The organism is Rathayibacter sp. PhB186 (genome assembly GCF_003751825.1).
In the GTDB taxonomy this organism is placed as follows: domain Bacteria; phylum Actinomycetota; class Actinomycetes; order Actinomycetales; family Microbacteriaceae; genus Rathayibacter; species Rathayibacter festucae.
Genome location: NZ_RJKO01000008.1, coordinates 112,062 through 167,766 on the forward strand (window position 1 = coordinate 112,062; position 55,705 = coordinate 167,766).

Sequence of the window (55,705 nt, forward strand, 5' to 3'; positions counted from 1 at the left end):
CATGCCTCACCCTGCGGATCAACTGCATCGACGGCATCACCGCGAACGTCGACCGCCTCGAGGCGATGGTCGCCTCCTCCGTCGGCGTCGTCACCGCACTGACCCCGAGCATCGGCTACACCGCGTCGGCCGCGATCGCGAAGGCGGCGCTCGCCACCGGCCGCAACGTCGCCGACCTCGTCGTCGAGGCCGGCCTGATGTCCCGCGAGGAGGTCCTGCGCCTCATCTCGCCCGCCCGCCTCTCCGGCATCGAGGCGATGACCGCGTCCCTCCCGATCATCGAGCCCCCCACGGAGTAGCCCGCCGTACTTCCTCCGCGAGATGCCACTTGTGCACGCTTTCCTCGGCGTGTCGCGCTTATAAGTGGCATCTCGCGGGGAGCGCCTGCGCGCAGCTGCCGAGGAGCATCACCCGGGCGGGTCGCACTCAGTGCTGGTGCGACGTGGCCCGCTTTCCGCGAGATGCCACTTGTGACCGCGTTTCGCGGCGTGTCGCGCTCATAAGTGGCATCTCGCGGCGAGGTGCAGGGCGGCGTAGCTGCGCCAGGGGGCCCAGGGGCGGGCGGCCGCGGTGAGGGCTCGGGGAGTCGAGGGGAGGCCGAGTGCGGCGGCGCCGCCGCGGACGGCGCGGTCGCGGGCCGGCAGGACGTCCGGGTCGCCGGTGATCCGCGCCGCGACGGAGGCGGCCGTCGCCGGCTCGATGCTGTCGACGGCGAGCAGGCGCTCCACCAGGTCCTCGCGGCGGAGGCCCGCGTCCAGGCGCAGAGTGCCGTCGGCCAGGAGGGCCGCGCTCCGCCGGACGGTCTCGACGCGGCGTTCGGAGCCGCGCAGCACGTCCGCTCCGTTCTCCGCGATCGCCGCGGGAGACGGGAACGCGTGGGTGACACCGCCGGCGGCGAGGCCGGCGGGCAGCGGCTCGCCGAGTGCCGAGACCAGCCGGGTCAGCGCCGTGCGCGCGACCGCGGCCGGCGCACCGACCCCGATCAGCGCGCGCAGCAGGGTCTCGGCCGGGTCGACGGAGCCCGCCAGGCGGATCCCGGGGGTCACCGCGACCAGCGGCGCCAGCACCGGATCGGCGCCGAGCGCCTCGTCGATCGCGGCGGAGTCGGCGTCGAGGTCGAGCAGCCGGCGCACCCGCGCGACCAGGGGGCCGACATCGGCCACCGAGACCAGGGTCGCGGTGCAGCGGAGGGCATCGCCGTCCGGCTCGAGCCGCACGATCGCCGGGCCGCCGGGCAGCGCGAGCGAGCGCGAGTACCGGCCCTGACCCGCCTCCTCGAGCCCCGGCACTGCGTCGGTGCCGAGGACGGCGAGCACGCCCGGATCGAACGGCGCCCGCACGGCGAGCCGCAGCTCGAGCGTCGTCGCGCCCGCGTGGACGGCCGCCTCCGACCGGCCTCCCCGGGCCGAGGCCCGCAGCGCGCTCGGGCTCCGCTCGTACACCTCCTGGATCGTCGCGTTGAACTGCCGGATGCTCGCGAACCCCGCGGCGAACGCCACCTCCGACACCGGCAGCTCCGTGCCGGTGAGCAGCAGCCGGGCGGTCTGCGCCCGCTGCGCCCGGGCGAGGGCGAGCGGCGGCGCGCCCAGCTCGACGCGCAGGATCCGTCCGAGCTGGCGGGCGCCGTAGCCCAGGCGCCCGGCCAGCCCCTCGACCCCCTCGCGATCGACCACACCGTCGCCGATCAGCCGCATCGCGCGCGCCGCGGTGTCGTCGCGCAGGTTCCACTCCGGCGAGCCGGGCACCGCGTCCGGGAGGCAGCGCTTGCAGGCGCGCAGCCCTGCCTCGTGCGCGGCCGCCGCGGTCGGGTAGAACCGGACGTTCGCGGGCCGGGGCGTCGTGGCGGGACAGCTCGGCCGGCAGTAGATGCCGGTCGAGTGCACCCCGGTGATGAACCGGCCGTCGAAGCGGGAGTCGCGCGAGGCGACCGCGCGGTAGCGCTCCTCGAACAGCGGATCCTCGACCATGCTCCGAGACTGGCACGCCCCGCGGCCGGAGGATCGCGGAAATCGGACACGGCCCCGCGAGCTGCGCCGCCTCCCACCCGCACACGGAGCCGCTTCGCGACTCGGTGGTGAGGGGAGGATGCGGCGGCGCCCCTCCGCACGGTGGTGGATCTCGATACGCCCGCGGCGCGGGCTAGTCGATCAGCAGGGCGGTCCCGCGGGGCGCCCCACCCGCACCCGCTGTCAAGCGCCGGGCCGCGCGTCCGCCGGTGCCCTACTCTCGGAGCCCATGAGCGCCTATCCGCCGCCGGCCCCCGCCCGCCCCTCGATCGTCCCGACGGTGCTGGGCGCGATCGGCGTCGCGCTGCTGGGGGTCCTGCTGCTGCTGGTCCTCGCCTACGTCGTCTCCGGGCTCGGCGCGACCGCGGCCGGGATCTGCGCGGTCGTCGCCCTGGTGCCGCTGCTGATCGTGCTGGCCGGCGTCCGCTGGGTCGACCGCTGGGAGCCCGAAGCGCCGCTCGGCCTCTGGTTCGCCTTCCTCTGGGGAGCGGCCGGCTCGGTGGCCATCTCGCTGCTGGTCGACCTCGGTGTGCAGATCGCGGTCTACGCCTCCGGTGCGCAGCCGAGCGAGTCGGACTTCGTCGGCGCCGTGATCCAGGCGCCGATCGTCGAGGAGTCGGCGAAGGGCCTCGGCGTCCTGCTGATCCTGCTGATCTGGCGCCGCAGCTTCGACGGACCGGTCGACGGCATCGTCTACGCGGCGGTCGTCGCCTCCGGCTTCGCCTTCGTCGAGAACATCCTGTACTTCGGCAGCGCGCTGGTGGAGGGCGGTCTCGGCTCGCTCGCCGTCACGTTCTTCCTCCGCGGCGTGCTCTCGCCCTTCGCGCACGTGCTCTTCACCTCCTGCACCGGCGCGGCGCTCGGGTTCGCGATGAGCCGCCCGCCGGCCGCGCGCCTGCCGATCGCGCTCCTGGGACTCGCGCTCGCGGCGTTCCTGCACGCGCTCTGGAACGGCTCGTCCTTCCTCGTCGCCGACTGGTTCGGCTTCTACGGCGTCGTGCAGGTGCCGCTGTTCGTGGTCGCGGTCGTCGTCGTCACGCTGCTGCGCAGGCAGGAGCGGCGGGTCACGCTCGAGCGTCTGGGCGACTATGCGGCCGCGGGCTGGCTCTCGCCGACCGAGGTGCGGATGATCGGCACCGCCGAGGGTCGTCGCACCGCCGCGCGCTGGGCCCGGGTGGCCGGGGGCGACCGGCCCCGGGCGATGCGCGGCTTCATCCGCTCCGCGACGAGGCTCGCGCACGTGCGCCAGCAGCAGCTCGCCGGCCGCGGCGGTCGAGCGGCCGCCGTCGACGAGCGCGTGCTGCTCGACGAGCTCGTCGCCCGCCGCGCGGCGCTCACCGGCGGCTGAGCGGTCCGGACCGGGGGATCAGCGGGCCGCGGGGTCCGCGAGAGGACAGGAGCAGGACATGGCGCCCACCATCCAGGTCGCGACCGGCGACGGCAGGACGCTCGTCGTCCACGACAGCGGCGACGAGGGGCGGCCGCTGCTCTGGCAGCACGGCTCCCCGCAGACCGGCGCCCTGCTCGTCCCGGTGCTCGAGGCCGCCCGCGCGCGCGGACTCCGTCTCCTCTCCTACGCCCGCCCCGGCTACGGCGGTTCGACCGCGCGGCCGGGCCGCGACGTCGCCTCCGCGGCGGAGGACGTCCGCGCCGTGCTCGACGCGCTGGGCCTCGACCGGATCCTCACCGCGGGCGCCTCGGGCGGCGGCCCGCACGCCCTGGCCTGCGCCGCACTGCTCGGCGACAGGGTCGACGGCGTCGCCGTCCTCGCCTCACCCGCCCCGGACGACGGCGACCCCGTCTGGTTCGACGGCATGGCCGCTCCGGGCGGCCTCGCGTCGGCGCGCGACGGCCGCGAGGCGCGCGCCCGCTTCGCCGAGACCGACGAGTTCGACCCCGAGTCGTTCGTGGCGGCCGACTACGCGGCCCTCGAGGAGGAGTGGGCGGCCCTCGGCGAGGACGTCGCGCGCTCGGAGCAGTGGGGTGACGGCGGCCTGATCGACGACGACGTCGCCTTCGCCGCGCCGTGGGGAGTCGACCTCGCGGCGATCCGCTGCCCGGTCGTCCTCGTCCAGGGCGGCCTCGACCGCGTGATCCCGGCGCACCACGCCCGACGGCTCCGGGCGCTGCTCCCGACCGCCCGGCTGATCGAGCACCCCGGCGACGGCCACGTCTCGGTGCTGCGCCGGCTGCCAGAGGCGCTCGGCCGCCTGATCGCCGTCCGCTGACGCCGCCCTCAGCTGACGCCGCTCTCCGCAGTCGAGCGCGCCGATCAGCGCGGCTGCACCGCCGCGACCTCCGCGACAGGCGCCGCCTCGACGCCGCGCCCCTCCGCGAGGCGACGCCGCAGATCGACGACGGCGACGACCCCCGAGGCGAGAGCGAGGACCGCCACGGCCGGCGCGACCAGGTCGATCGCCGCCTCCAGCCCGAGCGCCGTCGCCACGGCCCCGGCCGCGACGGCCGTGATCGCCTGGACCAGGTAGCTCAGGAGGTACACGGCCGAGATCATCGAGCCGCGGTGCTCGGCCGGAGCCGCCTGCCCGACCAGCGCGAGCCCGCCGGAGAAGCTGAGCGAGTAGCCGACGCCGCCGACGATCATGAAGGCGACGAACAGCACGAGCGAGCCGCTGGCCGCCGTCCACTCCATCAGCGCGAGCCCGGCGATCGCGACCACGGCGCCGACGATGATCGCGAGGTGCGCGTGCACGCGCTGGATCGCCAGGGCGGTGAGCCCGATCACGATCGACGACAGCGCGAGCACCGAGCCGATCACGAGCAGGTCGGTCGTGCCGGTCAGCTCCCGGGCCATCTGGGCGCCGAGGGAGAGCACGAGGGCGCCGACCGCGTAGGCGACCGAGACGGCGAGGGTCGCGCCGGCGTACGCCCGTCGGAGGCCGACCGGCACGGAGGGGAGATGCGGCCGCCAGCGGGCGCCCGCGACCGGGCGGTCGTCGCGGCCGAGCGCCAGCAGGACGAGGGTGACCGCCCCGACCAGCGCCAGGACCCAGTAGCTCAGCTGCAGCGGCAGCGGCGCGTACTGCGCGAGCGCGCCCGAGAGCAGCAGCGAGAGGGTGAGCCCCGCGGCGGTCGACACGGTCGTGAGCGAGGAGGGCAGGCGCGGGTTCGCGGACACGTTGTCGTCCACGAGGGAGGCGCTCGCCGCGCTGAGCGCCAGCGCGGTCCCGACGCCCTGCATCGCCCGGCCGACGTAGAGGAGCGCGACGCCGTCCGCGAGCGAGAACACGACCGCCGAGACCGCGATCAGCGCGATGCCCAGCAGCATCGTCCGCCGCCGCCCGATCACGTCGGACAGTCCGCCGACCAGGAGCAGCGCGAGCAGCAGCGCGACGGGGTAGGCGCCGACGACGGAGGTGATGACGACGGGGGAGAGGCCCCACTCCTGGGCGTAGCTCGGGTAGAGCACGGAGGGGGCGCCGCTGGACCAGAGGCAGAGCGCCAGCACGAGCGTCGAGACCCAGAAGGCACCTCGCCGCCCGAAGCGCACGGGAGGGCGGACGAGGGTGCTGGGAGTCGGCATGGAGGTCACGCTAGTGCCCTGGCTTGGAATGTCCAAGCGAGGTCGAGCCGGGTTAGTCTCGGTGAGTGCCCACCGCCCGCAGCCCCGTCGACGTCGACGACGACCGGGCCGAGCGCTGCTCGGTCGCCCGGTCGCTCGAGCTGCTCGGCGAGCGCTGGAGCCTCTTGATCGTCCGCGAGGCGCTGCGCGGGGCGAGCACCTACTCCGAGTTCCGCGAGCGGCTCGGGGTGCCGAGCGACGTGCTCTCGGCGCGGCTGCGGACCCTGACCGAGGCGGGCGTCTTCGAGAAGGTGCCCTACCGGCCGGAGGGCTCGCGGGAGCGCTCGCGCTACGAGCTGACCGAGCAGGGCCGTGCGCTCAAGCTCGTCCTCGTCGCGCTCGCCCAGTGGGGCGACGAGAACCGCCCGGCCCCGCACGGCGCGGCCTCGCTCGCCTCCGATGCGGACTCGGGCGAGCGTCTCGAGCTCGCCTTCGTCGACCCGGAGGGGCGTCGGTCGTCGATCGACCGCGTCCGCATCGTGCCGGGCCCTGCCGCGCGCACGACCTGGGAGAGTCTCTGAGCCGAGGTCGGCGGACCCGAGGCCGGCGCCTCCCGCGGGAGACGGCCGACCTTGAGTCCGAGCGGCCTCAGTCGGCGCGAAGCACCCGGCGCTCGCCGGCGGTCACCGCGACGCCGAGGCGGTTCTGCGCGGGCGGCAGCGGGCAGTTGTAGTGCGGCGAGAAGCCGCACGGCGGGATGTAGGCGCGATTGAAGTCGAGCAGCACCGGGCCGGGCGTCCCGGCGTCGGCCGCTCCGCCCAGACGCTGCACCACGAGGAACCGGCCGACCGGGTAGCTCTTCAGCTCCGGGTCGTCACTGCGGTTGGTCGGGTCGCCGAACGGGACGAGCAGTGTGCCGCCGTCGTCGAACGCGGCGACCGTGTACTCGTGCGCCCGCCCGTCGTCGACGAGCGAGAAGGTGATGTCGCCGGGCACGACGAGGTCGCGCGTCGCCCCGTTGTCGCGGAGGTGCTCGAACGGGATGGTGCGCGCGTCGTCGACCGGCTCGAACCAGGCCTCGAGCACCCAGGCGGCGTCGAAGGGGAAGGTCTCGATCGCGTCGAACGAGCGGATGCCCTCGGAGGCCGCGTCCCAGACGCGGTAGCCGTACTCCTCCTCGCCGGTGTCCAGGCTCGCGCGGCGCATGCGCGTGAGGGTCGCGGTCGGCCCGTAGCCGGCCAGCGCGGCCTCGTCGTCGACGCGCTCGCCCGGCTCGAGCCAGCGGGTCTCGACCAGGGCGAGGTCGCCGCGCGGGCCGGTGACCCGCTCGGCACGGCGCGCGAGCCACGACTCCCAGCCGGCGCGGGCCGACTCGGTGGTGTCGATCGAGGCGCGGGAGGGGGCGGTGACAGTGCTGCTCGTCGAAGGCATGCACCGTGCAACGCGGGGGCGGCCGCTTCTCTTCCCGAGCGGGCCCGACGAGATCGGCGCCGGAGAACGCCCGTTAAAGACCTCGACGCCCTGCGGCAGCGGCAGGGCCGGCTGCTCTGACGGGGCGTCGAGCTCTTCTTGGAGGACAGCATGCGCCTCTCGGCGGCCGCCCGCAAGAGGGCGGCGCCGTTCGCCCACGGCGAGGCGCGAGAAGCCCCGTCGCGCCGGTCGGCGCCCGAGCGGTCGTTAGACTGGACCGCCTGTTTTCGACGGTCCCCGGAGCGCAACCGCCTCCCGCCCGAGACCGCGGAACCGGCACGGAAGGGCGCACGATGACGGACAGCGACACGATCCTCGAGTCCGAGCTCTCGCGTGAGCGCGCGTACGTGGCGGGGCTCTACGCCCGCCTCGACGAGCTGATCGCGCAGTCCAGGGAGGCGCTCGACTCGGTCCGGATCGAGAGCGTCGGGGGCAACCACCAGAGCCGGTCCGAGCGCGACGCGTTCGCGCGCCTCTACGAGGACCGCATCCGCTCGCTCTCGGGCGCCGACGACCGGCTCGCCTTCGGCCGGCTCACCCTCGCCGACGCCGAGACGGAGCACCGCTACATCGGCCGCATCGGCCTCCGCGACGACGAGCAGGACACCCTGCTGCTCGACTGGCGCGCTCCCCAGTCGGCCGCCTTCTACCAGGCCACCGCCGCCCGCCCGATGGGCACCCGCGCCCGCCGGCACCTGACCCTCCGCGGCCGCGAGGTGATCCGCTTCGAGGACGAGGTCTTCGACGAGGAGCTGCTCCGCGAGGGCACGGCGCTCCAGGGCGAGGGCGCCCTGATGGCGGCTCTCGGCGCCCAGCGCACCGGGCGGATGCACGACATCGTCGCGACCATCCAGAGCGAGCAGGACCGCATCATCCGCTCCGAGCTGCGCGGCGTGCTCGTCGTGCAGGGCGGCCCCGGCACGGGCAAGACCGCCGTGGCGCTTCACCGCGCCGCCTACCTCCTCTACTCGCACCGCGACCGCATCGCCTCCTCCGGGGTGCTCGTCGTCGGGCCGTCGCGCTCCTTCCTGCGCTACATCGAGGCGGTGCTGCCCTCCCTCGGCGAGACCGGCGTCGTGCTCTCCACCCTCGGCCAGCTCTACCCGGGTCTCGACCTGATCGAGGAGGACCGCCCGGCGGTCGCCCGGGTCAAGGGCTCCGCGCGGATGGCCGAGCTGCTCAAGCGCGCCGTCCGCTCGCGCCAGGCCGTGCCGGCCGAGACGCTGGTCCTCGACGTCAACGGCGAGAAGCTGCGGCTCGAGCCGCACGAGGTGGAGCGGGCGATCACCCGCGCCCGCGACTCCCGCAAGCCGCACAACGAGGCCCGCGTCACCTTCGTCAAGGCGATGATCACGCAGCTGACCCGCCAGCTCGCCGACCAGCTGCGCAGCCACGGCAACACGGTCGACGAGGCCGACGAGGCCGTCCTCCGCGAGGACGTCCGCACCGCGTACGACGTCCGCGTCGCCCTCAACACCGCGTGGATCCCGCTCACCCCGGAGAAGCTGCTGCAGGACCTCTACGCCCGGCCGAACTGGTTCGCCTCGCTCACCCCGCGCTGGACTCCCGAGCAGCGCGCCCTGCTGCGCCGCGACCGCGACGCCGCCTTCACCGTCTCCGACGTGCCGCTGCTCGACGAGGCGGCCGAGCTCCTCGGCGCCTACGACGACCACGCCGACGCGCAGAAGAAGGCCGAGAAGGAGCAGCGCCGCCGGGACGTCGAGAACGCCGAGGCCGCGATCCGCAACATGGGCGTCGACGGGATGGTCAACGCCAAGGACCTCGCGGCGGGCTTCGCCGAGCGCACCAGCGTCGGCACCACCGCCGAGCGCGCGGCGGCCGACCGCTCCTGGACCTACGGCCACGTCGTGGTCGACGAGGCGCAGGAGCTCTCGCCGATGCAGTGGCGGGTGCTGCTGCGCCGCTGCCCGATGCGCTCCTTCACCATCGTCGGCGACGTCGCCCAGGCGTCCGGAGCCTCGGCCGCGTCCAGCTGGGACGCCGCGCTCCGCGACACCTTCGGCCGCCAGGGCCGCGACGGCGAGGCGGCTCCGTGGCGCCTCGAGGAGCTGACCGTCAACTACCGCACGCCCGCGCAGATCGTCGCCTACGCCGAGCGCACCGCACGCGAGAACGGACTCGAGATCACCCCGGGCGAGGCGGTGCGCTCCACGGAGTGGCCGGTCCGCACCGTGCGCGACCGCGGCGACGCCGTGCTCGCCGACCGGGTGCTCGCCGTCGTCCTGGAGGACCGCGCGATCGGGGACGGCACGCTCGCCGTGATCGCGCCCGACGACGAGCTCGACGCGATCACCGCGCGGCTGGAGCAGGAGCTCGGCCGCGAGGTCGGCCGCGGCTCCCGCGGTCTCGACCGGCCGGTCGCCGTGCTCTCGACGGCCGACGCGAAGGGGCTCGAGTTCGACTCCGTCGTGATCGCCCGGCCGCGGCTGATCGCGGCGGAGGAGCGCGGCGCCGCCTCGCTGTACGTCGCGATGACCCGGCCGACGCAGCGCCTCACCCTGGTGGAGTGAGCCGGTCCGGAGTGGAGGCCGGCAGGGATCGAGCGTCCAGGGCGGCCCTCCTAGGATGGAGAGCATGAGCAGCGAGAACCTGACCAAGCCCGAGCTCGACGCCCCCGACGGCCCGGCCCCCGACACCCTCGTCGTCGAGGACCTCGTCATCGGCGACGGCGCCGAGGCCCAGCCCGGCTCCACCGTCGACGTGCACTACCTCGGCGTCGAGTACGACACCGGCGAGGAGTTCGACTCCTCCTGGAGCCGCAACCAGTCGATCAACTTCCCCCTCAACAACCTCATCCGCGCCTGGCAGCAGGGCATCCCCGGCATGAAGGTCGGCGGCCGTCGCAAGCTGATCTGCCCGCCCGCCCTCGCCTACGGCCCCGCCGGCGGAGGCCACCCCCTCTCCGGCAAGACCCTCATCTTCGTGATCGATCTCCTCGGCACGAAGTAGCCCTCTGGTCGAGCAGCCCTGCAGGGGCGCCTGCCTCATGTTGGTCGAGTAGCCCCGCAGGGGCGTACCGAGACCCACCGTCGTCAGCAGGGCGGTCTGCAGGCGTGTCCTAGGGCGCGCGTGGATCTCGATACGCCCGCTTCGCGGGCTACTCGATCAGCATGACCGTCGCCCACCGACGAGGTGGTCTTCCCACAGTGACCCACCCGCAAGCACCGAAGGCGCAGCCCCCGTTCACCGGGGTCTGCGCCTTCGTCGTTCCCCGCAGCCGCCCCTCAGCGCGGCTGCGCCCTCTTCACACGATCGACCAGCTCGCGCCAGGCCCCGTCGAGCTCCGTCTCACCGAGCCGCACCGTGTGCGTCTGCACCCGGATCTCGTAGACGAAGCGATCTGGCCGCCCGGCAGGAGCCGCCGCGGCGCGCGGCCGGTCGTCCCAGTCGAGCGAGCCGATCAGAGCGTGCCAGGCGCCCTCGTCCGGCTGCTGATCGACATCGATCCGCCAGACCCGGCGGAGCCCGGCGAAGCCGCCACTGCGCGACACGATCACATCCATGGCCGCGATCGTACGCGCCCGCCCCCGCAGCATGCTGGTCGAGCAGCCCGCGCGACGGCCCCCCATGCTGATCGAGTAGCCCGCGCAGCGGGCGTATCGAGATCCACCACCGCCGAGAGGCGAGTCTGCAGACCGGACTGCTGACGGTGGTGGGTCTCGATACGCCCCTGCGGGGCTCCTCGACCAGCAGGGGGAGGCCGCTACTCCGGCAGCGCGACCCCCACCGTCGTCCAGCCGGTGCGGACCGCCGCCTCGACCTCGGAGCCGGCGCCGAAGCGCTCGGCCGCCGCGGTCACGGTGAGCGCCGCGAAGCCCTCGAAGTCCGCCGTCGCCGTCAGCACGCCGCCGGTCAGCACGTCGTACCAGACCTGCCCCGCGCGCTCCCACGAGGGACCGCCGAGCTCGAGCGCCGCGACCGCGAAGGCGCGGTTGGGGATGCCGGAGTTGATGTGCACGCCGCCGTTGTCGTCCTCGGTGTCGACGTAGTCGGCCATCGAGCCGGGCTGCGGGTCCTTCCCGAGCACGTCGTCGTCGTAGGCGGTGCCCGGCGCGATCATCGAGCGCAGCGCGGTGCCCTGCACCTCGTCGGTGAAGAGGCCCTCGCCGATCAGCCAGCTCGCGTCCTCCGCGCTCTGGCCGGCGCCGAACTGCTCGAGCATCGCGCCGAACACGTCCGAGATCGACTCGTTGAGCGCCCCCGACTGCCCGCGGTAGACCAGGTTGGCGGTGTACTCGGTGATCCCGTGCGCCAACTCGTGGCCGATCACGCTCTGCGAGACCGTGAACCGGCGGAAGACCTGCCCGTCGCCGTCGCCGAAGACCATCCGCGAGCCGTCCCAGAAGGCGTTGTCGTAGTCCTCGCCGAAGTGCACCGTCGCGTCCAGCGGCAGCCAGGCGTCGTCGATCGAGTCGCGGCCGAAGGCCTGCTGCAGGAACTCGGACATCGCGCCGAGCCCGTCGTAGGCCTCGTCCGCCGCGGCGTCGCCGGTGGCGGGAGCGCCCTCGGTGCGCACGACGGTGCCGGGCAGGGTCTCGGTCGACTGCGCGTCCGAGATGGTCCGCTGGAGGGCGGCGACCCGCTCCGCGCGGGGGACCGGCGACGCGGTGGCGGTCGAGCGACCGGGGGAGGGCTCGCCCGGCCGGACGCGACGGAAGGGCACGTCCTGCTCGAGCGAGCGGCTGGCCGCCCGCGCGGCCCGGGCGAACGCCGGGTCGTCGAGTCGGGCGATGCGGACGAGGAGATACGGCGGCACGACTGTTCTGCTCATGGCCCGATCCTCGCACCCACCCCCGACACGGTCGCGGGCTCGCCGCTCGCGGCCCGATGCGGTAGCGGGGCGCCGCGCGCTAGCCTGGCGAGCGACGAGCGGCATCCACGGACCGGGGCGCACCCGAGGACTTGAGGCGGACATGGGCATCATCACGCGGGGCTTCTTCGGCAAGCGCGAGCAGAACCCGGACATCCCGCCGGGCCAGTACCTGGAGAAGGGCTTCCCCGTCCTCTCGATCGGGCCGACCCCGAACATCCACGAGTGGGCCTTCTCGATCGACGCCGGCCCCGCCGGGGTGCGCCGCTGGACGGCGGACGAGTTCGCCGCGCTGCCCCGCGAGGACATCCACACCGACCTCCACTGCGTCACGCGCTGGTCCAAGCTCGCGACGAACTGGCGCGGCGTCTCGGTCGACCTCCTGCTCGACGGCATCGAGAGCGACGCCGGCTTCGTGATGGCGCAGAGCTACGGCGGCTACACGACCAACCTGCCGCTCTCCGAGATCCGCGACGGCAAGGCCTGGATCGCGACCGAGTTCGAGGGTGCGCCGCTCGCGGCCGAGCACGGCGGCCCCGCGCGGCTGCTCGTGCCGCACCTCTACCTCTGGAAGAGCGCGAAGTGGGTCCGCAGCCTCCGCCTCATGCCCGGCGACGAACCCGGCTTCTGGGAGCAGAACGGCTACCACATGCACGGCGATCCCTGGAAGGAGGAGCGCTACTGGTGATCTGGACGGAGGCGGTGACCGAATCGGTCCTGCCGCTCACTCCGACCTCGCGCCTCATCGCGCTCCGCGTCCCCGGCTGGCCCGGGCACCTCGCCGGGCAGCACCTCGACGTGCGGCTGACCGCGCCCGACGGCTACCAGGCCAGCCGCTCCTATTCCATCGGCGCGCCCTCCGACGGCGACCGCGTCGAGCTGGCCGTCGAGCGCCTCGACGACGGCGAGGTCTCGCCGTATCTGGTCGAGGGACTGGAGGCGGGTGACCGCCTCGAGGTGCGCGGTCCGATCGGCGGCTGGTTCGTCTGGCGTCCCGAGCAGACCGAGCCGGTGCAGCTGATCGCCGGCGGCAGCGGGCTGGTCCCGCTGATGGCGATGGCCCGCGAGCACGGCCGCGTCGGGAGCGCCGCCCCGATGCGCCTGCTCTACTCCGTGCGCTCCAGCGTCTTCGCCTACTACCGCGACGACCTGCGCGCACTCGGCGAGCTGCCCGCCGACCGCGGCGGCGTCGAGACCGAGCTCGTGTACACCCGCGTCGCCCCGCCCGGCGCCGCTCGTCCCGCGGGCCGGCTCACCCCCGAGCTGCTGGCCGCCACGGCGATCCCCGCCTCCGAGGAGCCGACGGTCTACGTCTGCGGCCCCACCGCCTTCGTCGAGGCCGTCGCCACTGCCCTGGTCGCCCAGGGCCACGACCCCGCCCGAGTCCGCACCGAGCGCTTCGGCGGCCCGTAGCCCCTGCACCTCCCGCGAGATGCCACTTGTGCACGCGACACGCCGTGAAAAGCGTGCACAACTGGCATCTCGCGGAAAGCGTCCGCGGCGCTGTCCCCCTTCCGCGAGATGCCACTTATGAGCACGACACGCCCTGGAAAGCGTGCACAAGTGGCATCTCGCGGAGGGGAAGGAGCCGCGGCTACTCGAAGGAGACGGTGCGGTTCTCGCCGATGTCGGGCTGGCCGCCGGTGACGGCCGCCTTGGCGACCTTGAAGAGCACGACGGGGGCGGGGGAGTCGGTCACCCAGAGCTCGACGGTCTCGGCCGAGACGCGCAGCAGCGCGACGGTCGGGTCGTCCTTGCCGTCGGGGAACCAGGCCGAGATCGAGGGCGACCACAGCTCGTCCACCTTGGCGGGGTCGTGCACGACGGTCGCCGAGCCGGCCACCGAGAGGTAGCCCTTCTTCGACTCGAACGCGACGTTCACGCTCGGGTTGGCGCGGATGTCGTCGACCTTCGCCGACGGGTCCTGGGTGAAGAACCAGAGGTCGCCGTCGAAGTCGACGTCCTGCGCGGCGAGCGGCCGGCTGACGAGCTGCCCGGTCTCGTTGACGGTGGTGAGGAGTCCGATCTTCGCGCTCTTCACGATCTCGGTGATCTGAGCGCGGTCGTCGTCCGTGGCGGGGGTGATGGTGGTGTCGGTCATGCTGCCGACGCTACGCGGAAGCACGGCCGCCGCAAGGGGTGGCGAGCGCGCCGACGGCCTGGCTAGCGTCGAGGGATGGACACCACCACGTACACGGCCATGCTCGACAGCGGCGCGGAGCAGGAGAGCATCCGCCTCGAACTCATCGACGGCTCCCCTCAGCGCTCCCTCACCCGCGTCGCCGACATCGACGGCGAGGAGGTCGAGGTCGTCTGGGAGCTGGACGGCGAGATCGACGGCTTCCACGTCTACCGCCCCGTCCGCGTCGAGGGACGCGACGACGACAGCGGCGAGGTCTCCGACGACCTCACCGACGGCAACGCCGCCGGCGCCTACGCGGGCGAGTAGCCCCTCGACCGCGTCGCACGCCCGTCCAGCGGGGTGCGACGCGGTCGTCCCTCCCCGTGCCTCAGGCCACCGGGTGCAGCGCGTCGTAGCGCCGGAAGCCCGGGCTGAGCCGCAGCACCGCCGCCAGGATCAGGACGATCGCCAGTCCGCCGGCCAGCGGCGGCAGCCAGAGCAGTGCGAGCGAGGCGAGCAGCCCCGTGTAGAGGTCGCCGACCCGCGGTCCGCCCGTCACCACCACGATGAAGACGCCCTGCAGCCGCCCGCGCATGTTGTCGGGCACCGCGGTCTGCAGCATCGTCTGCCGGAAGATCGAGCTGACGTTGTCGGCCGCACCGGCTCCCGCGAGCGCGACCGACGCCGCCGCGATCAGGCCGAGGTTCGGCTCGGAGGCGTCGTGCGCCGTCAGCTCCGCGACCAGCAGCACCGCGCCGAAGCCGAGGATCAGCGCTCCGTAGGCCTGGATCGACCGGCTGATCGCGAGCCCCTGATGCCGCACCCCGATCAGCCGCCCCGAGAAGACGCTGCTCAGCAGCGCCCCGACCGCGTACGCCGCAGTGAGGAAGCCGACCGTCACCGCACCGCCGCCCAGCAGCAGTGCCGCCGCCGCCGGGAAGACGACCCGCGGCTGCCCGAACGTCATCGCCACGATGTCGACGAGGAAGGACAGCCGGATGTTCGGCGCCCCGCGGAGGAACCGCAGCCCGTAGCGCAGCGACTCCAGCCCCGGCCGCTGCCGCTCGCCCTCGGGCACCAGCGCGGGCAGCCCGGCGATGCCGAGGAACGCCGCGAGGAAGAGCACCACGTCGATCGTGTAGGTCACCGCGAAGCCGGAGGAGGCGACCAGCACGCCCGCGAGAGCCGGCCCGACCGTCACCTCCACGCCGCCCGCGATCCCGCCGAGCGCCGCCGCCGCCGGCACCAGCTCGAGCCGCAGCAGCCGCGGCGCCACCGTCATCCGGGTCGCGCCGATGATGGTCGTCGCCACGGCGTTGACCGCCGTCAGGGCGTAGAGCGTGAGCGGGGTCTCCGCGCCGAACCAGGCGAGCGCCGCGATCGCCGCGGTCGAACCCCAGGCGACGATCGCGGAGAGCAGCAGCACCAGCCGCCGGTCGAAGGCGTCGGCGAGCATGCCGCCGTACAAGCCGGCGATCACGGTCGGCACCAGCGCCACCACGCCGACCATCGCGACGGCGAGCGTCGATCCGGTCAGCTCGTAGATGTGCAGGCCGACGGCGACGATCGTCATCTGCCCGCCGATGCCGGAGATCACGTTGCCCGCCCAGAGGCGGGCGAAGGCGGGGGACTCGCGGAGGGGGGAGAGGTCGACGACATGGCTGCGCCGGGGCGCGGAGGGGGGCTGGCTCACCCGCTCCATTCTCGTGCCTGCCCGCAGGGTCCGCGCGGAGGCGACGGCGGCGGTGCTGCGCGGTGGTGCAGCGCGGCGATCGGGCGCACGGGGCCGTCAGGACGGAGCCCGTAGGGTGGGGAGCATGAGCACGTCATCCGACGGCGCGCCCCGACGCCCGCGCACCACCGCGTCGCGCGTCGCCGGCGCCGCCCCCGCGCGCCGCGCCGCCCCCGCTCCGCGCACCCGGACCCGCACCGCGAGCTCGAGCGCCGCGGCCTCGGGCGGCCGCTTCGCCGCGCTCCGCCGACGCTACGGGGCCGGGACGGCGTCGATCCTCCTCGCGATCGTCGTCGTCCCGATCGCGTTCTTCGTCTGGTACGCGATCATCTCGCTCGGCGCCTACCCGGGCGACCAGGCCGTCAGCGACCTGCTCGTCGGCGTTCTCTACACCGCGATCATCCACGCGCTCCTGCTCGCCGGCGTGCTGCTCGGCGTCTCCTCGATCCGCGCGCGACGCCGCGAGGGCCGTCCGGCGATCGCCGGCTGGATCGGCGTCGTGCTGAACGTGCTCGTCGTCCTCTTCTGGGAGCTGCTCGTCTCGCCGTGGCTCGTCGAGCTCTGGAACCGGGCCGTCGGCGCCTGACCCACCGGTCCCCACCGGCCCCCGCCGGCCGGCGACCGATCCGCTCGACCACCGGCCCCCGCGCTCTGGTAGGCTCCTCAGGTTGCCGTCCAACGGCCGCGGATCAAGAGAGCCCACGCATCAGGCGCAGGGCACCGCGCAACGAGAGAGAGGGGATCCCATTCATGGCACTCGAAGCAGACGTCAAGAAGGCGATCATCGAAGAGTACGCGACCCACCCCGGTGACACCGGATCCCCCGAGGTGCAGGTGGCCGTCCTGACCAAGCGGATCAAGGACCTCACCGAGCACCTCAAGGAGCACAAGCACGACCACCACTCGCGTCGTGGTCTGCTGCTGCTCGTGGGTCAGCGCCGTCGACTCCTCGGCTACCTGTCGGACGTGGACATCAGCCGCTACCGCTCGCTGATCGAGCGTCTCGGCCTGCGTCGATAGTCCCCTCCGCTCCTCCCCTCACCGGGTCGGGCGCGGGGTCTCGATGACACCGCGATCTTCTTCTGAACGGGCCGCTCTCCTCCGGGAGGGCGGCCCGTTCCGCGTTCCCGGCCACCGAGTTCCCCGGCATCGCGCGCCCCGGCGGCGTGCTCAGTCCAGGCGCTCCGGCCGGTCGACGCCGCCCCAGGAGAAGCCGGCCGACGCCGCGAACCAGTCGGCCGCCGACCGCGCGAGTGCGGCGTCCGCCTCGGGTCGTCCGGGCAGCGCCAGGGCCTCGGCGAGACCGGGCAGAGTCCACCGGTCGTCGAGGGCCTTCGCCTGCGCCCGCTGCCAGGCGTCCGAGCAGGCGGGCTCGCCGGCCGCCCGGGTGATCGACGCGGCGCCGGGGGCGGCGCCGTCCCGCACGAGCGCGAGCGCGCAGGTCAGCGCCGCCGTCCGGACCACGCTCCGCGGCGCTCGCGCCGGCTCGGTGGCCCGCACCTGATCCTGGGCCCCGACGATCGCCGTCAGCGCGAGGAACAGCCGGGTCGCCTCCTCGTCCGGTCGCGGCGCCAGCCGGCCCGGACCGGCCGAGATCGCGGCGGACGCTCCAGGAGGGAGCACCAGGCCGCGGCCGATCCGAGCGGAGTACGCGCTCAGCAGACCGGTGACTCCGGCGTCGCGGCGCGGGTCGCTCTGACCGACCACCCCGCGCACCCCGGGATCGCTCAGCACCCAGACGACGGGGGTGTCGTTGTGGATGGTCAGACTCCGGTGGTCGGCGTCGACGCAGGCCAGCAAGTGCCCGGCCAGTGCCTCGCCCTCGCGGTCGAGCACGGAGGAGGCGGCGAGCAGCTCGCGCGGCTCGTCGCACGGCCCGGTCGTCCCGCCGGCCGCGGAGGGCAGCCCGGCGAGGGGAGCGAGGGCGGCGAGGGCGAGCGCGAGCACCGCGATCGCGGCGGCGGAGGCGGCGGTCGCGCCGAGGAGCCGGCCGGGGGAGTCGCGGCGACGCACGGCGGCGACGGAGCGATCCGGCCGCACTCCACCCCGCCGCACCCGATCGAGCGCGGACGCCACCGTGCCTCGACGCACCATGCGGGACTCCCTCTGCTCGGAGGCTAGACCCGGAACCGGGCCCTGACCAGGCCCTGAGCGCGACCAGTGGGGAAGGGACGGGAATTCCTTCGAGAATTCTCCGGTCCGGTGCATCCGCGGAGGCCCCTCGGCCGGAAGTAGTGGTGAAGGCCCTTCTCGAGAACCCACCGACCCGCCCGCGGGTCCCGTCGTGAAAGAGGAACACCGTGACCACCTCCCGCCTCACCCACCGCCTGCTCGCCGGAGCCTGCCTCGGCACCCTCGCCGTCGCCGGTCTCGCCGCCGCCCCCGCGAGCGCGGCCGACGCCGACTCGGCCGACCTCTACGTGCTGCACGCGGTCCCCGACACCCCGGTCGACGTGTACGTCAACGGAGCACTGACGCTCGACGACTTCACGCCCGGCTCGCTGGCCGGCCCGCTCGACCTGCCCACCGGGACGTACACCGTCGCGATCACCGCCGCGGACGCCGCCGACGCGAGCGCCCCCGTCATCGGCCCGGTCGACCTCGCGCTCGAAGCCGGCAAGAGCTACACCGTCGCCGCGCACCTCACGCCCGACAACACCCCCACCGCGACGCTGTTCCCGAACGACATCTCCGCCACCGCGGCCGGAGATGGACGCCTCACGGTCCGCCACATCGCCGCGGCGCCCGCCGTGGACATCCTCGCCGGCGGCTCGCCCGTGCTGACAAACGTGACCAACCCGAACGAGGGCGTCCTGAACCTCGCTCCGGCCACGATCTCGACCGTGGTCGCCGCGACCGGGACCACCGCTCCGGTCATCGGCCCGGCCGACGTCCAGGTCCAGGAGGGCGTCAACACGATCGTCTACGCCTGGGGCAGCCTGGAGAAGGGCAACCTCGCCCTCGCGACGCAGACCATCGGCGGTCTGCACTCCTCGCCGTCCGGTGTCCCCGCCGGTGAGGCCGGCCTCGCCGCCGACAACCGCACCGACGCGGCCGCGGGCTGGTGGGGCGCTGCCGCCCTCGCCTCGCTCGCGCTGATCGGCGCCGCGCTGGTCGGTCGCCGCAAGGCCGCCGCCGTTCGCTGACCGACGCGGACGACCGCCGGTCCCCGACCGGCACCGAAGACCGCCGGCCCGGTGTGCCCCCGCACCCGGGCCGGCCGCCGACCACGACGAGAGGAGGACGTGATGAGCAGGATCCCCACCCGGCCGCGCGCTCTCCTCGTGGTCGGCGCGATCGCGGTCGGCCTCGGCCTCGGCGGCTGCTCGGCACAGGCGGTCGGGGTCGTGCCCGCCCCTGACGCGAGTGCGCCGCTCCCGACGTCGACGCCGGCCGCGATCCCCTCCAGCACTCCCGGCCCGTCCGCCGCCGCGGTGCCGGACGTCCCGGTCGCGGACGCCCGCCTCGGTGCGACTCCCGCGCCGGTGGTGCTCGCGCCGACGCGCCTGGTCGTCGACGGCCTGCCGATCGACATGCCCGTGCAGCCGGTCGGCGTCGCCGACGACGGCACGATGGAGCTGGTCCCCGACACCGACGTGGCCGGCTGGTACCGCTACGGCCGGGGGCTCGACGCCGCCGAGGGGACGACCGTGATCGCCGCCCACGTCGACTCCCTCACCTACGGGCTCGGCCCATTCGCCGAGCTGAAGAAGGCGCAGCCCGGCCAGCACATCGGCCTGACGGGCGAGGACGGCGTCCAGCGCGTCTACACGGTGGACACCGTCGAGACCACGGAGAAGACCACGGTCGACCTCTCGAGCGTCTTCGTCCAGGACGGCGCCGCCCGCCTGGTCCTGATCACCTGCGGCGGCGACTTCGCTTACGACACCCGCCACTACCTCAGCAACGTGGTCGTCACCGCGACCCCCTCGCCGTGACCGCCCGACGACGACCCCGACCGGCCGCTTCCGTGCTCCCGCTGTGAGCGAGCCGTAGCATGAGCCTCACCGCAGCGCCGCAGGCCGCCGAGCCACTCGCGACCGGGCCCCGCTGCCGCCCCCAGTCCAGGAGGACCCCCCTGAGCGACGCCCAGACCCGCGAGCCCGACGACGAGGCCGCCGATGAGCGCGCCCTCGTGCAGCGCCTCGGCCTCCGGTTCGCCGCGGGGGAGGAGTCGGCGCTCGACGAGGCCTACTCCCGCTGGTCCCCGCTCGTGTTCACCCTCGCCCTGCGCTCGCTCGGCGATCGCGGCGACGCCGAGGACGTGGTCCAGCGCGTCTTCGTCTCGGCCTGGACCGGGCGCGGCAGCTTCGACCCCGGCCGCGCGGCGCTCGGCGCCTGGCTGGTCGGGATCTCGCGCAAGCGCATCGCGGACGCCCACGAGAACCGCTCGCGGGAGCGTCGGCTCACCGCCGCGCTGGTCGCGGTCGCCCCGGTGGACGAGGGCGAGCCGGCGGTCGACCTCGAGGAGCGGGTCCTGGTGGCCGACGAGCTCGCCCGCCTCGATCCGGTCCCGCGGCGGGTGATGAGCCTCGCCTTCTACGACGACCTGACCCACACCGAGATCGCCGAGCGGACAGGCCTGCCGCTCGGCACCGTCAAGAGCCACATCCGCCGCAGTCTCGACAGACTCCGCTCCCGATTGGAGGTGAGCAGCACATGACCCACCTCGATCCCGACGAGCTCGCCCTCCTCGCTCTCGGCGAGGACTCCTCCGCCGACGCCGCCGCCCACCTCGAGGCGTGCCCCGAGTGCGCTCAGCAGCTGGTCGAGCTCGGCCACGCCGCCGGTCTCGGCCGGCAGAGCCGCTCGCTGACCCTCGAGGCGCCGCCGGCGGAGGTCTGGGACCGGATCCGCGGGGAGCTCGCGCTGGGGACCGCGGATGCGCCGATCGCCCCGGTCACCGCGCTCCCGGTGGGCCGCCACACGCCCTCGCATCGCCGACCGCGCGCTCGCCGACTGCTCCCCGCGGCGCTCGCCGCCCTCGCGGCCCTGGCGATCGGCGTCGTCGGCGGCTTCTGGCTGCAGGCCTCGCAGGGCACCGACGCGGTCGTGGTCGCCCGTGCCGATCTCGCAGCCTTCCCCGACTGGCAGGGCGCGAGCGGCAGCGCCGAGCTCGAGGACGCCGACGGCGAGCGCCGGCTGGTCGTGCACCTCGACGCGGCCGGCGCGACCGACTCCTACCGCGAGGTCTGGCTGATCGCCGCCGACGCCACCGGACTGGTGGGGCTCGGGGTGCTGGACGGCACGGACGGCCGCTTCACGGTCCCCGCCGACATCGACCTCTCCGAGTACTCGCTCGTCGACATCTCCGAGGAGCCCGACGACGGCGACCCGCAGCACTCGGGCGACTCGATCGTCCGCGGGCCCCTTCGCGAGGGCTGAGCGCGCGCCGGGCCGGACCGGCCGAGGCGTCAGACCGCCCCGGTCCGCTCCGCCAGCAGCGCGGTGAGGGCCTGCACGGCCGCGGAGGGACGCTGCGCACTGCAGACCGAGACCTCCCAGACCAGCCCGGGCCAGTCGAGCTCGATCGCGGTCACCCCCTCCAGCGGCGCGATGCCCGATCGGGGCACCACCGCGGGTCCCAGACCGGCCTGCACGAAGAGCGGGATCGCGGGCAGGTCGGCGACCTCGGTCGCGACCCGTCGCGTCGCTCCCGCCGCGCGGAAGGCCCGGTCCACGCTGACGCGGTTGCCGAACCCGGACGGGGTGTCGATGAACGCCGCGCCCTCCAGGTCCGCGGGGGAGGGCCGCACCAGCCCCGCGAGCGGGTCCGCGCTGTCGACCAGCAGCACGTAGCGGTCGCGGACGACGGTCGTCACGGCGAGATCGTCCAGCTCGGCGACCGGCAGCGCGAGCAGCGCCACATCGAGGCGGCCACGGCGCAGGTCCTCCGCCAGCCCGGTCGATCCGCTCGGCGAGGTGCGCAGGAGCAGGTCGACCAGCGGATGCCGGCGCCGGAACGCGCCGAGGACACCCGGCAGGTCGAGGATGTCGAGCGCCGAGAAGGTGCCGACCCGGACCCGGCCGCGGAGCCCCGCCGCGTCCTCCGCCGCGAGCGAGCGCATCCGGTCGACGCTGTCGATCGCCGCGCGGGCCGAGGGCAGCAGCGCCTCGCCGACGGCCGTCAGCGCCACGCGCCGCGTCGAGCGGGTGAACAGCGGCGCCCCCAGGTCCTGCTCGAGCGCGCGGACGGTCGCCGACAGCGTCGACTGCACCACGTAGAGGCGGGCGGCCGCGCGGGTGAAGCTGAGCTCCTCCGCGACGGCGACGAAGGCGGCGAGCTGACGATCGTCCATCCGAGAATCATGCAGGATCGTCGATCAATGCGTCCATGATCCTCCGTTGGACGTGGACGATCCGGAGGAGCAGTCTGGGCGCATGCCGACCACCGGAACCCCCGCCGAGCGCACGACCGCCCGCACCGCCTCCTCCGCCGCACGCCGCCCCGAGCTCGGGCACCACCTCGGCTTCTGGGTGATCGCGGTCGCCTTCCTCTCCGTGATGGCCTTCTCGACCGTGCCGACCCCGCTCTACGCGATCTACCAGCAGCGCGACGGCTTCCCCGCCTTCGTCGTGACGGTGATCTTCGCGGCCTACGCCGTCGGAGTGGTGGCCAGCCTCTTCCTCGCCGGCCACGTCAGCGACTGGCTCGGCCGGCGCCGCATCCTGCTCGCCGCGATCCTCGTCGAGGTGCTGGCGAGCATCGTCTTCCTGCTCTGGCCGGACGTGCCGGGCCTGATCGTCGCCCGTCTGCTGACCGGCATCGGCGTCGGCGCGCTCACCGCGACCGCCACCGCCCACCTCTCCGAGCTCCGCGCGATCGCCCGGCCAGAGGAGGGACCCGGCGCCTCGCGCGCCGTCTCGACCCTCGTCAACGTCGGCGGCCTGGCCCTCGGCCCCCTGATCGGCGGCGTCCTCGCGGTGACCGTCGACCGCCCGCTCGTGGTGCCCTACGAGGTCTTCCTCGTGCTGCTCGTCGTGCTCGGCATCGCGGTCGCCCTCGTCCCCGAGACCGTCGAGCGCCGCGAGGAGCTGCCCGCCTACCGCCCGCAGCGGCTCGCCGTCCCCGCCGCCTCGCGCGGCACCTTCCTCTCGGCCGCCGTCGGCGCGTTCGCCGGCTTCGCCGTCTTCGGCCTCTTCACCTCGCTCGCGCCGACCTTCCTGGCCGGCCGCTTCGGCGAGACCTCGCACCTGCTGGCGGGCGTCGTCTCGTTCGGCGTCTTCGCGGCCGGCGCCGTCGCCCAGCTGACCGCCGCGCGACTGCCCGTCCGCCGAGCGCTGCTCCTCTCCGCCGCTGCCCTCACCGTCGGGCTCGTGCTCGTCGCCTGGGGCGCCGTCGCCGTGGTGCTGCCCGCCTTCATCGGCGGCGGCGTGATCGCCGGGGCCGGCGTCGGCCTGATCTTCCGCCTGGCGCTCGGGGTCGCCGGCTCGCTCGCCTCCGACGAGACCCGCGGCGAGGTCCTCGCCGGGATGTTCCTCGCCTCCTACGTCGGTCTCGCGGTCCCGGTCCTCCTGATCGGCGCGGCGCTCGCCGTCCTCCCCGCGGTCCCGGTGCTGGTCGCCTTCGTGGCGATCGTGCTCGCGCTCGTACTGGTGGCGATCGCGCGGATGCTGCGCTCGGCCGTCTGAGGACGCCCGCCGCGGGAGGCGGGCGCGGCCCGCGACACGGGCGGCCCCGGCGCTCCATGATGGAGGCATGAAGCTCTTCTCGTTCGGCCGCTCCGACTCCGACCCCCTGCCCGCCGGCGACCGCGGCTCGGGCAAGCTCGACGACTACGACTACGAGCTGCGGCCCAAGTCCAAGCGCGGCGACACCCTCCTCGGCGTCGCCGACTCCCTGCCGCACCAGGACGAGCTGGCCCGCGTGCACGCCCTCGGCGAGGAGGAGATCACGGCGGTCATCCCGCGCCGCACGATCGAGGAGGAGCGCACCGATGCCCCGATGCCGGTCCGGCTCTTCGCGAACCACCGGCCGACCGACCTCGTCGGCTACGTGCCCCGCGGGCTCGAGAACGTGGTCGAGGCGGCCCTGGCCCGGCTCACGGAGGCCGGCAAGCAGCCGCGCATCCCCGCCCGCATCGTGAAGGGCAAGGGCGGTCTCCGGGTCCAGCTGCTGATGCACGAGACCCGTGGCTGACGCGGAGGGCCCGGCCGGCGCCGACCGCTCGGCGGCCGGCTTCTGGGACGAGCCGGCCGCCGCGGGTCCGCCGGCCGGCTGGTACCCGGACCCGGCGCAGGTGAACACGCAGCGCTACTGGGACGGCCGCGCGTGGACCGGCGACCTCGCTCCGCTCGCACCGCCCGCGGCCCCGCTCGGCAACGCCGCCGCGACCGCGTCTCTCGTCCTCGGGATCCTGGGCGTGCTCCTGACCCCGATCCCGCTGTTCATCGGCCTGCTGCTCGGCGGCCCGCTCGACGTGCTCGCGGTCGTCTTCGGCGTCGTCGGCCTCGTCAAGGGCGGCGCGCGGCGGGGCGCGGGCGTGACCCGCGCGGTGGTCGGACTCGTCCTCGGCGCGCTGATGCTCGCGGCGATCACCGTCGGGGCCGGCACGATCTGGTAGCCGTGCGGCGGAGATCCCGGGGCGGAGCTGCGCGGCGATCCCGCGGTTCCTGGTCGATCGGGGCCCGCACTGATAGCATGAACCGGTTCCGAATCCGGAAGCGACCGCCGGTCGCCGTCGGGTTCGAACCACGGAGCAGGCCGGCAGGAAGCTGGTCCTCGGTGGTGGAGTCCCGGTTCGCGACATCACGCGCTGCTGCAGCGCAGTGGACGATGTCGGGCAGACCCGGAGCCCTTCTACTGGTGGCCAGCACGAACGCCCTCCACACGACGGCACGGCGCGAAGCCCTGCCGTGGGATCGCGTGCGATTCCTGACCGTCATGCCGCTCCGACGAACGCCGGCGCCCAGAGGGGTGCCGCTGCAGACGTTAAGGAGACAGACCTCTTGGAAGGTCCTGAAATCACATTCGCCGAAGCCGTTCTCGACAACGGCTCGTACGGCACCCGCACCGTCCGCTTCGAGACCGGCCGCCTCGCGCAGCAGGCTCAGGGCGCGGTCGCCGCGTACCTCGACGAGGACACCATGCTCCTCTCCGCCACCTCGGCGTCGAAGAACCCGAAGGACAACTTCGACTTCTTCCCGCTGACCGTCGACGTCGAGGAGCGCTCCTACGCCGCCGGCAAGATCCCCGGCTCGTTCTTCCGCCGCGAGGGCCGCCCCTCCACCGAGGCGATCCTGGTCTGCCGTCTGATCGACCGGCCGCTGCGCCCCTCGTTCGTCGAGGGCCTGCGCAACGAGGTCCAGATCGTCATCACGGTCCTCAGCATCGCCCCGGACGAGTTCTACGACGCCCTCGCGATCAACGCCGCGAGCGCCTCGACCCAGATCTCCGGCCTGCCCTTCTCGGGCCCGGTCGCCGGTGTGCGCCTCGCGCTCATGTCCGACGGCTCCGGCAACGACCAGTGGGTCGCCTTCCCCAAGGCCTCGCAGCTCGAGAACGCCGTCTTCGACCTCACCGTCGCGGGCCGCGTCGTCACCAACGAGGACGGCTCCTCGGACGTCGCCATCATGATGGTCGAGGCCGAGGCCACCGACGTCTCGTGGAACCTCATCAAGGCGGGCGCCACCAAGCCCGACGAGGCCGTCGTCGCCCAGGGCCTCGAGGCCGCCAAGCCCTTCCTCCGTGCGCTCGTCGAGGCGCAGTCGAAGCTGGCCGCCGAGACCGCGAAGCCGGTCAAGGACTACCCGGTCTTCCTGCCCTACGCGCAGGAGACCTACGACAACGTCGCCGAGCTCAGCTACGACGAGCTCGTCCGCGTCTACCAGATCGCCGACAAGGTCGAGCGTCAGGACGCCGACGACGCCCTCAAGGCGAAGGTCAAGGAGCAGATCGCCGAGCGCATCGCCTCCGGCCGCCTCTCCGCCGAGGCCTTCGCGCAGGTCGGCGCCGCGTACAAGTCCGTCACGAAGGTGGTCGTCCGCGGCCGCATCCTCCGCGACGGCGTCCGCATCGACGGCCGCGGCCTGGCCGACATCCGACCGCTCGACGCCGAGGTGCAGGTCATCCCGCGCGTCCACGGCTCGGCGATCTTCCAGCGCGGCGAGACCCAGATCCTGGGCGTCACCACGCTGAACATGCTCAAGATGGAGCAGCAGATCGACTCGCTGTCGCCCGTCACGAAGAAGCGCTACCTGCACCACTACAACTTCCCGCCCTACTCGACCGGTGAGACCGGCCGCGTCGGGTCGCCGAAGCGTCGCGAGATCGGGCACGGCTTCCTCGCCGAGCGCGCCCTCGTGCCGGTGCTGCCGAGCCGCGAGGAGTTCCCCTACGCGATCCGCCAGGTGTCCGAGGCGCTCAGCTCCAACGGCTCCACCTCGATGGGCTCCGTCTGCGCGTCGACCCTGTCGCTCCTCAACGCCGGTGTGCCGCTGCGCGCCCCGGTCGCGGGCATCGCGATGGGCCTCGTCTCCGACGTGGTCGACGGTCACACCCGCTACGCGGCGCTGACCGACATCCTGGGCGCCGAGGACGCGCTCGGCGACATGGACTTCAAGGTCGCCGGCACCTCGGAGTACGTCACGGCCATCCAGCTCGACACGAAGCTCGACGGCATCCCGTCGTCGGTCCTCGACGCCGCGCTCAAGCAGGCCAAGGACGCCCGCACCACGATCCTCGCGGTGCTCACGGCGGCCATCGACCAGCCCGACGAGATGGCCCCGACCGCGCCCCGCGTGATCTCGGTCCAGATCCCCGTCGACAAGATCGGCGAGCTGATCGGCCCCAAGGGCAAGACGATCAACGCGATCCAGGACGAGACCGGCGCCGACATCTCCATCGAGGAGGACGGCACCGTCTACATCGGCGCCGTCGACGGACCGTCGGCCGAGGCCGCTCGCGCCCAGGTCAACGCCATCGCGAACCCGACCAACCCCGAGGTCGGCGAGCAGTTCCTCGGAACCGTCGTCAAGATCGCGACCTTCGGTGCGTTCGTCTCGCTCCTCCCCGGCAAGGACGGCCTGCTGCACATCAGCGAGGTCCGCAAGCTCGCCGGTGGCAAGCGCGTCGAGAACGTCGAGGACGTCCTCGGAGTCGGCCAGAAGCTGCTCGTCTCGATCACCAAGATCGACGACCGCGGCAAGCTGTCCCTCGCGCCCGTCGTGGCCGAGGACGCCGAGGCGCCCGTCGAGGTCCCCGCCGAGAGCTGATCCCTCCCGCACGACCGACGCCCGTCCCACTCGCGTGGGGCGGGCGTCCGTCGTTCCCGGGGTGGTGGCCGTCCCACTCCGGTGGGGCGGGCGTCCGTCGTTCCCAGGAGTGGTGGCCGTCCCACTCGCGCGGGGCGGGCGTCCGTCGTTCCCGGGTGCGGCCGCACCCCGGTGGGCCGGCGGCCCGTCGTCCGTGGGGTACGGTGGCGGGACCGTGCCGTCGCACCGCCCCGACCGGAGGACCCCGTGACCGACTCGACGCCCCCGGCCCTCGCGCCGGAGACGCCCCTTCCGCCCCGCCTCCTCGGAGCCACCGGTCTGCCCGTGCACCCGGTCGCCCTCGACGGCTCCGTCTTCGGCTGGGCCGCGAGCATCGACGAGACCACCGAGGTCCTCGACGCGTTCGCCGAGCTCGGCGGGACGCTGATCTCGACCGCCGACCACTACGCCACCGGGCGCAGCGAGTACATGATCGGCCGCTGGCTCGAGCAGTCCACCCGGCGCGACGAGCTGCTCGTCGCCACCAAGGTCGGCCGCCACCCCGACGCCCCGGGCCTCGCGGCCGAGGACGTGCGGGTCGCGATCGAGGGCTGCCTGGAGCGGCTCGGCACCCGGATCGACCTGCTCTCCTTCGACAGCGAGGACCCGGAGGTCCCGATCGCCGAGAGCCTCGCCGCCGTCGCCCCGTTCATCGAGAACGGCTCGGTCGGCGCCCTGGGCGCGGCGCACTTCAGCGGCGCCGCCCTGGCCGAGGCGGAGGCGGCGGCTCGCGACCTCGGCCTGCCCGCCTTCACCGCGGTGATCGCCGAGTACAACCTGATGGAGCGCAAGCACTACGAGGCGGACGTCGCCCCCGAGGTGCTCCGCCAGGGTCTCGGCACCCTCGCCCGCCTGCCGCTCGCGAGCGGCTACCTCACCGGGCGGCTGCGCCACCGCTCCGACGAGCCGGAGTCGGTGATGTTCGAGGCCGCGCTCGACTACGTCGGCCGGCACGGCAACAAGGTGCTCGCGGCGCTCGACGAGGTCGCGGAGGCGCACGGCAGCAACCCCGGCACCGCCGCGCTCGCCTGGGTCCTCGCGCACCAGGAGGTCTCGGCCGTCATCGTGCGCGCCCGCGGCGCCGAGGAGGTGGCGTCGATCTTCGGAGCCGCCACGCTGCCGATCACCCGGAGCGAGATCGCCCAGCTCGACCGCGCCTCCGCCTGAGTGGCGCCCCCACGGGTCGGCCGGCAGCACAGGCCGGCCCGGCAGCGCCCCGTCGGAGCAGGGGCGCTGCCGGGCCGGCGGTCAGCGACGCAGGATGCGCGCCTCCCACGGCCCGAGCGTCGAGCCCGACGCGCCCGCGACGTTGCCCAGCACCGTCTCGGCTCCGGCCCACTCCTCGAGCAGCGCGACCTCGAGCGGCTCGCCGGAGACGTTGCCGACCACGAGCAGCTCGCTCGCCCCGGTGCGGGTGAACGCGAAGAGCGTCGGATGCTCGGCCTCGAGCAGGGCGAAGCGGCCCAGCTGCACCGTCTCGTCCTCGTGCCGCAGCGCGATCAGCGCGCGGTAGTACTCGAAGACGGAGCGCTCCGCCGCACGGTCGGCCGCGACGTTCACCTCGACGTGGTTCGGGTTGACCGGGATCCACGGCTCGCCCGTCGTGAAGCCGGCCTGCGGTCCGCCGTCCCACTGCACCGGCGTCCGCGCGTTGTCGCGGCTCTGCGCGCGCAGGCCCGCGAGCACCTGCTCCGGGTCCTCGCCGCGCTCCTCCACCGCCTCGGCGTAGTAGTTCAGCGACTCGACGTCGCGGAAGTCCTCGATGCCGGCGAACGGCACGTTGGTCATGCCGATCTCGTCGCCCTGGTAGATGTACGGCGTGCCGCGCTGCAGGTGCAGGAGCGTCGCCCAGAGCGTGGCCGACTCGTAGCGCCAGGCGGCGTCGTCGCCGAAGCGGGACACCAGCCGGGGCTGGTCGTGGTTGCCGAGGTAGAGGCTGTTCCAGCCGCGCTCGGCGAGCCCGTCCTGCCAGCGGGCGAGATTCGCCTTGAGGGCGACGAGATCGAGCGGGACCGGGTGGAACTTGTCGACGCCGTGGTCGATCCCGACGTGCTCGAACTGGAAGACCATGTCGAGCTCGCGCCGCTCCGGGTCGGTGACGAGCACCGCCTCCTCGAGGGTGACGCCCGGCATCTCGCCGACCGTCATCAGCGCGGCGTCGCGCCCGGCGAACACCGCCTCGTTCATCTCGCGGAGGTACTCGTGCAGCCGGGGGCCCACCCCGCCGACGATCCCGGAGCCGCCGCCAAGCCCGTCGATCTCCTCGACGTTCTTGGAGACCAGGTTGATGACGTCCATCCGGAAGCCGTCGACCCCGCGGTCGAGCCACCAGTTCATCATCGCGTGCACCGCGTGCCGGACCTCCGGGTTCTCCCAGTTGAGGTCGGGCTGCTGCACCGCGAAGAGGTGCAGGAAGTACTCGTCGGTCGCCGGATCGAGGGTCCAGGCCGGGCCGGAGAAGTAGGAGCGCCAGCCGTTGGGCTCGGCGACGTCGAGGCCCGCCTCCGCGGTCGCCTCGAGCTCGGCGTCCGGCGCGAGCACCGCCTCCCGAGCCGCGTTCTCGCGCCCCTGCCGCCACCAGTACCAGTCGCGCTTCGCGTCCTCCTGCGAGGAGCGCGACTGCACGAACCAGGCGTGCTCGTCGCTGGTGTGGTTCACCACGAGGTCCATCACCAGCTTGATGCCGCGCTCGTGCGCCTCGGCGAGGAGCAGGTCGAACTCCTCGAGCGAGCCGAACAGCGGGTCGATGTCCTGGTAGTCCGAGATGTCGTAGCCGTTGTCGTGCTGGGGCGACGGGTAGACCGGCGACAGCCAGACGACGTCCACGCCGAGGTCGGCGAGGTGGTCGAGATGCGCGCGGATGCCGCCGAGGTCGCCGAACCCGTCGCCGTTCGAGTCGGCGAACGAGCGGGGGTAGATCTGGTAGACGACCGCGCTCGTCCACCAGGGCGTCGCGGGGGTCGGGGTGAGGGGCTCCATGGCCCGAATCTAGCCGCCGCCACCGACGCCGGCGGGGTCGCCGCACAGTCGCCGGCCACCCTCGCGAGACCGCCGGAGAACACCGTGTAACGATCGGATTAAGCGTTCCCGAGCGCCCCGCGAGGCGCCCGCCGCGCTCGGATACCCTCGGTCTCGGCGGACCCGACCGCCGCGGGGGAGTGGGCGAGTGGCGAGGGTGAAGGCCGGCTCCGGCGCGCGGACGATGCGCGGCACCGCGGCGCATCCGCCCCTCGCGGACAGCGGGCCCGTCGTGGCCCCCGCCGCCCTCCGGCGCTCGCTCGGCGACGCGGCCGAGGCCCTCTTCCCGCTCGTCCTCGACGCCGCAGCGCTCGCGCGGCGCGAGGTCGGCGGCCCCGAGCTGCTCGAGCGCTTCGCGGCGTGGGGCGGCGACGGCGTCGTCGTCGCGGACACGGCCGGATCCGCGACGGGGGAGGAGCGGGTCGGCGCCTGGCTCGCCGGCCACCGCGACCGCGATCGGTTCCGGCTGCTCGGCCGCTTCGGCGGCTCCCCGTCCACCGTCGCCTCCCCGCGCGCCCTGGTGACCCGCGTCGAGGAGTCGCTGCGACGCCTCGGAGTCGAGCGACTCGACGTCCTCGCGGTCCGCCCCGACGGCGCCGGTCGCCTCGACCAGCTGCTCAGCGCCGTCGAGGTGCTGCTCGCGCGCGGTCTCGTCGGCACCGCCGTCGCCTCGGGATTCGCCGCCGAGGAGCTCTTCGAGGCACGTGTGCTCGCCGGCCACGGCCACCCGCGGTTCGCCGGCGTCGAACTGCCCTACAGCCTGCTCGACAGCACCCGGGCGGACGGCGACCTCGGTCTCGTCGCGGCCGGCCAGGGTCTCTCGCTGCTCTGCACGGCGCCGCTCGCGCACGGCTTCCTCGACGGCGTCGAGCGCGGGCGACGGCAGCTCGGCCGACTCCCCGACGGCGTCCTCGCCGCCGCCCACGTCGGGCGGCGCGGGCGGCGCGTGCTGGTCGCCCTCGACGCCATCGGCGCCGAGCTCTCGGCCACCCCGGCCGCCGTCGCACTGGCCTGGCTGCTCTCCCGTCCGGGAGTGACCGCGGCTGCGGTCGCCCCGCGCTCTCCGGCCGACGTCGACGCCGTGGTGCGCGCCGTCTCGCTCGAGCTCGACGCCGGTCACCTGGCGGCCCTGGAGCGCGCCCGCCGCTGACGGGTCGCGCAGGGATCACCCGGTGCAGGTGGCCTAGGCTGTGCCGGATGAACCACGGTGTCGCACTCCCTCTCGAACAGCCGGAGACGACCATCGGGGCCGCCGGCGGCTCGCTCGTCCGCCGGACCGTCCTCTCGAGCGGTGTCCGCATCCTCAGCGAGGCGATGCCCGGGGCCCGCAGCGCGACGATCGGCTTCTGGGTCGCGGCCGGCTCCCGCGACGAGGCGCCCGCCCTGCCCGCGGTCGACGGCCGTCCCGCCGTGCCGTCCAACTTCGGCTCCACGCACTTCCTCGAGCACCTGCTCTTCAAGGGCACGGGCACCCGGTCGGCGCTCGACATCGCGGTCGCCTTCGACTCGGTCGGCGGCGAGCACAACGCGCTGACCGCCAAGGAGTACACCTGCTACTACGCCAAGGTGCAGGACCGCGATCTGCCGATGGCGGTCGAGGTCATCGGCGACATGGTCACGTCGAGCCTGCTCGACCCGGCCGAGTTCGAGACCGAGCGGGGCGTCATCCTCGAGGAGCTCGCGATGGCCGACGACGACCCGGCCGACGTCGCCAGCGAGCGGCTCTTCGAGGCCGTCTTCGGCGAGCACCCGCTCGGGCGCCCGATCGGCGGCACCCCCGCCATCATCGGCGAGGCCACCCGGGACGCCGTCTGGGCGCACTACCGCGCCGCCTACCGCCCGCGCGACCTCGTCGTCACGGTCGCGGGAGCGGTCGACCACGAGGTGCTCGTCGCCCAGCTCGAGCGCGTCCTCGCCGCCGACGGCTGGGATCTCAGCACCCCGGCCGCGCCGGTCGAGCGCCGGGTCGGCGGCTCGGCCGTCTTCACCCGCGGCACCGCCCTCTCGATCACCCACCGCCCGACCGAGCAGGCGAACCTGCTGATCGGCTTCCCCGGCCTGGCCGCCGCGGACGACCGGCGGATGACGATGGGCGTGCTGAACTCGATCCTCGGCGGCGGCATGTCCTCGCGCCTCTTCCAGGAGGTGCGCGAGAAGCGCGGCCTGGCCTACTCCGTCTACTCCTTCGCCCCGTCCTACTCCGACGCCGGACTCTTCGGCCTCTACGCGGCCTGCACGCCGTCGAAGGCCGGCACCGTCGCCGAGCTGCTGCTGGCCGAGTTCACCCGGCTGGCCGAGCACGGCGTCACCGCCGAGGAGCTCGCCCGCGCCCGCGGCCAGCTGTCCGGCGCGGCAGCGCTCGCCCTGGAGGACTCGGACACCCGGATGTCGCGGCTCGGCCGCTCCGAGCTGACCTTCGGCGAGTTCGTCGACCTCGACGAGAGCCTGCGCCGACTCGCCCTCGTCGGCGCGGAGGACGTCCAGGCACTCGCGGCAGACTTGGCCCGGGGGCCGTCGTCGATCTCGGCCGTCGGAGCGGTCGACGAGTCGACCTTCGCCGGCATCGCCGAGATCGAGACCACTCCCGCGGCCTGATCCGCTCTGAGAACACCCGCTGACCGCGCACCGTCGCGCCGCACCAGGGAGGACCTCCGTGTCCCACTACATCTACCTCGTCCGCCACGGCGAGCAGCAGGACGCCGAGCACGGCATGCCCGACGGGCCGCTGTCGGCCCGTGGCGAGCGCCAGGCCCGGCTCATCGCCGAGCGACTCGGCGGCGTCCCCTTCACCGGGGCGTGGCACTCGCCGCTGCGCCGGGCGGAGGAGACCGCCGCACGCTTCCAGGCGGTCCTGCCCGGGCTGTCGATCGAGCCGTCCTCGCTGCTGTTCGACTGCATCCCCTCCGGCCCGACCCCGGACATGCCGCGCGCCTTCGAGCCCTTCTTCGGCAGCGTCACCCCGGCCGAGATCGATGCCGGGCACGCGCAGATGCAGGACGCCGTGGCCGAGTTCCTCGCCCCGTCCCGCGAGGACCGCCACGACCTGCTCATCACGCACAACTTCGTCATCGGCTGGTTCGTCCGGCACGTGTTCGACGCCCCGGACTGGCGCTGGCTCGGCGTGAACCAGGCGAACTGCGGCCTGACGATCATCCGCGTCCGCTCCCGCAAGCCCCCGGTCCTCGTCGTCCACAACGACCTCGCCCACCTCCCCGTCGAGCTGCGCACCGGCCTCCCCGAGGCCCAGTCCTACTGACATCGTCTGCATGCTGATCGAGTAGCCCGCGCAGCGGGCGCATCGAGATCCACCAGCGTCAGAACAGAAGTCTGCAGACCCGTCGTGCTGGCGACGGTGGGTCTCGATACGCCCCTCCGGGGCTACTCGACCAGCATGGAGCGGAGCTGTCGCCGTCCCCATGATCGCGCAGTCGCCTGCGGCCGAGTCGCCCCCTCATGCTGATCGAGTAGCTCGCGCAGCGGGCGTATCGAGATCCACCGCCACCAGCAGCCCCGCGTCCGCCGCGGTCGTTAGGCTGGCCGGGTGACCACCTCCGTCGCCGTCGTCGGTGCAACCGGCAAACTCGGCTCCCTCACCTGCTCGCTCCTCGAGGCCTCGGAGGAGTTCGACCTCGTCGCCCGGCTCGGCTCGCGCAGCGACCCGCGCGAGATGCTCGCGGCGGACGTCGTCGTGGACATGACGCTCCCCGCCGTCAGCCAGCAGATCGTCGACCTCGCCGTCGCGAACGGCAGGAAGGTGCTCGTCGGCACCTCCGGCTGGACCGGCGACCGCATCGCGGCGCTCCGCCGCAGCGTCGACGCGCAGCCCGGCGCCGGCGTGGTGATCATCCCCAACTTCTCGCTCGGCTCGGTCCTCGCCACCGCGCTGTCCACCGTCGCGGCGCGCTTCTTCGACGCGGTCGAGATCGTCGAGACCCACGGCGCGCGCAAGGTCGACTCGCCCTCCGGCACCGCCGTGCGCACCGCCGAGCTGCTGCTCCGTGCGCGCGCCGAGCTGGGACCCGTTCAGGCCCCGCACACCGACCAGCGCGCCCGCGGCCAGCAGGTGGCGAGCATCCCGGTGCACAGCCTGCGCCTGCCCGGGGTCGAGGCGCGCCAGGAGGTGGTCTTCGGCGGCACCGGCGAGACGGTCACGATCCGCCACGACACCACGTCCTCCGCGTCCTACGAGGCCGGCATCCTCCGCGCCCTCGACGCCGTGCGCAGCACCACCGGCGTGGTCGTCGGCCTCGACGCGCTGATCGACCTCCGCGCCGCCTTCGACGCCGCACCCCTGGCCGAGCAGGTCCGCGACGAGCCGGCGATCAGCGACGACCCGCCCTCCGGCCAGGCCGCGGCCGCCACGAGCACCCCGTGAGGACCCGCATCGGCGTCGGCCTGATGGCCGTCCTCCTCGCGCTCTACCTCTTCGTCTGCCTGCAGTACTCGTACGTCGCCTTCGCCGCCGGGACGGTGCCGGGCATCGTGATGGGCGTCGGCCTGCTCGTCCTCGGCGGGGTCGGCGTCTGGGGGCTCGTGCGCGAGATCTCCTTCGGCGTCCGCGCCGAGAAGCTGGCCCGGCGCCTCGAGTCCGAGGACGCCCTGCCCTCCGAGGTCCTCGAATCCAGCGCGACCGGCCGACTCGACCGGACCGAGGCCGACGCGCTCTTCCCGCGCTACGCGGCCGACGTCGACGAGGACCCCGGGAGCTGGCGCGCCTGGTACCGGCTCGGCCTCGCCTACGACGCGAGCGGCGACCGCAAGCGCGCCCGCGGGGCGATCCGCCGCTCGATCGCCCTGGAGCGCGAGCGGCCCGCCTGATCGGCGGCGCTCAGTCCGCCAGCACCGCCTGCAGCGCCTCGGCCACCGTGCGGTGGCGGAAGACGAAGCCGTCGTCGAGCAGCCGCTGCGGCACCAGCCGCTGGCTCGAGAGCAGCAGCTCGTGCCCCGCGTCGCGCAGTGCGAGCTCGATGATCTTCTCGGGGACGGGCAGCTTGAACGGCCGGTGCAGCAGCTCGGCCAGCGTGCTCATGACCTCGTTCGCCGTCGCGGCCTCGGGCCCCGCGAGGTTGACCGGGCCGGACAGCGACGAGGTCAGCAGGTGCCGGATCGCGGCGGCCTCGTCGTAGTGGCTGATCCACGGCCAGTACTGCTGTCCGCCGCCCAGCGGGCCGCTCAGCCCCAGCTTCGTCAGCGGCAGCAGCGGCTTCAGGGCGCCGCCGTTCCCGAGCACGAGCCCGGTGCGCACCGTCACGACGCGCGCGGTCTCGGGAGCGAGCAGCGCCGCCTGCTCCCAGCGCTCGACGACGTCGGCGAGGAAGCCCTCGCCGCGGGGGGACTCCTCGGTCAGCTCCTCGCCCGGCCGGTCGCCGTAGTAGCCGACGGCAGAGGCGTTCAGCAGGATCGACGGGGGAGTGGACGCCATCCGCATCGCGTCGGTGATGGTCTGCGTGGCCTGCACCCGCGAATCGAGGATCTCGCGCTTGTACGAGGAGGTCCACGGGAGGCGGCTGATCGAGGCGCCCGAGAGGTTGACCACGGCGTCGACCCGGTCGAGCACGCTGAAGTCGAGCATGTGCGAGGCGGGCGCCCAGTGGAACTCGTCCGGGCTGGTCGGGGCGTGGCGGACAAGGCGGAAGATCTCGTGCCCGTCCGAGCGGAGCTGGCGCACCAGCTCCGAGCCGATCATGCCGCTCGCCCCGGAGATCAGGACCCGCAGCCGCTTCGGAGCCGCGGGCTCCTCCTGCGCGCGGGTCGCCGTGTCCGGCGCCTCGCCGGGCGGCACGGCCGGCCGCGGTGCCGCCGTGCGGGTGGAGCGCCGGGGGGAGTCGCCGGCGCTGCCGGTGCCGTCCTGGTCCGAGTGCCGTGCGGTCGATTCGCTCATGGTGCCTCCCGAGGCCCGTCGCGGGCCGCCCGCGAAGCGGGATTCAGCCTAGGGCGTCGTGATCGGCATCCGGTGTGCGCCGGCCGCCGGGCGAGCACCCGCGGGGCCGACCGTGCGTCGCTCGGCCCCCGTGCCGAGGGTCTATCGTCGAAGCCGTGACCGACCAGAGCGCCTCCGACAGCACCCCGATCTTCCGCTCCGATGTGGTCGTCGAGCTCGTCCGCTCCAGCGCCCACGACTCCGACGTGCTCTTCGCCGCCCGCGTCTCGACGCAGGGCGAGAAGACCCTCGCCGGCGCCCTCGACGAGGAGTCGGCCGACAGCGAGCTGCAGGGCAAGCGCGACCGCGGCCTGATCAACTACCTGATGCGCGACCGCCACGGCTCGCCCTTCGAGCACAACTCGATGACCTTCTACGTGCAGGCGCCGATCTTCGTCTTCCGCGAGTTCATGCGGCACCGCATCGCCTCCTACAACGAGGAGTCGGGCCGCTACCGCGAGCTCCGCCCCGTCTTCTACGTGCCCGGCCCCCAGCGCAACCTCGTCCAGGTCGGCAAGCCCGGCGCCTACTCCTTCGAGCCCGGCACCCCCGAGCAGACCGAGCTCGTCGTCGCCGAGACCCGCCGCGCCAGCACCCAGGCCTTCGAGGCGTACCAGCGGATGCTCCAGGAGGGCGTTGCCCGCGAGGTCGCCCGCATCGTCCTGCCGCTGAACATCTACTCCTCGATGTACGTGACGCTGAACGCCCGCTCGCTGATGAACTTCCTCTCCCTCCGCACCAAGCGCGAGGACTCGACGTTCCCCTCCTTCCCGCAGCGCGAGATCGAGATGGCCGCCGAGCAGATGGAGCAGCACTTCGAACAGCTCATGCCCCTCACCGCCGCCGCCTTCACCGCGAACGGCCGCGTCGCCCCCTAGCAGCGTCCCTGCCCGCACCGCATCCGCTCTGCAGGTACCCCGCCGTTGTGCAGGTGCCTGTCCGTTGTGCAGGCATCTGTCCGATCTGCAGGCGATCCGAGGACGAAGCCGCCTGGAGCCGCGCGAGTAGGCCCGGGCGGGCCGGGATCGCCTGCACACCGCACCACTCCCCGCGGAGGCATCCCCCTCCACAGGAGCCGTGGCGTCGGATTCTCCACCGATCGGAGCCCGCGCCCCCGCGCGCCCTTCCTGCGCGGCCACGCTCTCCCTGTGCGCGCGTCCTCCGGCTCCGTCCTCCGCGCCGGAGGCCTGGTGAAGACCGAGCAGTTCCTCCGCGAGGGCTCCTCCGCACGCGAGCTCCGCGAGGCGGTGAAGACCGGAGCGCTCCTCCGCGTCCGGAAGGGCTGGTACGCCCTTCCCGGAGTCGACACCGGAATCGAGCGCGCCTTCCGCGTCGGCGGGGTCCTCGCCTGCGCGAACGCCGCCGTCGCGCACGGGCTCTGGGTGCCGCGCTTCCGTGGCCTGCACATCGCCGTCCGCGCCCACGCCTCCCGACTCCGGGATCCCGACCGTCACGCCGTCCGGCTCTCCCACGATCCCGGCGTCGTCGTCCACTGGTCAAAGGAGGCACCGCGGCCCTCCGCTCTGGTCCAGGCGCTCGAGGACTGCGTCGTCGAGGCGGCGGCCTGCCAGGGCGCCGAGTTCGCCTTCGTCCTCCTGGAATCGGCGCTGCACAGGCGGCTCCTCGACTCCGCAGGCCGAGCGCGGCTCCTCGCGCGGCTGCCGGCTCCCCATCGGCGGCTCCTCCGCTGGGCCGGTTCGTCCTCCGAGAGCGGGCTGGAGTCGATGGTCGCCTTCCGGCTGCGGACTCTCGGGATCGCCTTCCGCCAGCAGGTGCGCATCGACCGCCGGCGCATCGACTTCCTGCTCGGCGAGGTGCTCGCCCTCGAGGTGGACGGTGCTGCGTTCCACGATGCCGAGCACGACAACCGGCGCGATGTCGAGCTCGGCCTGCTCGGCTACCGCGTCCGCCACTACCGCACCTCCCTCGTCCTCGACGACCGGCCCCTCGTCGAGGCCGACATCCTCGCCGCCCTCTCCCGCGGGGATCACGTCCGCACCTGACTCCCTCCGTCGGCGCACGGCGGGGATCCGTTCGATCTGCAGGTGTTCCAGCCCCGTCGAGGCGTCCGGCGCGGCTGAAGACCCGTCCGGCTCGGCGACTCCTGCAGATCGAACGAGAGCCCGCAGACCCGGCCGGCAGGATCAGAACGCCTCCAGCCCGCGGCCGCCGACCCGTTACCCTGGGCTCGTGTCAACTCCGGAGAATCCTTTCGGCCAGGTCCTGGTCGCCCTGGTCACCCCGTTCACCGCCGACGGCGAGGTCGACTGGCCCGGTGTCGAGAAGCACATCGACGACTGCATCGCGAAGGGCGCCGACGGCATCGTCGTCACCGGCACCACCGGCGAGACCAGCACCCTCACCGACCCGGAGAAGATCCGGCTCGTCGAGGTCGGCAAGTCCGTCGCCGCGGGACGCGCGAAGATCATCACCGGCGGCGGCTCGAACGAGACCGCGCACGCGATGCAGCTCGCCCGCCAGAGCGAGAAGGCCGGCGCCGACGGCAACATGATCGTCACGCCGTACTACAACAAGCCCACCCAGGCCGGCATCCTCACGCACTTCCGGATGATCGCCGACGCGACCGACCTCCCGGTCATCCTCTACGACATCCCCGGCCGCACCGGCGTGCCCATCCGCTACGAGACGATCCTCCGCGCGGCCAAGCACCCCAACATCCTCGCCGTGAAGGACGCCAAGGGCGATCTCTCCGAGGTCAGCCGCGTCCTCAACCAGACCGACCTGATGTACTTCTGCGGCGACGACGCCAACGTCCTGCCCGAGCTGGCCATCGGCGCCACCGGCCTGATCGGCGTCACCGCCAACATCGCCGCCTCGCCCTACCGCACCATCGTCGACGCCGTGAACTCCGGCGACCTCAGGGCCGCCACCCTCGCGCACCAGCAGCTCGAGCCGCTCGTGCGCGCGGTGATGACGCACGTGCCCGGCACCGTCGCGGCGAAGTACATCCTGCACGGCCTCGGCCGCATCTCCTCGCCCCGCGTGCGCCTGCCGCTGGTCGGCCCCGAGGAGTCGGAGGCCGCCCTGATCGAGGACGAGCTCGGCCTCGTCCGCGACATCCCCGGTGTCGACTTCCGCAACTTCCGGCCCGACCGCAACGCCGCCGCGGGCGGCGCGCTGCCGAAGGTCGCCGGCACCACACGCTGACGCCGCACGAGCGGCACGGACGACTCCCGACCGAGGAAGAGGAGGGCGCATGCCCAGTCCCGTGATCACTCCTGCCGCGCTCGAGGCGGGCACGCTGCGGATCATCCCGCTCGGCGGCCTCGGCGAGATCGGCCGCAATATGACGGTCTTCGAGATCGACGGCAAGATCCTCGTGGTCGACTGCGGCGTGCTCTTCCCGGAGGAGAACCAGCCGGGCGTGGACCTGATCCTGCCCGACTTCACCCCGATCAAGGACCGCCTCGAGGACATCGTCGGCGTCGTGCTGACCCACGGCCACGAGGACCACATCGGTGCTGTCCCCTACCTCCTCAAGCTCAAGCGGGACATCCCGCTGATCGGCTCGACCCTGACGCTCGCGCTGGTCGAGGCGAAGCTGAAGGAGCACCGGATCAAGCCCTACACGCTGACGGTGAAGGAGGGCGACGTCGAGAACCTCGGTCCCTTCGAGCTCGAGTTCGTGGCGGTCAACCACTCCATCCCGGACGCGCTCGCCGTCGCGATCATCACCGACGCGGGCTCCGTGCTGCACACCGGCGACTTCAAGATGGACCAGCTCCCGCTCGACGGGCGCATCACCGATCTCCGCGCCTTCGCCCGCCTCGGCGAGGAGGGCATCGACCTGTTCATGGTCGACTCGACCAACGCCGACGTGCCCGGCTTCACGCCGAACGAGCGCGACATCGGCCCGGTCATCGAGAGCGTGATCGCGAAGGCGACCCGCCGGGTCATCGTGGCGAGCTTCTCCAGCCACGTGCACCGGGTGCAGCAGGTGCTCGACGCTGCGCACGCGAACGGGCGCCGCGTGGCGCTGCTCGGCCGCTCGATGGTGCGCAACATGGGCATCGCGGCCACCCTGGGATACCTCAAGGTGCCGGAGGGTGTGCTGATCGACGTCAAGAAGGCGGGCGACATCCCGGAGGACAGGATCGTCTACATGTCCACCGGCTCGCAGGGCGAGCCGATGGCGGTGCTCAGCCGGATGGCGAACCTCGACCATCAGATCCAGCCCGGCGAGGGCGACACCGTCATCCTCGCGTCGAGCCTCATCCCGGGCAACGAGAACGCCGTCTACCGCGTGATCAACGGCCTGACCAAGCTCGGCGCCACCGTCGTGCACAAGGGCAACGCGAAGGTGCACGTCTCGGGTCACGCCGCCGCCGGCGAGCTCATCTACTGCTACAACATCCTCAAGCCGCTCAACGTCCTGCCGGTGCACGGCGAGTACCGCCACCTCGTCGCCAACGCGAAGCTCGCGCAGGCCACCGGCATCGCGGAGGAGAACACGATCATCGCCGAGGACGGCACGGTGCTCGATCTCCGAGACGGCGTCGTGACCGTGGCCGGCCAGCTCGACCTCGGCTTCGTCTACGTCGACGGCTCGTCGGTCGGCGAGATCACCGACGCCGACCTCAAGGACCGCCGCATCCTCAGCGAGGAGGGCTTCATCTCGATCATCGTCGTCGTGGAGGCGGGCACCGGCCGGATCGTGGTCGGTCCCGAGATCCACGCCAAGGGCTTCGCCGAGGACGACCGCGTCTTCGACGACGTGAAGCCGCGCATCGCGAAGGCCCTCGAGGAGGCGGTGCAGAGCGGAGTCAGCGACCAGCACGCGCTCTCGCAGAGCATCCGCCGCGTCGTCGGCCGCTGGGTGAACACCACCTACCGCCGCCGCCCGATGATCGTCCCCCTCGTCATCGAGGCCTGACCCCGGACGGAGTGCCCCCGACGCTCCGGCCCGTTCCCGCACCGTCACCCGCCCCCGGGCACCCGTCCGCACCTCATGCCAGACCCGATCCCCCACGGAGACCGCGCATGGACCACTCGATCCGCCCCGCCCGCCGCGAGGACGCCCCCTTCCTCGCCGACATGCTCGTCGACGCGGCGAACTGGAACTGGACGGCGGCCCGCACCCGCATCGACGTCCTCGAGGAGGAGTCGACCCGCCGCTACGTCGCCGGCTGGCCCCGGCCCGGCGATCTCGGCTCGGTCGCCGAGACCGCCGACGGCGAGCGGATCGGCGCCTGCTGGTTCCGCCTCTTCAGCGCCGCCGCACCCGGCCGCGGGTTCGTCGCCGCGGGCGTGCCCGAGCTGACCCTCGGGGTGCGGCCGGTCTGGCGCGCGCAGGGCATCGGCCGAGCGCTGCTGCGCGCCGCTCTCAACCAGGCACGCACCGCCGGCTACGCGCGGGTCTCGCTCAACGTGTCGACGGACAACTTCGCCCGACGGCTCTACCGGAGCGAGGGCTTCAGCGCGGTGGCCGACCGCGGCGACGCGGAGACGATGGTCGCGACGCTGCGCTGACCGCACGAGGTCCGGGCCGCGCGGCCGCCGCCCCCCGGCGCGGGTCCGCGGCGATGACGGAGGCGGCGGGTACGGTGGCCCTATGGCGACGACTCCGAAGACGACCTCCCGCGCGAAGGCGAGCGCCCCCGCGCGCTCGAGCACTCCGCGCTCCGGCCGCGGCTCCGGGCGGGGATCGTCCGAGAAGAGCACGGTCGCGTTCAGCTCGACCCCGCGCACGAATCCGCTCGTCACCGTCTGGATGGCGCTGGCGCACCTGGCCGGCGGTGCCGCCCGCGCGCTCGGTCCGGAGCGCCTGGCGAAGGAGGAGCGCCGCGACGGCGTCCCCTTCCTGCTCCTGCTGCTCGCGATCACCGGCGCGGTGGTGGAGTGGTTCCTCGCGACCGACCCGGTCGCCCTCGTGCTCGACGCCTGGAGCTTCGGCGGCCTGTTCGGCCGCGTCGCCTACGTCCTCCCCGTGGTGCTGCTGCTCTTCTCGCTCTGGCTGTTCCGCCACCCGCGCTCGGTCGACGACAACGGCCGCATCGGGGTGGGCCTCGCCGTCCTGCTGATCTCCTCCGCCGGGCTCTGCCACGCGCACCTCGGCGCGCCGCAGCCGGGATCGGGCATCGAGCAGATGGCCGCCGCCGGCGGTGTCCTGGGCTGGCTCGTCGGCGCGCCCCTCGTGGCGATCGCGACCGTGCCGGGCGCCACGGTGCTCCTCTCCCTGGTCGTCCTGCTCTCCCTCTTCATCATCACCAAGACCCCGCCGAACCGGATCGCCGCCCGCTCGCGCGAGCTCTACGGCTACCTCTTCGGCGCCCCCGTCCTCGACGACGAGGAGCGGGCGCGCCTCAAGGCCGAGAGGGCCGCGAGCAAGGCGGCCGCGAAGGCCGAGAGCGAGAAGGCCGACGACGAGCAGGAGGACGGCGGCGAGCTGCCCTGGTGGCGCCGCACGGACTCCGGTCGCGAGGACGAGCCGACCGTCCAGGCCGAGCTGCCGATCGACGCGCTCGGCGACGAGGACGAGGCGCCGAAGGGCCGCAAGGGCCGAGGCCGCGCCAAGGGCTTCGACACCGCGCTCGAGGAGCCGGCGTCCGCCGAGCGCGACGAGCCGGCCGACCCGCCCACCCGCTCCTACGCGACCGAGGTGATCTCCGAGGCCGAGTCGGCCGAGGCCGCCCTGGCCCGCCACGATCAGAGCGCGACCACCCGCATCCCGCTGGGCGTGGTGGACGACGACGCGACCGGCGTCATCGCGCTCGACGACCTCGACGTCGCCCCCGCCGTCCCGCTGCCGCCGATGATCGAGACCGGTCCGATCGCCCCTGTCGTCGCCGACCCCACCGCCGACTTCGACTCCTCGTTCGAGGAGGAGACCCCCTACCGCCTGCCGTCCGCCTCCGCCCTCTCCACCGGTACGCCGTCGAAGGCGCGCTCGGCGGCGAACGACGAGATGGTCCGCGCGCTCACCGAGGTGCTCCAGCAGTTCAACGTCGACGCGACGGTCACCGGCTTCTCCCGCGGCCCGACGGTCACCCGCTACGAGATCGAGCTCGGCCCGGGCGTCAAGGTCGAGCGCGTCACGGCGCTGAGCAAGAACCTCTCCTACGCGGTCGCCAGCAACGAGGTGCGGATCCTCTCGCCGATCCCGGGCAAGAGCGCGATCGGCGTCGAGATCCCGAACACCGACCGCGAGATCGTCTCGCTCGGCGACGTCCTGCGCTCCGCCGCGTCGACGACGTCGACCCACCCGATGACGATCGGCGTCGGCAAGGACGTCGAGGGCGGCTACGTGGTGGCCAATCTCGCCAAGATGCCGCACCTCCTGGTCGCCGGCTCGACCGGCTCCGGCAAGTCCAGCTTCGTGAACTCGATGATCACGAGCCTGCTGATGCGCGCGAGCCCGCAGGACGTCCGGATGGTGCTGATCGACCCCAAGCGCGTCGAGCTCACGATCTACGGCGGGGTCCCGCACCTGATCACGCCCATCATCACGAACCCCAAGAAGGCCGCCGAGGCGCTCCAGTGGGTCGTGAAGGAGATGGACATGCGGTACGACGACCTCGCGTCGTTCGGCTACCGGCACATCGACGACTTCAACGCGGCGGTGCGCAGCGGCGAGATCAAGCTCCCCGCGGGCAGCAACCGCGTCCTCCGGCCCTACCCCTACCTCCTGGTGGTCGTCGACGAGCTCGCCGACCTGATGATGGTCGCCCCGCGCGACGTCGAGGACTCGATCGTCCGCATCACCCAGCTCGCCCGGGCCTCCGGCATCCACCTCGTGCTCGCCACCCAGCGGCCGAGCGTCGACGTCGTCACCGGCCTGATCAAGGCCAACGTGCCCAGCCGCCTGGCCTTCGCCGTGACGAGCGTCACCGACTCGCGGGTCATCCTCGACCAGCCCGGCGCCGACAAGCTCATCGGCCAGGGCGACGGCCTGTTCCTGCCGATGGGCACGAACAAGCCGATGCGTGTCCAGGGCGCCTGGGTCCGCGAGGAGGAGATCGCCAAGGTCGTCGAGCACGTCACGCGGCAGGCCCAGCCCGAGTACCGTCAGGACATCACGGTCCAGGCGCAGCGCAAGGAGATCGACTCCGACATCGGCGACGATCTCGAGCTGCTGATGGCGGCGGCGGAGCTCGTGGTCAGCACGCAGTTCGGCTCGACCTCGATGCTGCAGCGCAAGCTCCGCGTCGGCTTCGCGAAGGCGGGCCGCCTGATGGATCTGCTCGAGTCCCGCGAGGTCGTCGGCCCCTCCGAGGGGTCGAAGGCGCGCGACGTGCTGGTGACCGCCGAGCAGCTGCCGGGGGTCCTCTCGCGGATGCGCGGCGAGGAGCCCGGCGAGCACTCCGCCGCGCCGTCGCCGACCGCACCCGACGCCTACGCCGATCCGCTGGCGGAGCCCTCGGGCCCGGTCGCGACCGACTACCACGACGACGACGAGGGCTCCGACGACGACGCCTGGGCGCTCACGGGGCGCGACTGAGCGATGACCACGCCGCCGAATCGACCGATCACGAGGAACGGCTCAGACCGATGACCAGCCCCACCGCGCACGCCGACGCCGCCCCGAGCAACTGGAACCTGCCCAACGCGATCACCGTGGTGCGCATCCTGCTCGCCCCGGTGTTCTTCTGGCTGCTCCTGGCCGACAACGGCGAGGACGGCGGCGTGCGCATCGCGGCCGCGCTGCTCTTCATCGTCGCGATCGCGACCGACGGGATCGACGGCCACATCGCGCGCAGCCGCGGGCTGGTCACCGACCTCGGCAAGCTGCTCGACCCGATCGCGGACAAGGTGCTCACCGGCGCCGCGCTGGTCGGCCTCTCGATCCTCGCCGAGCTGCCCTGGTGGGTCACGATCGTCATCCTCGTCCGCGAGATCGGCATCACCGTGTTCCGGATGGCCGTCCTCTCGGACCGGGTGATCCCCGCCTCCCGCGGCGGCAAGCTGAAGACGATCGTGCAGTCCGTCGCGATCTCGCTCGCGCTCCTTCCGCTCTGGACCTTCCTGGGCGAGTGGGTGCACTGGCTGAACGGCATCACGATGACGGCCGCGGTCGTCCTCACCGTCGTGACCGGCATCGACTACCTGGCCGACGCGGCGCGCCAGAGTCGCGCGGCCCGCGGGCGCCGATGAGCGCCGAGGAGCTGCTGCGGGCACTCGCGGAGCGCGGTCTCGCGCTGGCGGTCGCGGAGTCGCTGACGGGCGGGGCGCTGAGCTCCGCACTCGTCGAGGTGCCCGGCGCCTCCGCCGTCTACCGCGGGGGAGTGGTGTCCTACGCCACTGACCTGAAGCACCGCCTGCTCGGGGTCGACGCGGAGCTCCTGGGACAGGAGGGACCCGTCCACCCCGTGGTCGCCGTGCAGATGGCGCGCGGCGTCGCCCGGCAGCTCGGCGAGGCCGGCGCGCGGACCGTCGGCGTCGCGACGACGGGGGTCGCGGGCCCGGAGCCGCAGGGCGGAGCGGCCGTCGGCACCGTGTTCGTCGCGGCGGTCCTGGGCGAGGTCGAGCTCGTGCGTGAGTACCGCTTCGGCGGCGGGCGGCCCGAGATCCGCGCCGCGTCCGTCGCCGCGGCACTCGATCTTGCCGGCGAGCTCGCGGCCTCGGCCGTGTGACGTCCGAGAGTCCCCGAACCGCCTCGGAATCGTGGAATGCGCGGGGTTTCGGCCGGGTTACATCTGACGTCGCTCACACGCAAAGTCCAGTCATCCGGTATTAGAGTCGACTCACACGAGCCGGGTAGTGAACAGCTATCCGGCTCTCTCGTACACATCCCCTTCGAATCCGATGCTCCGGCATTCCTCGAAGCGGTGCGCGAGAAGCGGTTGACGTGGAGAAGGAGGGTCCAGTGGTTCTAGTTCGTCAGGAGATCGGCGATGTCCTCAGGGACTTTCGCCTGCAGAAAGGTCGCACCCTGCGCCAGGTGGCGAGCAAGGCGAGTGTCGCTCTCGGCTACCTCAGCGAGGTCGAGCGCGGTCAGAAGGAGGCGTCGTCCGAGATCCTCGCTTCGGTGGCCGATGCGCTCGACACTCCGATCTCGGTGATCATGCGCGAGGTCGGCGACCGTCTCGCGGTCATCGAGGGGATCGACACGATCCCCGACACCATCCCGGCCGACATGGTCGCCGGATTCGACGCGGACCTCGTCTCGCAGTAGCGGATCCGTCCTCTTCCCACCCACCGCACCGCACCTCGCGAAGGGCGCCCGAGCTCCGGCTCCGGCGCCCTTCGTCGTTCCCGGAGACGCACCCGCCCGCACCCTCCGGGCTTCCGCCCCGGTTCGGCTTGTTACCGTGGTGGCATGCGCCTGAGCGAGTTCCAGCAGCTGGTCGACGACGAGTTCGGCGACGCGTACGCGCGCGTCCTCGTCTCCGACCTCGTGCTGACCGAGCTCGGCGGGAGGACCGCGCAGAGCGCCCTCCGCGACGGCGCGGAGCCCCGAGAGGTCTGGATCGCGCTGTGCCGCGCCAACGACGTCCCCGAGGGCCGCTGGCACGGGATCGACCCGGCGAAGCGCCGGCACTGACGTCGCGCGGCTCCGGCGGCGGTCTGCGGCCCGAAGTCGTGTTCGACACGCCGGGCGCGCCACCATCGAATCCCTGTTCGAACGGGTCTAAGCTCCTCACCAGAAGCAGGATCGCCTCCGTCTCCACAGAAGCGGTCCGGCTCGGCGCCGATGTCGGTGGTCGGGCCTACCGTCGACATCAGTCACACGGACTGCTTCACCGCCTTGTCGCAACCGGCCGGGACCGCATTCAGGGGCACTCGCCCGCGAACGGTCCCGGTACGACACGACAGCCTGTAGGCGATACCACCACGACACGAGAGCGAGACGGCCATGCCCAGTTCCTCAGACCGCGAGAAGTCCCTCGAGACCGCACTCGCCCAGATCGACCGCCAGTTCGGCAAGGGCGCCGTCATGCGCCTCGGCAGCGATGACCGCGCCCCCGTCGAGGTGATCCAGACCGGCTCGATCGCGCTCGACGTCGCGCTCGGGATCGGCGGACTCCCGCGCGGCCGCATCGTCGAGATCTACGGCCCCGAGTCCTCGGGAAAGACCACGCTGACCCTGCACGCGATCGCCAACGCCCAGCGCAACGGCGGCATCGCGGCCTTCATCGACGCGGAGCACGCGCTCGACCCCGAGTACGCCAAGAAGCTCGGCGTCGACATCGACTCGCTCCTCGTCTCGCAGCCGGACACGGGCGAGCAGGCGCTCGAGATCGCCGACATGCTCGTGCGCTCCGGCTCCATCGACCTCATCGTCATCGACTCCGTGGCGGCGCTCGTGCCCCGCGCCGAGATCGAGGGCGAGATGGGCGACTCGCACGTCGGCCTCCAGGCCCGCCTGATGTCGCAGGCCCTCCGCAAGCTCACCGGTGGCCTGAACACCACGAACACCACGATGATCTTCATCAACCAGCTCCGCGAGAAGATCGGCGTCTTCTTCGGCAGCCCCGAGACCACCGCGGGCGGCAAGGCGCTGAAGTTCTACGCGTCGGTCCGCCTCGACATCCGCCGCATCGAGACGCTGAAGGACGGCACCGACGCGGTCGGAAACCGCACCCGCGTCAAGGTCGTCAAGAACAAGATGGCGCCGCCGTTCAAGCAGGCCGAGTTCGACATCCTCTACGGCATCGGCATCTCCCGCGAGGGCAGCCTCATCGACTTCGGTGTCGAGCACGAGATCGTCCGCAAGTCGGGCGCCTGGTACACCTACGACGGCGACCAGCTCGGCCAGGGCAAGGAGAAGGCGCGCCAGTTCCTCATCGACAACCCGGACATCGCGGCGGAGATCGAGAAGCGCATCCTGATCAAGCTCGGCGTCGTCGCCGACCCGAACGCCGTGGTCGACGCCGCCCCGGTCGCGATCGAGACGAAGCAGCCGGTCCGCGAGACCAAGCCGCCCGTCCGCAAGGGCGCGTAGCCCGTGGGGGAGAAGGCTGCGGAGGGAGCACAGGGTCGGCCCGTGGCCTTCCTCCCCTGGGTGAAGGACGACGGGGCGGCCGCCGAGGCGGTCGAGCCAGCCGTCGACGCGATCTCCGAACTGTCGGCGCACGTCGCGCGGCGCGACGCCGCGCCCTCGAGGGCTCCGGGCCGGTCGTCCCGATCGGACGACTCCGCGGCGGACGTCGCAGAGGACTCCCCGGAGGAGGACTCCTTCGCGGAGGATCTCCCCGAGGAGCCCGACCCCGAGCAGATCGCCGACCGCATCGTCCGCGGCCTGTCGCGCAAGAGCCTCTCGGTCGCCGAGGTCGAGGCGCGCCTCTACACCGAGGGCGTCGCCGAGAAGGACGCGATCGACATCCTCGAGCGCTTCACCCGCTTCGGCTACCTCGACGACTACAAGATGGCGGAGTCGCTGGTGATCCAGCTGCGCGAGCGCAAGAAGCTCGGTCGCTCGTCGATCATGCAGGAGCTGCGCGCCCGCAAGCTCGACCCGGATGCGATCGCGACGGCGCTGGACGAGTTCGACGGCGACGACGAGTACCGCACCGCGATGGAGCTCGCGCGCAAGCGCCTGCCGAGCCTGCGGTCGCTCTCCGACGAGGTCGCCGAGCGCCGCCTCTCCGGGTTCCTCGCGCGCCGCGGCTACGCCGGCGCGCTCGTCCAGCGCGTCGTCCGCGAGACGGTGCGCAAGCCCGGCTCGAGCGTCCGCTTCCGCTGAGCCTCCACGCCGCCCGGTCGCCGAGAGCCGGCCGGAGCGGCGCGTAGAATCGCACACCATGAGCACGCTCGGTCCGGTGACCTCCCCCCTCGTCGACGCGCGGCCGAGGACCTACGAGGTCCGCACCTTTGGCTGCCAGATGAACGTCCACGACTCCGAGCGGCTGAGCGGCTCGCTCGAGGCGGCCGGCTACGTCTCGGCCGACGGCGCCGAGGCCGACATCGTCGTCATCAACACCTGCGCGGTCCGCGAGAACGCGGACAACAAGCTCTACGGCAACCTCGGCCACCTCGCCTCGGTCAAGCGCCGGCACGAGGGGATGCAGATCGCCGTCGGCGGCTGCCTCGCGCAGAAGGACAAGAACGTCATCCTCGAGAAGGCTCCGTGGGTCGACGTCGTCTTCGGGACGCACAACATGGGCGCGCTGCCGAGACTGCTCGAGCGGGCCCGGCACAACGACGAGGCCCAGCTCGAGATCCTCGAGTCGCTCGACGTCTTCCCCTCGACGCTGCCGACCAAGCGCGACTCGACCTACAGTGGCTGGGTCTCCATCTCCGTCGGCTGCAACAACACCTGCACCTTCTGCATCGTCCCCGCGCTGCGCGGCAAGGAGAAGGACCGCCGTCCCGGCGACGTGCTCGCCGAGATCCAGGCACTTGTCGACGACGGTGCGATCGAGGTCACCCTCCTCGGCCAGAACGTGAACTCCTACGGCGTCGAGTTCGGCGACCGCCAGGCGTTCTCGAAGCTGCTCCGGGCCGCGGGCACGATCGAGGGCCTCGAGCGGATCCGCTTCACCAGCCCGCACCCGGCCGCCTTCACCGACGACGTCATCGACGCGATGGCCGAGACGCCGGCCGTCATGCCGCAGCTGCACATGCCGCTGCAGTCCGGCTCCGACCGCATCCTCAAGGCGATGCGCCGCTCCTACCGCTCCGAGCGCTTCCTCGGGATCCTCGACCGCGTCCGCGACCGGATCCCGCACGCGGCGATCAGCACCGACATCATCGTCGGCTTCCCCGGCGAGACCGAGGCCGACTTCCAGGAGACCCTCCGCGTGGTCGAGGCGGCCCGCTTCGCCTCCGCCTTCACCTTCCAGTACTCCATCCGCCCGGGGACGCCCGCGGCGACGCTGCCCGACCAGATCCCGAAGGCCGTCGTCCAGGAGCGCTTCGAGCGCCTGGCCGCCCTGCAGGACTCGATCAGCGAGAGCGAGAACCGCACGGTCGTCGGGCGCCGGATCGAGGTGCTCGTCGCGACCGGTGAAGGGCGCCGCGACAGCGAGACGCACCGCCTCAGCGGTCGCGCCGAGGACAGCCGCCTGGTGCACTTCGACGTCCCGGCCGGCTCCGAGCAGCCGCGCCCGGGCGACGTCGTCAGTGTCGAGGTCACCCGCGCCGCCCCCTTCTACCTGATCGCCGACTCCGTCGACGGCGCTCCGCTGCAGGTCCGCCGCACCCGCGCCGGCGACGCCTGGGACCGTGCTCAGACGGAGTCCTGCGGCGTCCCCGCCGCGCCGGACGCCACCGGAGCGCCGAGGGTCTCGCTCGGGCTGCCCTCGCTCCGCCTCCGCCCGATCACGCCGGCCGCGCCGGAGACGCTGACCACGCCGATCTACGACGCTCTCGATGGCGAGCGCTGAGCGGGCGGCGCCCGCCCTCCTCACCGTCGTCGGCGCCACGGGTACCGGAAAGTCCGACCTCTCGCTCGCCCTCGCCGCCGCGATCCGCGCGTCCGGCGGTGCGGCCGAGGTCGTCAACGCCGACGCGATGCAGCTCTACCGCGGCATGGACATCGGGACCGCGAAGCTCCCGCCGGAGGAACGCCAGGGCGTGCCGCACCACCTGCTCGACGTCCTCGAGGTCACCGAGGACGCCTCCGTCGCCCGGTACCAGCGCGAGGCCCGCGCGGTGATCGACGACGTCCTGGCGCGCGGCGCGACCCCGATCCTCGTCGGCGGCTCCGGCCTCTACGTCTCGAGCGTGATCTTCGAGTTCTCCTTCGCCGGCACCGATCCCGCGCTCCGGCGGTCCCTCGAGGAGACGGCCGAGCGCGAGGGGTCCGCGGTGCTCTTCGAGCGGCTCCGCGCCGTCGACGCCGAGGTCGCCGCACGGATCGGGCCGCACAACGTCCGCCGGATCGTGCGCGCCCTCGAGATCACCGAGCTCACCGGCTCGCCGAACAGCGCGCTGATGTCGGACACCCCCGTCCCGTGGCGCCCGAGCACGGTCCTCGCGCTGGCCGCGCCGCGGGACGTCCTCGTCGAGCGGCTCGACCGCCGCGTCGAGCGGATGTGGGCGGGCGGCATGCTCGACGAGGTCGAGCGCCTCGTGCCGCTCGGCATCGAGCGGGGCGTCACCGCCAGCCGGGCCATCGGCTACGCCCAGGCGCTCGCGCAGCGCTCGGGCGAGCTGACCCGGGAGGAGGCGATCGCCTCCACGCAGGCGCTCACCCGCCGCTACGCGCGTCGGCAGAACAGCTGGTTCCGCCGCTACCAGGCGGCGCACTGGCTGCCCTTCGACGCTCCGGACCTGCTCGAGCAGGCGCTCGTCCTCGCCCAGGTCGGCGCTCCGGCGCCTCGCTAGGCTGTCCGCCATGACGATCGAGCTGCACTTCACCAAGGGCCAGGGCACCGGCAACGACTTCGTGCTCTTCAGCGACCCGGACGGTGAGGTCGACCTCTCGCCCGCGCAGATCGCGATGATCTGCGACCGGCACTTCGGCGTCGGTGCCGACGGCATCATCCGCGCGGTCCGCTCCCGGTCCCTCGCCGACGGTGCCGCCGCCCTCGAGCAGGAGCCGGAGGCGGAGTGGTTCATGGACTACCGCAACGCCGACGGCTCGATCGCCGAGATGTGCGGCAACGGCATCCGCGTCTACGCGGCGTTCCTGCTCGCCGGCGGTCTGGCGACCCTCGAGCAGGGCGACACCCTCCCCATCGGCACTCGCGCCGGGGTCCGCGACGTCACCCGCAGCGGTGCCGGCTTCCAGGTCGACCTCGGGCGCTGGGAGCTGGCCGGCGGCGAGCCGCTCGTCCGGGCAAAGGAGCTGAAGGTTCCCCGTCCCGGTCTCGGGCTCGACCTCGGCAACCCGCACATCGTCGTCGCACTGAGCAACGACGAGGAGCTCGACGAGGCCGACCTCAGCTACATCCCGCAGATCGAGCCGGAGCCGGCCGACGGGGCGAACGTCGAGTTCGTCGTGCCGGGCGAGCCGCTGGTGCACGACGGCATCGGCCGGATCCGGATGCGCGTCCACGAGCGAGGCAGCGGCGAGACGCTCAGCTGCGGTACGGGCGCCGCCGCGGCGGCCCTCGCCGTGCGCTACTGGGCCGGAGCGCGCGCTCCGCAGTCCTGGCGCGTGGAGGTCCCCGGCGGCACGCTGGGCGTCACGATGTTCCCGACCGAGGAGGGCGAGCACGTCGGCCTGTCCGGCCCGGCCGACCTCGTCTACACCGGCACGATCCGGATCGACTAGCTCGGGATCGGCCGGTCGAGCGATCGATCGACCGGCGCGGCACCGATCCGGTCCGGCGAGCGCGGCCGACTCCTGCGATCAGGCGGTACGCGTGGTGCGGATGACGCGGAAGCCCTTGGCCGAGGAGATCCGGTCGACCTCGAGCCGGCCCTCGAACGTCTCGATCAGCCAGGTCAGCAGCGAGTCGGCGCCGAGGTTTCGCTGCACGACGAGCCAGCCCTCCGCATCGGGCTCGAGGCGCGGCAGCCAGCGCTCGAGCAGCGCGTGCAGCTCGGCCTTGCCGACCCGGATCGGCGGGTTCGACCAGACGGCGGCGAAGCGGACGTCCTCGGGAACATCCTCGGGCAGCACGGCGTTGACATTGGAGACACCGAGTTCTGCGCAGTTGCGACGGACGAGCTCGAGCGCCCGCTGGTTGACGTCGACCGCCCACACCCGGGCGTCGGGGGAGCCGAGCGCCAGGGCGAGCGAGATCGGTCCCCAGCCGCAGCCGAGATCCAGGAGGTCCCCGCTCGCGGGGGCGTCGGGGACCGCGTCCAGCAGGACCCGGGTGCCGAGATCGACGTGGCCGGGGCTGAACACCCCGCCGGCGGTCGTGACCTCGAGGTCGCGGCCGGCGATCCGGGCGCTGATCCTCCGGGGTCGGAGGTCGCCGTCGGGAGTGCTGGTGAAGTAGTGCTCGGCGGCCATGAGAAGTGAACTTATCAACAGCTGAGGAGTTAGTGTTATCCGGATGACGGAAGACCTGAACGAGACCGACACGACCGAGGCCGTGGACGTCGTCTCGCGGGTCCTGGCGAACGCGCAGTCGCGCTCGTCGGGATATTCGCGGTTCGTCGCGGGCGGAGCCCAGGCGCTGCAGAGCGCCGGAGGCGACGTCGAGCGCGACGCCGAGCAGACCAGCGACGGCGATCAGTTCGATCGCGAGGACCGGCAGGCGCTGCGACGCGTGGCCGGCCTCTCGACCGAGCTCGAGGACGTCACCGAGGTCGAGTACCGCCAGCTGCGCCTCGAGAACGTGGTGCTGATCGGCGTCTACTCGCAGGGCTCGATCGAGGACGCGGAGAACTCGCTGCACGAGCTCGCCGCCCTGGCCGAGACCGCGGGAGCGACCGTCCTCGACGGTCTGCTGCAGCGCCGGCCGCACCCCGACCCGAGCACCTACCTGGGCAAGGGCAAGGCGGAGGAGCTCGCCGGGCTCGTCGCCGCCCTCGGCGCCGACACGGTCGTCGCCGACACCGAGCTGGCTCCGAGCCAGCGCCGCTCGCTGGAGGACGTGGTGAAGGTCAAGGTCATCGACCGCACGGCCGTCATCCTCGACATCTTCAGCCAGCACGCCACGAGCCGCGAGGGCAAGGCGCAGGTCGAGCTCGCGCAGCTTGAGTACCTGCTCCCGCGCCTGCGCGGCTGGGGCGAGTCGATGTCCCGCCAGGCCGGCGGCCAGGTCGGCGCCGGCGCCGGCATGGGCTCGCGTGGTCCGGGTGAGACGAAGATCGAGCTCGACCGCCGCCGCATCCACACCCGCATGGCGCGCCTGCGCAAGCAGATCACCGCGATGAAGCCCGCCCGGGAGGCGAAGCGCGCCAACCGCAAGCGCAACGCGGTGCCGTCGGTCGCCATCGCCGGCTACACCAACGCCGGCAAGTCCAGCCTGCTCAACCGGATGACGCACGCGGGCGTGCTCGTCGAGAACTCGCTCTTCGCCACCCTCGACGCGACGATCCGCAAGTCCGAGACCCCGGACGGGCGCGGCTACACGCTCGCCGACACCGTCGGCTTCGTGCGCGCCCTGCCGCACCAGCTGGTGGAAGCGTTCCGCTCGACCCTGGAGGAGGTCGCCGACTCGGACATCATCGTCCACGTCGTCGACGCCTCGCACCCGGACCCCGCGGGGCAGATCGCGACCGTCCGAGACGTCATCGGCGAGGTGGGCGCACGGAGCATCCCCGAGATCATCGCGTTCAACAAGTCCGATCTCGTCGACGAGGGCCAGCGGCTCGTGCTGCGCGGTCTCGCCCCCGGCGCCGTCTTCGTGTCGGCGCGCACCGGCGAGGGGATGGACGAGCTCCAGGCGAAGATCGCCGAGATCCTGCCGGAGCCGCAGATCGAGATCGACCTGCTCGTGCCCTACGACCGCGGCGACGTGGTCTCCGCGCTGCACCGCAACGGCCGGATCCTCTCGACGCAGTACGTCGAGGGCGGCACGCACGTCCACGCGCTCGTGCACGAGGACCTGGCCGGCTCGCTGGGTGAGTTCGCGGCCCCCGTCGCCGCCGTCGAGGCGTAGCGGCGGAGCCGGCACCCGCGCCCGAAGCGCCCGCGACCACGGATCACCTCCGCGGTCGCGGGCGCTTCGTCGTCACGCTGCGCGAGCTGCTCGCCGTGCGTCCCGGTGAACGCAGGAGGGGCGGACGGCTCGGTGCCTTCCGCCCCTCCTGCGCGTGTGCGCCGCCGCGTCAGACGGAGCGGAGCACCGCGACGATCTTGCCGAGGACCTCGGCCTCGTCGCCGAGGATCGGCTCGAAGTTGGAGTTGCGGGGGAGCAGCCAGGTGTGGCCGTCGCGCTGACGGAGGACCTTGACGGTCGCCTCGCCGTCGAGCATCGCGGCGACGATCTCGCCGTTCTCCGCGGTGCGCTGCGAGCGGACGACGACCCAGTCGCCGTCGCAGATGGCGGCGTCGATCATCGACTCGCCGACCACCTTGAGCATGAAGAGCTCGCCCTTGCCGACCAGCTGGCGGGGGAGCGGGAAGACCTCGTCGATCTGCTGGTCCGCCATGATCGGCACTCCCGCCGCGATCCGGCCCACCAGCGGCACCATCGCCGCGTCGGCGACCGTCGCCGTCGACTCGAACGAGCCGTCGTCCTCGGTCGAGCTCGGCACGTCGATGAGGATCTCGAGCGCCCGGGGGCGGTTGGGATCGCGGCGCAGATATCCGCTCAGCTCGAGCTGGTTGAGCTGGTGGGTCACGCTGGAGAGCGAGGCGAGCCCGACGGCATCGCCGATCTCCCGCATGCTCGGCGGATAGCCGCGGCTGGACACCGAGCGCTGGATGGCGTCGAGGATCGCGAGCTGCTTCGCGCTGAGGTTCTTCCGGCGGCGGCCCGCCGCGGGCTTCGCCGCCGCCTTCGCCTTCGGCGCCGGAGTCGTCGTCCTGGCCGCCTTCGCCCCGGCCGTCTGCGCGTCGCTCACGATCGTCCCTCTCTCGGTGCGCACGCCGCGTGCGCGCCCTCTCCGTCCGCGTCGAGCACCGATGTCGGTGGTCGCTGCTGTACTGACTGCGGACTCTCGAAACTGTATCCGGCGGTGGTCCGCGTTCGAAACATTCGTTCGAGTGTGTCGCGCGATCCAGCAACGGATGCGACGCGACCGGGTCTTGCCCGGCGCGGTATTCGAAGATATATTCGGAACAGAGGTTCGGACCGGGTCCTCCCGGCCGAGGACCCGGCCCGAACCCCTGCTGAAAGGAGCGATCACCATGACCGCACAGCCCTCCACCATCGCGCAGCACCAGACCTCCGCACAGCACGTCACCGCTGCCGAGCAGCCCGGTGCGCGCACCCGCCTGCGCCTGACCCGTCGTGGCCGCGCCGTCCTCGCGACGCTCGGCGCCCTGCCCCTCGTCGCGGGCGCCTTCGTCTTCGGACTCAACGGCGGCGGAGCCGTCGCCTCGGGCGAGAGCGCCGACGTCGAGTTCCAGTACGTCACCGT

Annotated in this window: 55 protein-coding genes (2 of these 55 only partly in view); 42 read left to right on the forward strand and 13 right to left on the reverse strand. The window is 73.1% G+C overall.

Features of this window, described 5'->3' with window-relative positions; translation table 11 throughout:
- Window positions 1–299, forward strand: the end of a protein-coding gene (locus tag EDF45_RS17455; protein WP_260312262.1) for an aspartate ammonia-lyase. It extends 1,141 nt beyond the left edge of the window; the window shows 299 of its 1,440 coding nt (coding positions 1,142–1,440); its start codon lies off the left edge, out of view; the stop codon is at window positions 297–299.
- 198 nt (window positions 300–497) lie between these two features.
- Here EDF45_RS17455 and EDF45_RS17460 read toward each other — a convergent pair whose 3' ends face one another.
- The gene (locus tag EDF45_RS17460) at window positions 498–1,967 is read right to left on the reverse strand and encodes an Ada metal-binding domain-containing protein (RefSeq protein WP_123737220.1); all 1,470 of its coding nucleotides are present in this window, start codon (window positions 1,965–1,967) and stop codon (window positions 498–500) included.
- 268 nt (window positions 1,968–2,235) lie between these two features.
- Here EDF45_RS17460 and EDF45_RS17465 point away from each other — a divergent pair, with 268 nt between their 5' ends.
- Window positions 2,236–3,354, forward strand: coding sequence for a PrsW family intramembrane metalloprotease (locus EDF45_RS17465; protein WP_123737219.1), 1,119 nt, complete (start codon window positions 2,236–2,238; stop codon window positions 3,352–3,354).
- A 58-nt stretch (window positions 3,355–3,412) separates the two neighbouring features.
- Window positions 3,413–4,234 (forward strand): alpha/beta fold hydrolase, encoded by an 822-nt coding sequence (locus EDF45_RS17470; RefSeq protein ID WP_123737218.1) that lies wholly within the window; start codon window positions 3,413–3,415, stop codon window positions 4,232–4,234.
- 44 nt (window positions 4,235–4,278) lie between these two features.
- On the opposite strand, the gene EDF45_RS17475 is transcribed toward EDF45_RS17470, so the two are convergent.
- Window positions 4,279–5,547 (reverse strand): MFS transporter, encoded by a 1,269-nt coding sequence (locus tag EDF45_RS17475; RefSeq protein WP_123737217.1) that lies wholly within the window; start codon window positions 5,545–5,547, stop codon window positions 4,279–4,281.
- Between the two features lie 65 nt (window positions 5,548–5,612).
- Here EDF45_RS17475 and EDF45_RS17480 point away from each other — a divergent pair, with 65 nt between their 5' ends.
- Window positions 5,613–6,107, forward strand: a complete 495-nt coding sequence (locus EDF45_RS17480) for a helix-turn-helix domain-containing protein (RefSeq protein ID WP_123737216.1) — start codon at window positions 5,613–5,615, stop codon at window positions 6,105–6,107.
- Between the two features lie 67 nt (window positions 6,108–6,174).
- Here EDF45_RS17480 and EDF45_RS17485 read toward each other — a convergent pair whose 3' ends face one another.
- Window positions 6,175–6,957, reverse strand: coding sequence for a DUF1684 domain-containing protein (locus EDF45_RS17485; RefSeq protein WP_123737215.1), 783 nt, complete (start codon window positions 6,955–6,957; stop codon window positions 6,175–6,177).
- A 332-nt stretch (window positions 6,958–7,289) separates the two neighbouring features.
- Between EDF45_RS17485 and EDF45_RS17490 the strand changes: the two genes are divergently transcribed.
- Both EDF45_RS17490 and EDF45_RS17495 read left to right on the forward strand, forming a co-directional pair.
- Complete coding sequence (locus EDF45_RS17490; protein ID WP_123737214.1) at window positions 7,290–9,527, forward strand: UvrD-helicase domain-containing protein; 2,238 nt, start codon at window positions 7,290–7,292, stop codon at window positions 9,525–9,527.
- 64 nt (window positions 9,528–9,591) lie between these two features.
- Complete coding sequence (locus EDF45_RS17495) at window positions 9,592–9,966, forward strand: FKBP-type peptidyl-prolyl cis-trans isomerase (RefSeq protein WP_123447904.1); 375 nt, start codon at window positions 9,592–9,594, stop codon at window positions 9,964–9,966.
- Between the two features lie 275 nt (window positions 9,967–10,241).
- On the opposite strand, the gene EDF45_RS17500 is transcribed toward EDF45_RS17495, so the two are convergent.
- A complete protein-coding gene (locus EDF45_RS17500) occupies window positions 10,242–10,520 on the reverse strand; it encodes a protealysin inhibitor emfourin (protein ID WP_123704992.1) in 279 nt (92 codons plus the stop codon).
- A 200-nt stretch (window positions 10,521–10,720) separates the two neighbouring features.
- Window positions 10,721–11,788: a M4 family metallopeptidase gene (locus EDF45_RS17505; RefSeq protein ID WP_123737213.1), complete on the reverse strand. Its 1,068-nt coding sequence runs from the start codon at window positions 11,786–11,788 to the stop codon at window positions 10,721–10,723.
- Window positions 11,789–11,930: 142 nt separating this feature from the next.
- Here EDF45_RS17505 and EDF45_RS17510 point away from each other — a divergent pair, with 142 nt between their 5' ends.
- Window positions 11,931–12,515, forward strand: coding sequence for a molybdopterin-dependent oxidoreductase (locus EDF45_RS17510; protein ID WP_123447901.1), 585 nt, complete (start codon window positions 11,931–11,933; stop codon window positions 12,513–12,515).
- Window positions 12,512–13,240, forward strand: coding sequence for a ferredoxin reductase (locus tag EDF45_RS17515; RefSeq protein WP_260312261.1), 729 nt, complete (start codon window positions 12,512–12,514; stop codon window positions 13,238–13,240). Before EDF45_RS17510 ends, EDF45_RS17515 begins: the two co-directional genes overlap by 4 nt.
- Before the next feature lie 181 nt (window positions 13,241–13,421).
- Here EDF45_RS17515 and EDF45_RS17520 read toward each other — a convergent pair whose 3' ends face one another.
- A complete protein-coding gene (locus EDF45_RS17520) occupies window positions 13,422–13,928 on the reverse strand; it encodes a pyridoxamine 5'-phosphate oxidase family protein (RefSeq protein WP_123737212.1) in 507 nt (168 codons plus the stop codon).
- A gap of 75 nt (window positions 13,929–14,003) precedes the next feature.
- Between EDF45_RS17520 and EDF45_RS17525 the strand changes: the two genes are divergently transcribed.
- Window positions 14,004–14,276, forward strand: a complete 273-nt coding sequence (locus EDF45_RS17525) for a hypothetical protein (RefSeq protein WP_123704987.1) — start codon at window positions 14,004–14,006, stop codon at window positions 14,274–14,276.
- Between the two features lie 61 nt (window positions 14,277–14,337).
- Here the strand turns inward: EDF45_RS17525 and EDF45_RS17530 are convergent, their stop codons facing one another.
- Window positions 14,338–15,651: an MFS transporter gene (locus EDF45_RS17530; RefSeq protein ID WP_123737211.1), complete on the reverse strand. Its 1,314-nt coding sequence runs from the start codon at window positions 15,649–15,651 to the stop codon at window positions 14,338–14,340.
- 115 nt (window positions 15,652–15,766) lie between these two features.
- Between EDF45_RS17530 and EDF45_RS17535 the strand changes: the two genes are divergently transcribed.
- Both EDF45_RS17535 and rpsO read left to right on the forward strand, forming a co-directional pair.
- Entirely contained in the window at window positions 15,767–16,267 is a 501-nt protein-coding gene (locus tag EDF45_RS17535; RefSeq protein ID WP_123737210.1) for a hypothetical protein, read from the forward strand.
- 164 nt (window positions 16,268–16,431) lie between these two features.
- Window positions 16,432–16,701, forward strand: coding sequence for a 30S ribosomal protein S15 (gene rpsO, locus EDF45_RS17540; protein WP_123447896.1), 270 nt, complete (start codon window positions 16,432–16,434; stop codon window positions 16,699–16,701).
- 150 nt (window positions 16,702–16,851) lie between these two features.
- On the opposite strand, the gene EDF45_RS17545 is transcribed toward rpsO, so the two are convergent.
- Window positions 16,852–17,775 carry a hypothetical protein gene (locus EDF45_RS17545; RefSeq protein ID WP_132438263.1) on the reverse strand — a complete coding sequence of 308 codons (924 nt, stop codon included), beginning with the start codon at window positions 17,773–17,775 and terminating at the stop codon, window positions 16,852–16,854.
- Between the two features lie 206 nt (window positions 17,776–17,981).
- Between EDF45_RS17545 and EDF45_RS17550 the strand changes: the two genes are divergently transcribed.
- From EDF45_RS17550 to EDF45_RS17565, 4 genes are all read left to right on the forward strand, one after another.
- Complete coding sequence (locus EDF45_RS17550; RefSeq protein WP_123737208.1) at window positions 17,982–18,827, forward strand: DUF4397 domain-containing protein; 846 nt, start codon at window positions 17,982–17,984, stop codon at window positions 18,825–18,827.
- Window positions 18,828–18,929: 102 nt separating this feature from the next.
- Entirely contained in the window at window positions 18,930–19,619 is a 690-nt protein-coding gene (locus tag EDF45_RS17555; protein WP_123737207.1) for a class F sortase, read from the forward strand.
- A 59-nt stretch (window positions 19,620–19,678) separates the two neighbouring features.
- Window positions 19,679–20,344 (forward strand): RNA polymerase sigma factor, encoded by a 666-nt coding sequence (locus EDF45_RS17560; RefSeq protein WP_123737206.1) that lies wholly within the window; start codon window positions 19,679–19,681, stop codon window positions 20,342–20,344.
- Window positions 20,341–21,066 carry an anti-sigma factor gene (locus tag EDF45_RS17565; protein ID WP_123737205.1) on the forward strand — a complete coding sequence of 242 codons (726 nt, stop codon included), beginning with the start codon at window positions 20,341–20,343 and terminating at the stop codon, window positions 21,064–21,066. The genes EDF45_RS17560 and EDF45_RS17565 overlap by 4 nt, the downstream gene beginning before the upstream one ends.
- Before the next feature lie 29 nt (window positions 21,067–21,095).
- On the opposite strand, the gene EDF45_RS17570 is transcribed toward EDF45_RS17565, so the two are convergent.
- Entirely contained in the window at window positions 21,096–21,980 is an 885-nt protein-coding gene (locus tag EDF45_RS17570; protein WP_123447890.1) for a LysR family transcriptional regulator, read from the reverse strand.
- A gap of 82 nt (window positions 21,981–22,062) precedes the next feature.
- Between EDF45_RS17570 and EDF45_RS17575 the strand changes: the two genes are divergently transcribed.
- From EDF45_RS17575 to EDF45_RS17595, 5 genes are all read left to right on the forward strand, one after another.
- Window positions 22,063–23,313: an MFS transporter gene (locus EDF45_RS17575; RefSeq protein ID WP_123737204.1), complete on the forward strand. Its 1,251-nt coding sequence runs from the start codon at window positions 22,063–22,065 to the stop codon at window positions 23,311–23,313.
- 67 nt (window positions 23,314–23,380) lie between these two features.
- Window positions 23,381–23,821, forward strand: coding sequence for a hypothetical protein (locus tag EDF45_RS17580; protein ID WP_123737203.1), 441 nt, complete (start codon window positions 23,381–23,383; stop codon window positions 23,819–23,821).
- Window positions 23,814–24,245, forward strand: coding sequence for a DUF2510 domain-containing protein (locus EDF45_RS21615; RefSeq protein WP_123737202.1), 432 nt, complete (start codon window positions 23,814–23,816; stop codon window positions 24,243–24,245). The genes EDF45_RS17580 and EDF45_RS21615 overlap by 8 nt, the downstream gene beginning before the upstream one ends.
- A 385-nt stretch (window positions 24,246–24,630) precedes the next feature.
- On the forward strand, window positions 24,631–26,895 hold the full coding sequence (locus tag EDF45_RS17590) for a polyribonucleotide nucleotidyltransferase (RefSeq protein WP_123447886.1): 2,265 nt from the start codon (window positions 24,631–24,633) through the stop codon (window positions 26,893–26,895).
- A gap of 246 nt (window positions 26,896–27,141) precedes the next feature.
- Window positions 27,142–28,101: an aldo/keto reductase gene (locus tag EDF45_RS17595; RefSeq protein ID WP_165909215.1), complete on the forward strand. Its 960-nt coding sequence runs from the start codon at window positions 27,142–27,144 to the stop codon at window positions 28,099–28,101.
- Window positions 28,102–28,182: 81 nt separating this feature from the next.
- Here the strand turns inward: EDF45_RS17595 and EDF45_RS17600 are convergent, their stop codons facing one another.
- Window positions 28,183–29,913, reverse strand: a complete 1,731-nt coding sequence (locus EDF45_RS17600) for an alpha-glucosidase (RefSeq protein ID WP_123737200.1) — start codon at window positions 29,911–29,913, stop codon at window positions 28,183–28,185.
- A 187-nt stretch (window positions 29,914–30,100) separates the two neighbouring features.
- Here EDF45_RS17600 and EDF45_RS17605 point away from each other — a divergent pair, with 187 nt between their 5' ends.
- The 5 genes from EDF45_RS17605 (at window position 30,101) to EDF45_RS17625 (ending at window position 34,770) form a co-directional block, all read left to right on the forward strand.
- Window positions 30,101–31,102 (forward strand): aldo/keto reductase, encoded by a 1,002-nt coding sequence (locus tag EDF45_RS17605; protein ID WP_123741035.1) that lies wholly within the window; start codon window positions 30,101–30,103, stop codon window positions 31,100–31,102.
- 47 nt (window positions 31,103–31,149) lie between these two features.
- The gene (locus EDF45_RS17610) at window positions 31,150–32,547 is read left to right on the forward strand and encodes a pitrilysin family protein (protein ID WP_123737198.1); all 1,398 of its coding nucleotides are present in this window, start codon (window positions 31,150–31,152) and stop codon (window positions 32,545–32,547) included.
- Window positions 32,548–32,605: 58 nt separating this feature from the next.
- Window positions 32,606–33,208, forward strand: a complete 603-nt coding sequence (locus tag EDF45_RS17615) for a histidine phosphatase family protein (protein WP_123447881.1) — start codon at window positions 32,606–32,608, stop codon at window positions 33,206–33,208.
- Between the two features lie 285 nt (window positions 33,209–33,493).
- Window positions 33,494–34,327: a 4-hydroxy-tetrahydrodipicolinate reductase gene (gene dapB / locus EDF45_RS17620; protein WP_123737197.1), complete on the forward strand. Its 834-nt coding sequence runs from the start codon at window positions 33,494–33,496 to the stop codon at window positions 34,325–34,327.
- On the forward strand, window positions 34,324–34,770 hold the full coding sequence (locus EDF45_RS17625) for a hypothetical protein (protein ID WP_123737196.1): 447 nt from the start codon (window positions 34,324–34,326) through the stop codon (window positions 34,768–34,770). Before dapB ends, EDF45_RS17625 begins: the two co-directional genes overlap by 4 nt.
- Window positions 34,771–34,780: 10 nt before the next feature.
- Here EDF45_RS17625 and EDF45_RS17630 read toward each other — a convergent pair whose 3' ends face one another.
- Window positions 34,781–35,833, reverse strand: coding sequence for a TIGR01777 family oxidoreductase (locus EDF45_RS17630; RefSeq protein WP_123737195.1), 1,053 nt, complete (start codon window positions 35,831–35,833; stop codon window positions 34,781–34,783).
- Between the two features lie 155 nt (window positions 35,834–35,988).
- On the opposite strand from EDF45_RS17630, the gene thyX reads away from it, so the two are divergent.
- The 15 genes from thyX (at window position 35,989) to dapF (ending at window position 51,992) form a co-directional block, all read left to right on the forward strand.
- Entirely contained in the window at window positions 35,989–36,750 is a 762-nt protein-coding gene (gene thyX, locus EDF45_RS17635; RefSeq protein WP_123737194.1) for an FAD-dependent thymidylate synthase, read from the forward strand.
- A gap of 270 nt (window positions 36,751–37,020) precedes the next feature.
- Window positions 37,021–37,875: a type IV toxin-antitoxin system AbiEi family antitoxin domain-containing protein gene (locus tag EDF45_RS17640; RefSeq protein ID WP_132438251.1), complete on the forward strand. Its 855-nt coding sequence runs from the start codon at window positions 37,021–37,023 to the stop codon at window positions 37,873–37,875.
- 187 nt (window positions 37,876–38,062) lie between these two features.
- Window positions 38,063–39,040, forward strand: a complete 978-nt coding sequence (gene dapA, locus EDF45_RS17645) for a 4-hydroxy-tetrahydrodipicolinate synthase (protein ID WP_123704963.1) — start codon at window positions 38,063–38,065, stop codon at window positions 39,038–39,040.
- 49 nt (window positions 39,041–39,089) lie between these two features.
- Window positions 39,090–40,766: a ribonuclease J gene (locus EDF45_RS17650; protein ID WP_123737192.1), complete on the forward strand. Its 1,677-nt coding sequence runs from the start codon at window positions 39,090–39,092 to the stop codon at window positions 40,764–40,766.
- A gap of 107 nt (window positions 40,767–40,873) precedes the next feature.
- Window positions 40,874–41,362 (forward strand): GNAT family N-acetyltransferase, encoded by a 489-nt coding sequence (locus EDF45_RS17655; protein ID WP_123737191.1) that lies wholly within the window; start codon window positions 40,874–40,876, stop codon window positions 41,360–41,362.
- Between the two features lie 82 nt (window positions 41,363–41,444).
- Window positions 41,445–44,330, forward strand: coding sequence for a DNA translocase FtsK (locus EDF45_RS17660; RefSeq protein WP_123737190.1), 2,886 nt, complete (start codon window positions 41,445–41,447; stop codon window positions 44,328–44,330).
- A 50-nt stretch (window positions 44,331–44,380) separates the two neighbouring features.
- The gene (pgsA, locus tag EDF45_RS17665; protein WP_123737189.1) at window positions 44,381–44,983 is read left to right on the forward strand and encodes a CDP-diacylglycerol--glycerol-3-phosphate 3-phosphatidyltransferase; all 603 of its coding nucleotides are present in this window, start codon (window positions 44,381–44,383) and stop codon (window positions 44,981–44,983) included.
- The gene (locus tag EDF45_RS17670; RefSeq protein WP_123737188.1) at window positions 44,980–45,462 is read left to right on the forward strand and encodes a CinA family protein; all 483 of its coding nucleotides are present in this window, start codon (window positions 44,980–44,982) and stop codon (window positions 45,460–45,462) included. The genes pgsA and EDF45_RS17670 overlap by 4 nt, the downstream gene beginning before the upstream one ends.
- Window positions 45,463–45,695: 233 nt before the next feature.
- Window positions 45,696–46,004 (forward strand): helix-turn-helix domain-containing protein, encoded by a 309-nt coding sequence (locus EDF45_RS17675; protein WP_123704950.1) that lies wholly within the window; start codon window positions 45,696–45,698, stop codon window positions 46,002–46,004.
- 144 nt (window positions 46,005–46,148) lie between these two features.
- Complete coding sequence (locus EDF45_RS17680) at window positions 46,149–46,373, forward strand: DUF3046 domain-containing protein (protein WP_123737187.1); 225 nt, start codon at window positions 46,149–46,151, stop codon at window positions 46,371–46,373.
- Window positions 46,374–46,685: 312 nt separating this feature from the next.
- On the forward strand, window positions 46,686–47,774 hold the full coding sequence (gene recA, locus EDF45_RS17685) for a recombinase RecA (protein ID WP_123444530.1): 1,089 nt from the start codon (window positions 46,686–46,688) through the stop codon (window positions 47,772–47,774).
- Window positions 47,775–47,816: 42 nt separating this feature from the next.
- Entirely contained in the window at window positions 47,817–48,515 is a 699-nt protein-coding gene (locus EDF45_RS17690; protein ID WP_185020251.1) for a regulatory protein RecX, read from the forward strand.
- A 58-nt stretch (window positions 48,516–48,573) separates the two neighbouring features.
- Window positions 48,574–50,157 carry a tRNA (N6-isopentenyl adenosine(37)-C2)-methylthiotransferase MiaB gene (miaB, locus tag EDF45_RS17695; RefSeq protein WP_123737185.1) on the forward strand — a complete coding sequence of 528 codons (1,584 nt, stop codon included), beginning with the start codon at window positions 48,574–48,576 and terminating at the stop codon, window positions 50,155–50,157.
- On the forward strand, window positions 50,144–51,100 hold the full coding sequence (gene miaA / locus EDF45_RS17700) for a tRNA (adenosine(37)-N6)-dimethylallyltransferase MiaA (protein ID WP_123737184.1): 957 nt from the start codon (window positions 50,144–50,146) through the stop codon (window positions 51,098–51,100). The genes miaB and miaA overlap by 14 nt, the downstream gene beginning before the upstream one ends.
- Window positions 51,101–51,110: 10 nt before the next feature.
- On the forward strand, window positions 51,111–51,992 hold the full coding sequence (gene dapF, locus EDF45_RS17705) for a diaminopimelate epimerase (RefSeq protein WP_123737183.1): 882 nt from the start codon (window positions 51,111–51,113) through the stop codon (window positions 51,990–51,992).
- A gap of 78 nt (window positions 51,993–52,070) precedes the next feature.
- On the opposite strand, the gene EDF45_RS17710 is transcribed toward dapF, so the two are convergent.
- Window positions 52,071–52,682 (reverse strand): class I SAM-dependent methyltransferase, encoded by a 612-nt coding sequence (locus EDF45_RS17710; RefSeq protein ID WP_123737182.1) that lies wholly within the window; start codon window positions 52,680–52,682, stop codon window positions 52,071–52,073.
- A 43-nt stretch (window positions 52,683–52,725) separates the two neighbouring features.
- On the opposite strand from EDF45_RS17710, the gene hflX reads away from it, so the two are divergent.
- Window positions 52,726–54,279, forward strand: coding sequence for a GTPase HflX (gene hflX, locus EDF45_RS17715; protein ID WP_123737181.1), 1,554 nt, complete (start codon window positions 52,726–52,728; stop codon window positions 54,277–54,279).
- A 169-nt stretch (window positions 54,280–54,448) separates the two neighbouring features.
- Here hflX and lexA read toward each other — a convergent pair whose 3' ends face one another.
- On the reverse strand, window positions 54,449–55,060 hold the full coding sequence (gene lexA / locus EDF45_RS17720; RefSeq protein WP_243582392.1) for a transcriptional repressor LexA: 612 nt from the start codon (window positions 55,058–55,060) through the stop codon (window positions 54,449–54,451).
- Between the two features lie 412 nt (window positions 55,061–55,472).
- Between lexA and EDF45_RS17725 the strand changes: the two genes are divergently transcribed.
- Window positions 55,473–55,705, forward strand: partial view of a LysM peptidoglycan-binding domain-containing protein gene (locus EDF45_RS17725; protein WP_123737180.1) — the 5' portion only. 163 nt of this gene lie beyond the right edge of the window; only the first 233 of its 396 coding nucleotides appear in the window; its start codon is at window positions 55,473–55,475; the stop codon falls past the right edge of the window.

Bases quoted from the DNA above. Each gene is read 5' to 3' on its own strand.
- dapF (WP_123737183.1), top strand. From the start codon at position 51,111: ATGACGATCGAGCTGCACTTCACCAAGGGCCAGGGCACCGGCAACGAC.
- EDF45_RS17535 (WP_123737210.1), top strand. From the start codon at position 15,767: ATGAGCACGTCATCCGACGGCGCGCCCCGACGCCCGCGCACCACCGCG.
- EDF45_RS17510 (WP_123447901.1), top strand. From the start codon at position 11,931: ATGGGCATCATCACGCGGGGCTTCTTCGGCAAGCGCGAGCAGAACCCG.
- miaB (WP_123737185.1), top strand. From the start codon at position 48,574: ATGAGCACGCTCGGTCCGGTGACCTCCCCCCTCGTCGACGCGCGGCCG.
- EDF45_RS17520 (WP_123737212.1), bottom strand. From the start codon at position 13,928: ATGACCGACACCACCATCACCCCCGCCACGGACGACGACCGCGCTCAG.
- EDF45_RS17530 (WP_123737211.1), bottom strand. From the start codon at position 15,651: ATGGAGCGGGTGAGCCAGCCCCCCTCCGCGCCCCGGCGCAGCCATGTC.
- miaA (WP_123737184.1), top strand. From the start codon at position 50,144: ATGGCGAGCGCTGAGCGGGCGGCGCCCGCCCTCCTCACCGTCGTCGGC.
- EDF45_RS17505 (WP_123737213.1), bottom strand. From the start codon at position 11,788: ATGAGCAGAACAGTCGTGCCGCCGTATCTCCTCGTCCGCATCGCCCGA.
- EDF45_RS17610 (WP_123737198.1), top strand. From the start codon at position 31,150: ATGAACCACGGTGTCGCACTCCCTCTCGAACAGCCGGAGACGACCATC.
- EDF45_RS17545 (WP_132438263.1), bottom strand. From the start codon at position 17,775: ATGGTGCGTCGAGGCACGGTGGCGTCCGCGCTCGATCGGGTGCGGCGG.
- EDF45_RS17490 (WP_123737214.1), top strand. From the start codon at position 7,290: ATGACGGACAGCGACACGATCCTCGAGTCCGAGCTCTCGCGTGAGCGC.
- EDF45_RS17465 (WP_123737219.1), top strand. From the start codon at position 2,236: ATGAGCGCCTATCCGCCGCCGGCCCCCGCCCGCCCCTCGATCGTCCCG.
- recA (WP_123444530.1), top strand. From the start codon at position 46,686: ATGCCCAGTTCCTCAGACCGCGAGAAGTCCCTCGAGACCGCACTCGCC.
- rpsO (WP_123447896.1), top strand. From the start codon at position 16,432: ATGGCACTCGAAGCAGACGTCAAGAAGGCGATCATCGAAGAGTACGCG.
- EDF45_RS17460 (WP_123737220.1), bottom strand. From the start codon at position 1,967: ATGGTCGAGGATCCGCTGTTCGAGGAGCGCTACCGCGCGGTCGCCTCG.
- EDF45_RS17470 (WP_123737218.1), top strand. From the start codon at position 3,413: ATGGCGCCCACCATCCAGGTCGCGACCGGCGACGGCAGGACGCTCGTC.
- EDF45_RS17580 (WP_123737203.1), top strand. From the start codon at position 23,381: ATGAAGCTCTTCTCGTTCGGCCGCTCCGACTCCGACCCCCTGCCCGCC.
- EDF45_RS17655 (WP_123737191.1), top strand. From the start codon at position 40,874: ATGGACCACTCGATCCGCCCCGCCCGCCGCGAGGACGCCCCCTTCCTC.
- EDF45_RS17495 (WP_123447904.1), top strand. From the start codon at position 9,592: ATGAGCAGCGAGAACCTGACCAAGCCCGAGCTCGACGCCCCCGACGGC.
- EDF45_RS17560 (WP_123737206.1), top strand. From the start codon at position 19,679: ATGAGCCTCACCGCAGCGCCGCAGGCCGCCGAGCCACTCGCGACCGGG.
- hflX (WP_123737181.1), top strand. From the start codon at position 52,726: ATGACGGAAGACCTGAACGAGACCGACACGACCGAGGCCGTGGACGTC.
- EDF45_RS17660 (WP_123737190.1), top strand. From the start codon at position 41,445: ATGGCGACGACTCCGAAGACGACCTCCCGCGCGAAGGCGAGCGCCCCC.
- pgsA (WP_123737189.1), top strand. From the start codon at position 44,381: ATGACCAGCCCCACCGCGCACGCCGACGCCGCCCCGAGCAACTGGAAC.
- EDF45_RS17570 (WP_123447890.1), bottom strand. From the start codon at position 21,980: ATGGACGATCGTCAGCTCGCCGCCTTCGTCGCCGTCGCGGAGGAGCTC.
- EDF45_RS17575 (WP_123737204.1), top strand. From the start codon at position 22,063: ATGCCGACCACCGGAACCCCCGCCGAGCGCACGACCGCCCGCACCGCC.
- EDF45_RS17485 (WP_123737215.1), bottom strand. From the start codon at position 6,957: ATGCCTTCGACGAGCAGCACTGTCACCGCCCCCTCCCGCGCCTCGATC.
- EDF45_RS17680 (WP_123737187.1), top strand. From the start codon at position 46,149: ATGCGCCTGAGCGAGTTCCAGCAGCTGGTCGACGACGAGTTCGGCGAC.
- EDF45_RS17475 (WP_123737217.1), bottom strand. From the start codon at position 5,547: ATGCCGACTCCCAGCACCCTCGTCCGCCCTCCCGTGCGCTTCGGGCGG.
- EDF45_RS17650 (WP_123737192.1), top strand. From the start codon at position 39,090: ATGCCCAGTCCCGTGATCACTCCTGCCGCGCTCGAGGCGGGCACGCTG.
- EDF45_RS17670 (WP_123737188.1), top strand. From the start codon at position 44,980: ATGAGCGCCGAGGAGCTGCTGCGGGCACTCGCGGAGCGCGGTCTCGCG.
- EDF45_RS17630 (WP_123737195.1), bottom strand. From the start codon at position 35,833: ATGAGCGAATCGACCGCACGGCACTCGGACCAGGACGGCACCGGCAGC.
- EDF45_RS17500 (WP_123704992.1), bottom strand. From the start codon at position 10,520: ATGGATGTGATCGTGTCGCGCAGTGGCGGCTTCGCCGGGCTCCGCCGG.
- EDF45_RS17600 (WP_123737200.1), bottom strand. From the start codon at position 29,913: ATGGAGCCCCTCACCCCGACCCCCGCGACGCCCTGGTGGACGAGCGCG.
- EDF45_RS17555 (WP_123737207.1), top strand. From the start codon at position 18,930: ATGAGCAGGATCCCCACCCGGCCGCGCGCTCTCCTCGTGGTCGGCGCG.
- EDF45_RS17525 (WP_123704987.1), top strand. From the start codon at position 14,004: ATGGACACCACCACGTACACGGCCATGCTCGACAGCGGCGCGGAGCAG.
- EDF45_RS17710 (WP_123737182.1), bottom strand. From the start codon at position 52,682: ATGGCCGCCGAGCACTACTTCACCAGCACTCCCGACGGCGACCTCCGA.
- EDF45_RS17565 (WP_123737205.1), top strand. From the start codon at position 20,341: ATGACCCACCTCGATCCCGACGAGCTCGCCCTCCTCGCTCTCGGCGAG.